Source organism: Facklamia sp. P12945 (genome assembly GCF_050409485.1).
Classification (GTDB): Bacteria; Bacillota; Bacilli; order Lactobacillales; family Aerococcaceae; genus Facklamia.
In genome coordinates, this window is sequence record NZ_JBNUPJ010000017.1 from 1 (window position 1) to 50,498 (window position 50,498).

At 34.8% G+C, this 50,498-nt stretch carries 46 protein-coding genes and 1 pseudogene; 41 read left to right on the plus strand and 6 right to left on the minus strand.

The window, feature by feature from the left end; all coding sequences use genetic code 11:
- The first annotated feature begins 40 nt into the window (after window positions 1-40).
- From ACQV2X_RS06520 to ACQV2X_RS06620, 21 genes and pseudogenes are all read left to right on the plus strand, one after another.
- Window positions 41-412 carry a winged helix-turn-helix domain-containing protein gene (locus tag ACQV2X_RS06520; protein ID WP_428894352.1) on the plus strand — a complete coding sequence of 124 codons (372 nt, stop codon included), beginning with the start codon at window positions 41-43 and terminating at the stop codon, window positions 410-412.
- Window positions 413-415: 3 nt separating this feature from the next.
- Complete coding sequence (locus tag ACQV2X_RS06525) at window positions 416-1,324, plus strand: sensor histidine kinase (RefSeq protein WP_428894353.1); 909 nt, start codon at window positions 416-418, stop codon at window positions 1,322-1,324.
- Between the two features lie 119 nt (window positions 1,325-1,443).
- Window positions 1,444-2,208, plus strand: coding sequence for an ABC transporter permease (locus ACQV2X_RS06530; RefSeq protein WP_428894354.1), 765 nt, complete (start codon window positions 1,444-1,446; stop codon window positions 2,206-2,208).
- 13 nt (window positions 2,209-2,221) lie between these two features.
- The gene (locus ACQV2X_RS06535; protein WP_428894355.1) at window positions 2,222-3,145 is read left to right on the plus strand and encodes an ABC transporter ATP-binding protein; all 924 of its coding nucleotides are present in this window, start codon (window positions 2,222-2,224) and stop codon (window positions 3,143-3,145) included.
- Complete coding sequence (locus ACQV2X_RS06540; protein ID WP_428894356.1) at window positions 3,138-3,869, plus strand: ABC transporter permease; 732 nt, start codon at window positions 3,138-3,140, stop codon at window positions 3,867-3,869. Before ACQV2X_RS06535 ends, ACQV2X_RS06540 begins: the two co-directional genes overlap by 8 nt.
- Complete coding sequence (locus tag ACQV2X_RS06545; RefSeq protein ID WP_428894357.1) at window positions 3,870-4,601, plus strand: ABC transporter permease; 732 nt, start codon at window positions 3,870-3,872, stop codon at window positions 4,599-4,601.
- A gap of 124 nt (window positions 4,602-4,725) precedes the next feature.
- Window positions 4,726-5,066 (plus strand): annotated as a pseudogene (locus tag ACQV2X_RS06550) (sigma-70 family RNA polymerase sigma factor); the annotation flags it as partial.
- A 361-nt stretch (window positions 5,067-5,427) separates the two neighbouring features.
- Window positions 5,428-5,961 (plus strand): DUF7010 family protein, encoded by a 534-nt coding sequence (locus ACQV2X_RS06555; RefSeq protein WP_428894358.1) that lies wholly within the window; start codon window positions 5,428-5,430, stop codon window positions 5,959-5,961.
- A gap of 199 nt (window positions 5,962-6,160) precedes the next feature.
- Entirely contained in the window at window positions 6,161-7,195 is a 1,035-nt protein-coding gene (locus tag ACQV2X_RS06560; protein ID WP_428894359.1) for a phosphate/phosphite/phosphonate ABC transporter substrate-binding protein, read from the plus strand.
- Window positions 7,196-7,279: 84 nt separating this feature from the next.
- Window positions 7,280-8,047 (plus strand): phosphonate ABC transporter ATP-binding protein, encoded by a 768-nt coding sequence (phnC, locus tag ACQV2X_RS06565; RefSeq protein ID WP_428874090.1) that lies wholly within the window; start codon window positions 7,280-7,282, stop codon window positions 8,045-8,047.
- Complete coding sequence (phnE, locus tag ACQV2X_RS06570; protein ID WP_428874091.1) at window positions 8,040-8,864, plus strand: phosphonate ABC transporter, permease protein PhnE; 825 nt, start codon at window positions 8,040-8,042, stop codon at window positions 8,862-8,864. The genes phnC and phnE (ACQV2X_RS06570) overlap by 8 nt, the downstream gene beginning before the upstream one ends.
- Window positions 8,865-8,873: 9 nt before the next feature.
- A complete protein-coding gene (gene phnE, locus ACQV2X_RS06575; protein ID WP_428875277.1) occupies window positions 8,874-9,683 on the plus strand; it encodes a phosphonate ABC transporter, permease protein PhnE in 810 nt (269 codons plus the stop codon).
- Window positions 9,684-10,155: 472 nt separating this feature from the next.
- Window positions 10,156-10,746, plus strand: a complete 591-nt coding sequence (locus tag ACQV2X_RS06580; protein ID WP_428875292.1) for an N-6 DNA methylase — start codon at window positions 10,156-10,158, stop codon at window positions 10,744-10,746.
- Window positions 10,736-11,053: a hypothetical protein gene (locus ACQV2X_RS06585; protein WP_428876449.1), complete on the plus strand. Its 318-nt coding sequence runs from the start codon at window positions 10,736-10,738 to the stop codon at window positions 11,051-11,053. The genes ACQV2X_RS06580 and ACQV2X_RS06585 overlap by 11 nt, the downstream gene beginning before the upstream one ends.
- Before the next feature lie 384 nt (window positions 11,054-11,437).
- Complete coding sequence (locus ACQV2X_RS06590) at window positions 11,438-11,767, plus strand: hypothetical protein (protein WP_428876448.1); 330 nt, start codon at window positions 11,438-11,440, stop codon at window positions 11,765-11,767.
- Window positions 11,768-11,950: 183 nt separating this feature from the next.
- A complete protein-coding gene (locus tag ACQV2X_RS06595) occupies window positions 11,951-12,304 on the plus strand; it encodes an ASCH domain-containing protein (protein ID WP_428893441.1) in 354 nt (117 codons plus the stop codon).
- Window positions 12,305-13,362: 1,058 nt separating this feature from the next.
- Window positions 13,363-13,995 (plus strand): GntR family transcriptional regulator, encoded by a 633-nt coding sequence (locus tag ACQV2X_RS06600; RefSeq protein ID WP_428874098.1) that lies wholly within the window; start codon window positions 13,363-13,365, stop codon window positions 13,993-13,995.
- 233 nt (window positions 13,996-14,228) lie between these two features.
- Window positions 14,229-14,600 carry a GrdX family protein gene (locus ACQV2X_RS06605; protein ID WP_428876447.1) on the plus strand — a complete coding sequence of 124 codons (372 nt, stop codon included), beginning with the start codon at window positions 14,229-14,231 and terminating at the stop codon, window positions 14,598-14,600.
- Between the two features lie 12 nt (window positions 14,601-14,612).
- Window positions 14,613-15,899: a glycine/sarcosine/betaine reductase component B subunit gene (locus ACQV2X_RS06610; protein WP_428874100.1), complete on the plus strand. Its 1,287-nt coding sequence runs from the start codon at window positions 14,613-14,615 to the stop codon at window positions 15,897-15,899.
- A 16-nt stretch (window positions 15,900-15,915) separates the two neighbouring features.
- Entirely contained in the window at window positions 15,916-17,211 is a 1,296-nt protein-coding gene (locus ACQV2X_RS06615; RefSeq protein WP_428875271.1) for a glycine/betaine/sarcosine/D-proline family reductase selenoprotein B, read from the plus strand.
- Between the two features lie 146 nt (window positions 17,212-17,357).
- Window positions 17,358-18,455, plus strand: a complete 1,098-nt coding sequence (locus ACQV2X_RS06620) for a YkvI family membrane protein (protein WP_428874102.1) — start codon at window positions 17,358-17,360, stop codon at window positions 18,453-18,455.
- Window positions 18,456-18,967: 512 nt separating this feature from the next.
- Here the strand turns inward: ACQV2X_RS06620 and ACQV2X_RS06625 are convergent.
- The 3 genes from ACQV2X_RS06625 to ACQV2X_RS06635 form a co-directional block, all read right to left on the minus strand.
- The gene (locus ACQV2X_RS06625; RefSeq protein WP_428894360.1) at window positions 18,968-20,578 is read right to left on the minus strand and encodes a hypothetical protein; all 1,611 of its coding nucleotides are present in this window, start codon (window positions 20,576-20,578) and stop codon (window positions 18,968-18,970) included.
- A complete protein-coding gene (locus ACQV2X_RS06630) occupies window positions 20,571-21,266 on the minus strand; it encodes an ATP-binding cassette domain-containing protein (protein ID WP_428893434.1) in 696 nt (231 codons plus the stop codon). The genes ACQV2X_RS06625 and ACQV2X_RS06630 overlap by 8 nt, the downstream gene beginning before the upstream one ends.
- A gap of 228 nt (window positions 21,267-21,494) precedes the next feature.
- Window positions 21,495-22,082: a TetR/AcrR family transcriptional regulator C-terminal domain-containing protein gene (locus ACQV2X_RS06635; protein WP_428874105.1), complete on the minus strand. Its 588-nt coding sequence runs from the start codon at window positions 22,080-22,082 to the stop codon at window positions 21,495-21,497.
- Between the two features lie 164 nt (window positions 22,083-22,246).
- On the opposite strand from ACQV2X_RS06635, the gene ACQV2X_RS06640 reads away from it, so the two are divergent.
- Entirely contained in the window at window positions 22,247-24,310 is a 2,064-nt protein-coding gene (locus tag ACQV2X_RS06640) for an efflux RND transporter permease subunit (protein ID WP_428894361.1), read from the plus strand.
- A 2-nt stretch (window positions 24,311-24,312) separates the two neighbouring features.
- Entirely contained in the window at window positions 24,313-26,313 is a 2,001-nt protein-coding gene (locus ACQV2X_RS06645; RefSeq protein ID WP_428894362.1) for a hypothetical protein, read from the plus strand.
- Window positions 26,314-26,489: 176 nt separating this feature from the next.
- Here ACQV2X_RS06645 and ACQV2X_RS06650 read toward each other — a convergent pair whose 3' ends face one another.
- The gene (locus tag ACQV2X_RS06650) at window positions 26,490-27,086 is read right to left on the minus strand and encodes a hypothetical protein (RefSeq protein ID WP_428876443.1); all 597 of its coding nucleotides are present in this window, start codon (window positions 27,084-27,086) and stop codon (window positions 26,490-26,492) included.
- A gap of 178 nt (window positions 27,087-27,264) precedes the next feature.
- On the opposite strand from ACQV2X_RS06650, the gene ACQV2X_RS06655 reads away from it, so the two are divergent.
- From ACQV2X_RS06655 to ACQV2X_RS06695, 9 genes are all read left to right on the plus strand, one after another.
- On the plus strand, window positions 27,265-27,993 hold the full coding sequence (locus tag ACQV2X_RS06655) for a LytR/AlgR family response regulator transcription factor (protein WP_428874109.1): 729 nt from the start codon (window positions 27,265-27,267) through the stop codon (window positions 27,991-27,993).
- Window positions 27,986-28,714, plus strand: a complete 729-nt coding sequence (locus ACQV2X_RS06660) for a sensor histidine kinase (RefSeq protein ID WP_428874110.1) — start codon at window positions 27,986-27,988, stop codon at window positions 28,712-28,714. Before ACQV2X_RS06655 ends, ACQV2X_RS06660 begins: the two co-directional genes overlap by 8 nt.
- Window positions 28,715-28,790: 76 nt before the next feature.
- The gene (locus ACQV2X_RS06665; protein ID WP_428892001.1) at window positions 28,791-30,611 is read left to right on the plus strand and encodes an ABC transporter ATP-binding protein; all 1,821 of its coding nucleotides are present in this window, start codon (window positions 28,791-28,793) and stop codon (window positions 30,609-30,611) included.
- Window positions 30,611-32,425 carry an ABC transporter ATP-binding protein gene (locus tag ACQV2X_RS06670; protein WP_428874112.1) on the plus strand — a complete coding sequence of 605 codons (1,815 nt, stop codon included), beginning with the start codon at window positions 30,611-30,613 and terminating at the stop codon, window positions 32,423-32,425. Before ACQV2X_RS06665 ends, ACQV2X_RS06670 begins: the two co-directional genes overlap by 1 nt.
- 492 nt (window positions 32,426-32,917) lie before the next feature.
- On the plus strand, window positions 32,918-33,160 hold the full coding sequence (locus ACQV2X_RS06675) for a transporter substrate-binding domain-containing protein (RefSeq protein ID WP_428874120.1): 243 nt from the start codon (window positions 32,918-32,920) through the stop codon (window positions 33,158-33,160).
- Between the two features lie 5 nt (window positions 33,161-33,165).
- Complete coding sequence (locus ACQV2X_RS06680) at window positions 33,166-33,402, plus strand: hypothetical protein (protein WP_428894363.1); 237 nt, start codon at window positions 33,166-33,168, stop codon at window positions 33,400-33,402.
- A 229-nt stretch (window positions 33,403-33,631) separates the two neighbouring features.
- Entirely contained in the window at window positions 33,632-34,558 is a 927-nt protein-coding gene (locus ACQV2X_RS06685) for a DUF4767 domain-containing protein (RefSeq protein ID WP_428894364.1), read from the plus strand.
- Window positions 34,559-34,718: 160 nt separating this feature from the next.
- The gene (locus ACQV2X_RS06690) at window positions 34,719-38,405 is read left to right on the plus strand and encodes a CAP domain-containing protein (RefSeq protein ID WP_428894365.1); all 3,687 of its coding nucleotides are present in this window, start codon (window positions 34,719-34,721) and stop codon (window positions 38,403-38,405) included.
- Window positions 38,398-38,994, plus strand: a complete 597-nt coding sequence (locus tag ACQV2X_RS06695) for a hypothetical protein (RefSeq protein ID WP_428894366.1) — start codon at window positions 38,398-38,400, stop codon at window positions 38,992-38,994. The genes ACQV2X_RS06690 and ACQV2X_RS06695 overlap by 8 nt, the downstream gene beginning before the upstream one ends.
- 25 nt (window positions 38,995-39,019) lie before the next feature.
- Here the strand turns inward: ACQV2X_RS06695 and ACQV2X_RS06700 are convergent, their stop codons facing one another.
- Together ACQV2X_RS06700 and ACQV2X_RS06705 are read right to left on the minus strand one after the other, a co-directional pair.
- Window positions 39,020-39,745, minus strand: coding sequence for a LytR/AlgR family response regulator transcription factor (locus ACQV2X_RS06700; RefSeq protein WP_428894367.1), 726 nt, complete (start codon window positions 39,743-39,745; stop codon window positions 39,020-39,022).
- Window positions 39,742-41,046, minus strand: coding sequence for a sensor histidine kinase (locus ACQV2X_RS06705; RefSeq protein ID WP_428894368.1), 1,305 nt, complete (start codon window positions 41,044-41,046; stop codon window positions 39,742-39,744). The genes ACQV2X_RS06700 and ACQV2X_RS06705 overlap by 4 nt, the downstream gene beginning before the upstream one ends.
- A 286-nt stretch (window positions 41,047-41,332) precedes the next feature.
- Here ACQV2X_RS06705 and ACQV2X_RS06710 point away from each other — a divergent pair, with 286 nt between their 5' ends.
- The 9 genes from ACQV2X_RS06710 to ACQV2X_RS06750 form a co-directional block, all read left to right on the plus strand.
- The gene (locus tag ACQV2X_RS06710) at window positions 41,333-41,980 is read left to right on the plus strand and encodes a hypothetical protein (RefSeq protein ID WP_428894369.1); all 648 of its coding nucleotides are present in this window, start codon (window positions 41,333-41,335) and stop codon (window positions 41,978-41,980) included.
- Window positions 41,981-41,992: 12 nt separating this feature from the next.
- Window positions 41,993-42,916 carry a YARHG domain-containing protein gene (locus tag ACQV2X_RS06715; protein ID WP_428894370.1) on the plus strand — a complete coding sequence of 308 codons (924 nt, stop codon included), beginning with the start codon at window positions 41,993-41,995 and terminating at the stop codon, window positions 42,914-42,916.
- Between the two features lie 141 nt (window positions 42,917-43,057).
- Entirely contained in the window at window positions 43,058-45,268 is a 2,211-nt protein-coding gene (locus ACQV2X_RS06720) for a LysM peptidoglycan-binding domain-containing protein (RefSeq protein WP_428894371.1), read from the plus strand.
- A 233-nt stretch (window positions 45,269-45,501) separates the two neighbouring features.
- Window positions 45,502-45,825: a hypothetical protein gene (locus ACQV2X_RS06725; protein WP_428894372.1), complete on the plus strand. Its 324-nt coding sequence runs from the start codon at window positions 45,502-45,504 to the stop codon at window positions 45,823-45,825.
- 215 nt (window positions 45,826-46,040) lie between these two features.
- Window positions 46,041-46,415: a hypothetical protein gene (locus tag ACQV2X_RS06730; protein ID WP_428874115.1), complete on the plus strand. Its 375-nt coding sequence runs from the start codon at window positions 46,041-46,043 to the stop codon at window positions 46,413-46,415.
- 449 nt (window positions 46,416-46,864) lie between these two features.
- The gene (gene glnA, locus ACQV2X_RS06735) at window positions 46,865-48,205 is read left to right on the plus strand and encodes a type I glutamate--ammonia ligase (RefSeq protein ID WP_428874116.1); all 1,341 of its coding nucleotides are present in this window, start codon (window positions 46,865-46,867) and stop codon (window positions 48,203-48,205) included.
- A 111-nt stretch (window positions 48,206-48,316) separates the two neighbouring features.
- Window positions 48,317-48,784, plus strand: a complete 468-nt coding sequence (locus tag ACQV2X_RS06740) for a GNAT family N-acetyltransferase (protein ID WP_428892816.1) — start codon at window positions 48,317-48,319, stop codon at window positions 48,782-48,784.
- A gap of 4 nt (window positions 48,785-48,788) precedes the next feature.
- A complete protein-coding gene (locus tag ACQV2X_RS06745) occupies window positions 48,789-49,598 on the plus strand; it encodes a hypothetical protein (protein ID WP_428874118.1) in 810 nt (269 codons plus the stop codon).
- Window positions 49,599-49,731: 133 nt separating this feature from the next.
- A partial coding sequence (locus ACQV2X_RS06750; RefSeq protein ID WP_428894373.1) for a LysM peptidoglycan-binding domain-containing protein occupies window positions 49,732-50,498 on the plus strand: 767 nt, incomplete at its 3' end.

The window sequence follows — 50,498 nt, forward strand, 5'->3', positions numbered from 1 at the left end:
ATAAGCATGCCCATTTAGAAGCACCTTGTGTAACATATGTTTGACAACTCTAGAAGCTATGGTTAGAAGATTCATAGACTTTAATCAGAAAAGCACAGACCGGTCTAATGAAATCATAATAGACGATATGAGAATAGATAAAGAAAATAGAACTGTAAAAAGAAGTGATAATATTATCGAATTAACAAGTAAAGAATTTGATTTGTTATATTTTCTTGCATCTAATAAAGGGAGAATTTTTACAAAAAAACAAATATATACAAATGTTTGGGAAGAAGATTATCTTTTTGATGATAGCAATATCATGTCCTTTATAAGTAAACTCCGAAAGAAAATAGAACCTAATCCTGAGAAACCAACTTATATTTTGACAGTGAGAGGCGTGGGTTATCGTTTTAGTAGGGGGGAGTGATGTATGGATGTAAAAATTATCATAATCATGCTACTTTTATGTGTGATCCTATATTTAGTTAGAAAGATTACGCATATAAAAAGGGAAATTGATAGGATTCAAGAGGTACTTGTTGATATCAAAAATGGCGATTATAATCGTAGAATTTTAATTAAGAAAAATGATACTACAGAAAAAATTTGTCATGATATAAATGAGATAACTCTGCAAAGTCAAAATAAACTAATAGAGCAAAAACAATCCGAGCAGGCATATAAATCACTTATGACAAGTTTATCTCATGATATAAAAACTCCATTAGCCTCTATGGTTGGGTATTTGGAAGCAGTGCAAGAAGGACTTGTTATAGGGGAGGAAAAAGATGACTATATAAAAGTTTCTTTAAGCAAAGCACATTACTTAAAAGAATTTGTAGAAAAACTCTTTGATTGGGTGAAATTGGATTCAGGAGAATGGAAGTTTTCTTTTGCGGATAAGGATTTGAACGAATTAACAAGAAATGTGATAAGCGACTGGATTCCTATTTTTGAAGAAAAACATTTAAGCTATGAAATTGAAATTCCAGAACAGGAATGTTATATAAGGATAGATGAAAATGCTTATTTTAGAAGTTTAAACAATATTATAAACAATATCATTGTTCATAGTAATTGTGATAGAGTCAATTTGAAATTAGAAGAATCGGATACAAAAGTTACTTTGACGATTTTAGATAATGGAAATGGTATATGCGAAAAGGACTTACCATATATATTTGACAGGATGTATCAAGCGGACAGTTCAAGATTAACAAGAGGTTCGGGGCTTGGCTTATCAATTGCCAAAGAATTATTGCGAGTGAACAATGCTAAGATAAGCGTAAGTAGTGTCCCTAATATAAAAACTGTTTTTACTGTGGAATTTGCAATATAAATAGCTGATTTAGAAAGCCTCTTTTGGGGCTTTTTTTATTGAAACAAGATAAAAACAAGAGTGTCGCAAGATTATGGCAAGGTTAATCATTTACAATATTTCTTGTAAGGAGGTGCGATATGCTCTTAATAAAAGCCGAAATAAAAAAATGGAAGAGAAGCAGAATTTTGATAGGCATAATTTTATTAACTGTTATCTTAAATTTATTTGCAATCGAAAGAGCATTTTCAATTTCAAGAGAAAGTCCTATCATGGATAGCTTTGGGGACTTGTACTGCTTAGCATTTAAGAATATAACTTTTGTGTTCTTGCCAGTTGTAATTGGAATAGTTTCTACAATGTTATTTTTTGAAGAAAAGAAGAATGACACTTTAAAGAATGTACTAATAACTTCGGTTAGTAGATTTGAAGTGTTTTTAGTGAAATTTATTTTGATAGAATTACTGACACTTTTTTTAATGGCATTAACTTATATATCGTCTGTTTTGGGGGCTGTATTAAGCATAGGATTCTTAGATTTTAATTTAGTCACATTGAAAGAAGCAGCTATTTTATATATATTAGCAGCTTTGTTAATTCCGATTGCAATGCTTCCGGTGATTTACATTGCTTCTTTTTCTAAGAGTTATGTTTTACCTATTTCTATGTGCTTGATATATTTAGGAATTGGGATATTTGGAGCATCGATATTAGTTCATATACATCCGCTTGCAAGTTTATTAGGGGTTTATCAAAATGTATCATCGGCTGCCAAAGAAATGGTGGAAAATAGTATTGGATATTCACTAAATGTATCACAGTTTAGTTGCTTGTTATCTATTTTATCAATCGGAATAGTATTTTTTATACTCGCTATAAAATCCATGAAAAGACAAAACTATTAAGGAGAAAAATAAAATGAAAAATTATATTATTGAAACAAAGAATTTAACAAAAGTGTATGGAGAACAAAAGGTTGTTAATTCCGTAAATTTGCATGTTGAAAAAGGTTCTATATATGGGTTATTAGGACGAAATGGAGCTGGTAAAACAACAATTATGAAGATGATATTGGGTCTTACGGATATTACGAATGGTGAAGTAAGTGTTTTCAATCAAAATATAAAAGGTAATGAGAAAAAGATTTATCCAAGAATTGGTGCAATTATTGAAACCCCCGGATTTTATCCTAATCTTACAGGAACAGAAAATTTAGAAGTATTTGCAATGTTAAGAGGAACGGCTTTTCCTAATGCGGTGAAAAATGCTTTAGAAGTAGTGGGTCTTCCATATAAAGATAAAAAACTCTTTGGGAATTATTCTTTAGGAATGAAGCAAAGACTTGGAATAGCTAATGCAATTTTACATGATCCAGAGGTTTTAATTTTAGATGAGCCGACAAATGGCTTAGATCCCATTGGAATAGCGGAAGTTAGGAATTTTATAAAAGATTTAAGTGTAAAAAAAGGAAAGACAATTTTAATTTCCAGTCATATTTTATCTGAAATAACACTTCTTGCTGATACTGTTGGCATTATAGATAACGGGGTTCTTTTAGAAGAAAGTAGCATGGAAGAATTAAATAAAAAAAATAGAAAGTACATTATGTTGGAAGTATCTGATGTATCAAAGACGACTATTGTGTTGGAAAAAGAGTTCGAAATAACAAACTATTCCGTTGAAGATAATAATCATGTAAAGATATATAGTCATGGATTAGATATGGCAAAAATTAATGAGTCATTGGTTATGAATGGAATATCAGTGATTTCATCACAAACATGTAATGATTCTTTAGAAGATTACTTCAAGAAAATAACCGGAGGAGAGGGAATTGCTTAATTTAATTAAAGTAGAGTTTCTTAAATTAAAAAGGAAAAAGATTGTTTTCATGATGTTTCTGGCAACACTCTTAATGCCATTTCTTGCCACTATATACTTTGGAAATATAGATTTTTCAGACAATGCAATGAAATATTTTAAATGGACAATCTTTAGTTATAATTTATGGTTGATTTTGCCAATTATATTAGGGATATTTTCCACAATGATTGTGTCAGCAGAGCATGAGAATGATACTTTTAAGGCATTATGGATTGTACCGGTACAGAAGACAAAGCTTTTGATTAGCAAATTTATACTTGTGTTTTTTTACACTTTAGTATTTATGAGTTTGTCAATTCTCTTTACACTTCTTTTTGGGAAAATTATTCATCATATAGAGATAGATTATTCTTTGTGTACTTTTCTCATTAGAAAGTGTTTTGAGATTAGTGGGCTTTTAGCAGTTTCTATACTTCCTATTTTATCTATCGCATTTTTAACAAAAAAATATATTTTACCTGTTTGTTTTACAATTGTTTATGCCTTTTCTGGATTTGTACTTTTAATGGTTAATATGTATGCACATCCATTATCAAGCTCTACAGCAATTGTTTTGAGAGATGTTCCGGGAGTAGTATTAAATCAAGATACAAATATATTCTATTCTTTTCTTTGTATAGGAGGATGGGCAGTTGTATTTACAATAGTTACAAAATTATTATTGAAAAGGAGAGAATGGTAAATGAAGACACTTTTATTAGCTGAATATAAAAAACTTCACAGATCAAAATTGATATTTTTGCTTATGTTTGCACTTATAATGACTTTGGGAATTGTATTTCTTCAAGGACAATTTTCATTTGGTGACAAAAAGTATATAGACACATTTGGATGGTATATTTTACAAGTGCAGTCTTTAACAACATATTATGTATCGCCAAGTTTGATAGCATTGTTTGGAGGATATATTATTTGTCGTGAGGAACAAGAAGATGTACTTAAATCATTAAAGATAATACCGATAGATGAGAGTAATATGATTACTGCCAAAATGATAATTACTCTGTTGGGTAGCATTTTTGTTTATCTAATATTGTTTATGATATCTTTAATTATAGAAGCGGTACTGCATTTAAATGCGGTAAATATGAGTGAAGTAGTTCATTATTTTACTGTATATGTATTAACTGGGATAAGTGTTTTTATGGTAATATCTCCAATTATTGCACTTGTTGGACTTGTTAAAAAGAGTTACTGGATAGCTCTGATTGTCGCTGGTATATACTCCTTTTTGGGAATATTTTTTGCCTCGAAGGAAGTTGTAAGAGCCATATATCCAATATCATCTGTATTCATTTTATCAGGAGCATATAAGACTTCAATAGTTGAAATTTTGATAAGCATAATCGTAAATATGGTTTGTTGTTTAGTAGCGTATAAGATATTAAAGATAGTAAGCAATGATAAAAAGTAAGTAAAAAATATAGAATTACCCAATCCGAACTATTTATAAGAGGACATTTTACGCCAAAGTGTAGAAGTCCTCCTTTTTTATTCTCAAAAAGCAAAACAGAGAACATGAAAAGGAGGATGACACAATGACTAAGAAAGAATACTACCTTTATGTTAAAGGTAAAGCTATACCTGAAAGCGAAGAAGTCTACAAAGCCTATCGGAAGATAATAGAGCATGAAAATATCTTTACTGGAAAGATAGAGAACACTGCGTATTACCTTTTTCGTCTTTTGATTATGATGGACACTTTGTAAATAATATCATAGATGAAAAAATAGACTTAGGAAAAATTGTAGAAGTAAAAATGCGAATCGAAGAATTAAACAAGGCATTAGCGACACTAACAAAAGAAGAACAAGAGTTAATGGAAGCTATTTTCTACATAGAAGAAAGTCTGAGGTCAATCGGTAGAAAAGAAAAAGTAAGATAGGTTCTTTAGTTGGAAATGTTATGGGTGCAATTGGAACAGGCATAGCCATATATTTTACGGGCAGTATTTGGAGTGTTTTGATAGGTTTAGTGGGATATTTAATTGGAAGTAGTATAGGAAAAGAAGATGATAAGACTTCTAGATAAATTTCTGTTTATAATACTTGTAAGATTAAAATTACAAAACATAAGGTGTTAAATTGTTATAGTAAGAGAAATACCTTTGATGTTGAGAATTATATGTCTAGAAAGGATAAGACGAAGCTAACAACAAATACAAGAGTGCTTAGAATTTAGTTTGAAAATAAAGATTCAATGATATAATTAATACAAATGAGAATTTGTGGGGGGAAGTAATGAATTTAGATGAATTAAGAAATGATATACTTATCAAACAGAAAAAAGGGTTACCTTTTATAATTTCATCAGTTGTAATATGGCTATTGATTACTCTAGTTGCGACATTCAACATACATTATGACGCAAAGAACATCTTGGTATTTTGTTGTTCAACACTATTACTACCATTGTCATGGTTGATAGGCAAAAAAATGGGCATAGATATTTTTTCGAAACAAAACGAGTTAGGAAAATTAGGGTTTCTGTTCACGATGAATCAAATGTTGTATCTATTAATTGTTATGTGGGTTTTTAATGCTGTTCCCGACAAAATGATAATGGTTTATGCAATGGTTTTTGGAGCGCATTTATTACCATACTCCTGGTTATATAAGTCAAAAGCATATGGTTTATTTTCTGTTATTATTCCAATTTTATCGTTAGTGTTGGGGAATCTATTTGCAGGGTATATCGTATCGGGAGCAATGGCACAGGTAGAAATACTTTTTGTGTTTGCATTAGGGTACGAATTAAAAACTTTTACAAAATAAGCTATTTCAAATTCTAGTCTGAAAGATTAAAAAATTTTTGTAAATCTGAGAAAATAGTATTAAAAAAACACATGATAACAGGAGAATGATTGAATGGCTTCTTACCTACTGTAAACTTTATGTAAAATTGAACAAGCAAGTTGCTCTACTTTACTTAGTTCGTTATAATTGAGCTATCAAATATTTGGAGGTAACATCTGTGAAGAAAAAGTTTAGTCTATTAATGGTCCTATCTCTACTGGCAAGTGTTTTTTTGAATGTATTTACTGTAAATGCCCAAGAAGAAGCAGTTGAAATTGAGACGTTAAAAGTTGCTTTTGTTCCATCCCGTGATCCCGAAGAAATTATTACAACAACAGAACCTTTGAAACAGCTCTTGATTGATGAGTTAGCTAAAGAAGGATTTGATGTTAAGAATGTCGAAATTACTGTCGGAACATCTTATGAAGCAGTCGGAGAGGGTATGGCTGCAGGAACGATTGATGTTGGTTTAATTCCTGGCGGAACGTATGTCTTGTTCGAAGACGATGTGGACGTCCTTCTTACATCGACTCGTCAAGGTTTATCGAAAGACTCTGAGAATCCAGTAGACTGGAATGACGGTCAAGCGACTGAATTAATCGAAGATCAAGTTTCTTATTACAAAGGCTTAATTATTGCAGGGCCTTCTGAAAAAGGCCAAGAATTAGCTGAGAAAGTAAACAATGGCGAAGAATTAACATGGGAAGACTTAGACTCTGCTAAGTGGTCAGTCATGTCCTCCTCTTCTTCATCAGGTTACATTTATCCTTCCATTTGGTTAGGAAACCAATTCGATGGTAAACAAATTTCTGACTTATCAAATGTCGTTCAAGCAGATTCCTATCCTTCTTCCATTGCTCGTTTAGCATCCGAGCAAGTAGATGTGGTGGTTGGCTTTGCTGACTTACGTCGTGATAATGTCGATGCATGGATGGAAGATATGGGACGTGAAGCGAGCATTTGGGAAGAGACAAATGTCATTGGCGTTACTCCTAATGTTTACAATGACACTGTTTCTGTAAGTAAGACTTCAGAGATAATGACAGACGAATTAAAAACAGCCCTTCAAAATGCTTTCATTAATATTGCTGAAACCGAAGAAGGTAAAGAAGTCATTGCCATTTATAGTCATGAAGGCTACAAACCCGCCAAAGCTGAAGATTATGAAACAGAACGTGAAGCACAAAAAATTCTACGTGAACAAGGTGAATAATAAATACCGACAAATAGTCTAAAACAAAACACCCACTGGACGGTGGGTGTTTCTTTAGTTGAAAGATTAAAAAAGGAGAAGGCAATGATCAAATTTGAACAAGTTTATAAAAGATATCCAAAAGGTGTATTAGCATTACAAGATATTAATTTGGAGATTGATCAAGGAGAATTCGTTGGCATTATTGGTTTATCGGGTGCAGGTAAGTCCACTCTCATTCGAACGGTTAATAAAATGCATTCCATTTCAGAAGGAAAATTAACGGTTGATGGGGTGGATGTGAGTGGCTTAAAAGGTAAGAGCTTGCGTCAGTTCCGACGTAAGATCGGGATGATTTTTCAGTCTTTTAACTTAGTAACTCGTGCAAAAGTCATCACCAATGTCTTATCGGCTTTTGTCCCTGATATCCCTTTTTGGCGCGTCTTGATTGGCTATTACAAGAAGGAAGAAGAAATAAAAGCCTTGGAAGCTTTGGACAGGGTAGGAATTCTTGATAAGGCCTATACGCGAGTCGACCAACTATCGGGTGGTCAACAACAGCGGGTGGCACTGGCTAGGACTTTGGCGCAAGATCCACGCATTATTCTAGCCGATGAGCCTGTTGCTTCTTTGGACCCAGTCACCGCTGCTGTAGTGATGCGAGATTTCCAGAATATCAATCAATCAGACAACATCACCGTCATCATCAATATTCATCATGTGGAATTGGCGCTTGAATATTGTGATCGGATTATTGGCATTCGCGAAGGAGCAATTGTTTATGATGGGCCTTCAAATGAAGTCACCCAAGAAGTCCTAAACCATATTTATAAAGGACAAAGCACTGAAGAGGAACGTGACTCCTATGAATAATCCAATACTTTCATTTATGCGTCCCAAAGAAATCGTGCTTTCAAATGGCAAGAAGGTGTATAAGAAGCGCTCTTTTACCTTGTTAATTGTTTTATTGATTACTTTATTGATTTATTTATCAGCTAAAATGACTGGTTTTGATTTACAAGTTTTAATCAAGCGTGGTGAGGAATTCTTTGTTATTTTAAAACGGATGGTACCACCCAATACGGCTTATTTTAATGAGGTAATCCCTCCGCTGCTCGATACGATTAAAATGTCTGTACTGGGGACTTTTATTGGTGCGCTTTTAGCGATACCTTATGCCATGTGGTCTGCCACTAATTTAACTAGAAATCACTGGATAACTAGTCTTTTAAAACTATTGTTGAGTCTAATCAGAACTTTACCAACCTTAGTGACCGCTTTGATTTTGACTTATATTTTTGGCTTAGGGACTTTTGCAGGGACCTTGGCAATTGCTTTATTCACCTTTTCTTTCATAGCTAAACAACTTTATGAAGCCATTGAGACAGCGGATATGTTGCCTTATGAAGCCATGGAAGCCTTAGGAGCGAATAAAATGTATAGTTTTCTCGGAGCGATTAAACCGCAAGTGCTTCCAACTTATCTGTCAGTAGCCTTATACACTTTCGAAGGAAATGTTCGCCACGCTGCTATTTTAGGTTATGTTGGGGCAGGAGGAATCGGCATTATTCTCGATGAGAATCTAGGTTGGCGAGAATATCAGAATGTCGGAATGATCCTGCTTTGTCTGTTCTTAACGGTAGTGGTGATTGAAAGTATCAGTCGCTATCTAAGAGCAAGGTTAACATAGGAGGTAGTCATGGTAGATAAAATTAATCAAATGTATGAAAGTAAAGATACGAATCGCTGGCAAGTATTGGCTTGGACGATGTTAGTAGTTGGGCTAGTCGTCTGGTCTGCTTCAACCATTGATGAAGTGGGGCTTGCTAAGCGGGGCATCACTTTTGCTGTAAGTATCATCCAAGGAATTGTTAACCCAGACAGAGAACTGCTTTTTAATCTTACGAAACAGTCGGTTCCTTATTTATTATTGGAGACGATGGCGATCGCCTTTTTAGGGACTCTGGTCGGAGCAGTCTTCTCCTTTCCTCTTTCTTTTCTAGCATCGAGTAAAGTGGTTCCGGTTCCTGTTGTAGTGATGACCCGTTTTTTGGTGATGGCTATTCGAACCATTCCAGCCTTTGTCTATGGTCTAATGTTTATTCGGGTGACGGGTCCAGGACCTTTTGCAGGCGTTATGACGATCTCAGTGACTTCCATTGGTATGTTAACCAAGTTATTTAGTGAAGCCATTGACGATATGGATAAATCCATTTTAGAAGCGCTCGATGCAGCTGGCTGCAATACTTTCGAGAAGATTCGTTGTGGGATTATTCCTCAATTATGGTCTAGTTTACTATCAACAATTATTTTCCGCTTCGATATGAATTTAAGGGATGCTTCTATTTTAGGTCTGGTAGGAGGGGGAGGAATTGGTGCACCCCTTAAATTTGCCATGTCCTCCAACCGTTGGTCGCAAGTAGGAGCCATTCTAGTAGGACTGGTTGTGCTCATTCTAGTGGTCGAATTTTCTTCTTCGTCTATTCGTAAACAATTGACAAATGGTTAGTAGAAGATAAAACACAGACTTACTAATGTAATGAGCTTAGTATTGGACTGAAACTGAATAATAGTACAAAACTTTAGAACACTCCCATTGGATTCAGTTAAAATGAATTTGATGGGAGTATTTTTGTATGAAAAGAGTTTTTAATTCAGTTAAAGGAAATATAGGTCAGTATGTAGTTTAAAATCATAATTTTTAATTATATAATTAGGCCAAACTAGGATTTTGTGAGGGTGAAAATGAAGAACTCACTATTAACAAAATAATTTGTATAGGATTAGTGCGCGGAAATTCAATTTAAATAAAAATTTAATATTTAATGTAACAAATTAAAGGTATATTTAAATTGAATTTTATAGGAGGGAAAAATATGTTAACAGGTGAATTAAAGAATAAAGTAGATAGAATATGGGAAACATTTTGGACGGGTGGAGTTACTAATCCGTTAACTGTTATCGAGTAATTTACATATCTCATCTTTATAAAAACATTAGATGATAAACAATTACAAAGTGAAGCAGAAGCGAATATATTAGGTCTTGAACCAAAAATTATATTTAAAGGGAATAGTAAAAAATACAAAAACAGCTTTGATTATGAAGACTTGAGATGGCACAATTTCAAAGAGTTTGAAGCAGAAAAAATGCATAAAACGATTGTTGAAGGAGTATTTCCATTTATAAAAGACTTGAATAGCAATGAAGGATCCTCCTTTTCTAAATTTATGACAGATGCAATGTTTCAAATTCCTACAGCTCAAATGTTAGAGAAAATTGTAACAGCAATAGATAGTTTAGTTTTAGAAGGAGATTTAAAGGGAGATCTTTATGAGTACTTACTATCTAAGCTATCTACATCAGGTACAAATGGACAGTTTAGAACACCTAGACATATTATAAAGATGATGGTCGAACTGGTAAAGCCAACCCCATCAGACATCATAATAGATCCAGCCTGTGGGTCTCGTGTCATAATTATGATAACGGCAAATAATAACGATGAATACGGGGTTTCCAGACCCTCGAATAGAAATAGAATAGTAAACTGGGGGAGTAATGGGCTATAAATTAATAGTGGAGAGCATTAAAGATGAAGGCAAGCTACTCCATGACATATGTGATTATATCCAAATAGACAATAAAACAATCGCCTTTGGTAACGATACAAGTCCCTCAAAAACTGATATTAGAATTAATTTTTATGTCAATAAGGATTGGGTCATTAAAATTAATTCAAAAAATGAATTAACTCAAAATGACTTTATTGAACTGATTAAAGTGATTGATAACTATAACAATAGTGCATTTATGTACCAAGTTACCTTCAATCTCCCGATGGAAATTACTTATATGAATTTAACTTGGAAAAAATAGAATTTGTTTCTTGGATTGAAGAATATGTTCCATACGAAATCTGTAACTTCAATGACTATTCAGACAATATAAAATTTGAAGTGTTAAAAAATACTGCCAAATATATGGCAAAAAATTCAAATAAAGATTTGATGAGTAGATGGAGTATGTGGTCAATCATTGAATTACCAGATTGAGAAGAAAAAATTGATGAGAAAGAACAAAATTATCATTTATTAAGAGAATGCTTATTGTCTATAAAACCAATCAAATTTAATTTCTACATTAGATGAGGTAAATCAGAACTGTAGGAATGGAATAAAAGAAGTTCTGCCTCAATTAAGAAAGTGCTCCATACAAGGCGATCTTAATGCATCAAATATTTTAGTTAATAAGAATGAATTTGTGGGTCTAATTGATTTTAATATGTCTGGAACGGTAGTGAATAATAATAATATTCTTAACGAAACAAGATATGAATTATCTATGTATGATTTTGAGAATCTAACGGCGAAAGAAAGCTTCGAGAAAATGACCGACTATCGTAATGATTTACTGAATCATGTTTTTAAAATTTATGATTTAGATAATATCGAGCAGAGTGTTTGGGATGATTATCGAAGGATTGTAGATTTATTTTTATGGCCGAATGTTGGTCTATGGAATTATTTGATTAAAGAAGATATTCATGTTGATAAAGTTATGGATCTTATAACGTTAATAATCAAGAGTTAGTAAGAAATTTTAGGAGTTTACATCTGGGTTTCGTGTCATAATAATGACACAGGCAAATAGTCAAGTAAATACAAGGGTTTTAGAGCTTCTAACAAAGTTTAAAATCAAAAAAATGAGTTATTGATGTACTATGTAGCAGGGTTTTTCGATAATAAATATTGTAAACAGTACATCATTAGGGAGGTGAATAATTTGATTCATTATATGAACTTACATCCTGAACCTTTTCATAAAATAAAGTATAAGCAAAAAGATATTGAATTGCGATTATTAGATGAAAAAAGGCAAATGATACAAGTTGGAGATTTCATTAAGTTTACAAATACTGAGAATAGTGAATGTAAATTAAGTGCAGTCGTGGTTGCATTACATAAATTTCCATCATTTGATAAGTTGTATGAGTCATTATCTTTATTGCGATGTGGTTATACTATCGACAATATTAATCAAGCTTCATCAGCTGATATGGATGTATACTATCCAAAAGAAAAACAGCAAAAGTATGGAGTAGTTGGTATTGAGATAAGAGTATTATAAATTCGAATTTATAAGGTTAGCAATTCACCTGAATAGATATAAAATATGTATTTATAAGTGTTGATATTACTATACGATTTAACAGCCGGGTCTTGTGTCATAATTATGACAACGGAAGATAGTAACGATAAACACTAGATTTCAAACCCTCTACTAGAGAAACAAAATATGAAATGAAATACTATTAGATCAATAAATTAATTGTTTTGCTCTAAAAAGCATGAAAAAAGATAAATTATAATTTACAGGAGTTTTGATAAATGATAGAAAAAGTTGAATTCACGAATATGTGTATGATATGTGATGGCAGTAAGGTTATTGTCATTGATAGAAAATATGAATCAGGCTATCGAGAGAGTTGAGAAAATGAGAGATGTGTTTAAAGGATATTTGTTGTGGATGATGTTAAAATCTAAGTTATATTTTGCCATAATAAGACTCCCTAAAGTTGAATTTCATGGTCCAACTATAGGGGTCAGTACACTGATTGCCTCTGGTTATTTGTTTAATTGTTAAAAGACGAGATATTTAGTTATTAAAATAAAATCTTAAAAAAAACGCCTTCTAAATCAACCCAATTTTCAGTCATGAAAGATTATAGAAAGTGTCTTTTTTTGTGAAACTTCAATTTTATCTCAGTTTAAAACGTTTGGGTCCAAATAAATAGACGATCATTATACCTAAAACAAAATACTTTAAGGCATTAAGAATAAGAAGAGTGATGTCAATGATGGCTAATCGAATCTGAATTTTCTTTATAAAGACTGAACCAATTTGGTCATAGAAAATCTTATCAATATAGATAATTCCCTGATTATTGGAATAATCAGTCTTTCCTATTCGGATATCTTCGACTTTCACTTTTGCGGACTGGCTATCTATATAAAAGTTCTTTTAATTCGCTGTGCAAAATAAAATTGAGTGCTAACGTAAAGATAACCTAGGAGATTATACATAATTAAACATTATTTGATTTTCCTCAAAGATTGAGGTTATAATAAGTGAGGTCTATGTATAGTATTATACAGAATGGCTTGATAGCTAAGAGGTGAAGAAGATTGGATCAGAAAAATTTAAGTATCTATAATCAATTGAAGCGTCGCATCATTGAGTTTGAATATAAACCCGGAAAAATACTCAATGAAGTTGATCTAGCTGAAGAGTTTGGCGTAAGTCGTTCACCGATTCGATCAGCCTTGCAAGAGCTAGAGCGAGATGATCTCATTAATATTGTGCCAAGGTTTGGAGCACAAGTTGCTCCTATCGATTTTCGTAATATCAAGGGGCTATTTGATGTAACAAAGCAACTAGATCCCTATGCGACTCGTCAAGCCGTAAAACGGATCACCCCCTCACAATTAGCAGAGTTGAAGCAAATTATTAAAAATTTAGAATCTTATTCTACTACAGCAAGTTATCAAGAGGCTATCAACGAAGATGAACGATTCCATCAAATTATTTTTCAAGCTTGTGATAATCGATGGTTAAAAGAAACACTAGCTCATCTTCATTTACATACCGAAAGATTGTGGCATTATTGTAATGATTACTTTGATGATATGACTATCTTTACCAGAACCTTCCGTAAAATCGTGCAAGCGATTGAAGATCAAGATGAAGAGGCAGCCGAACAATATGCTTACGAACATATTGAAGACTTTCTTTCTAGAATTAAAGAATCTCTCTTTTAAGAGTGAATGAAATATAGTTAAAAACCTTAAGGTCTTAGTAAAAAGATCTTAAGGTTTTTTATGTAAATTTTTATTTTAAATAAATCAAAATTTTTATCTAAATACAATTGACATTCATCTGAAAAACAGTTAGTATATCAGTGAGGTGATGAGATGGTTTCAACCCACAATTTATTATTGGATGTAAGCGTTAGCATTGTCTTCATTAAAAGTGAAAAGATAGAGGTGGTGATATGATTTTAACGAATAATATAACCGTCAATGAAAGCGGTAACATAATCTTGGTTGAAGGTGATCAATTAGCTGTTTTGAAAAAGGCACGTGACTTGATTCACAAAGGACATTATTTAATGACATCTCCTTTGGCCGCCAGTGGTCGGATGCATTTTTCTCCCGTACGGTCGATCTTGATATCAGATAAACCAGAAGGAGATAACACTCAGTCTCTTTTGGCAATTGAAAATAGCATAGAACTTTTACAAAACTCTTTAGCTACCCATACAGTGGATTACAAGAATAAGGAGGATTACGAATTTATTGATTACGAGCTTTTAAAAGTAGCTCTTAAAGAGGTAAGTGAGTTGGGAGATCGTTTTAACAAATAGGAGGGAATCAATTTGAAACTAGAAAGACGTAAAGTAAAAATTAATGATGTTGTCTTTGGCGATAAAAATGAAGTAGTAGGAGAAAAACTCGTTTTAAATCGCGAAGAATTAGTCAATTATATTAAGAGTTTGGACAATATTAAAGAGGTTACTGTCGATATCGCTAAACCAGGTGAAAAGACACGCATCATCCCTGTAAAAGATGTCATTGAACCACGGGTAAAAGTAGAAGGTGTTCCTGGATTTGCTGGGATAACTTCGCAGACTGGCCAGCTTGGGAATGGAGCTTATAACGTATTAGAAGGCGTTGCTATCGTTACAATTGGAGATATTGTCGGCTTCCAAGAAGGTGTGATTGATATGTGGGGAGAAGGAGCAAAATGGACGCCCTTCTCCAAGACTTTTAATTTAGTGGTGGATCTATCGGTAGTCGACGGATTAACAGCTCATGAACATGAATTAGCAGTTCGAATGGCAGGTCTGTTAATCTCTGAATATGTCGGACAGTTTGCAAAAGACGCTCCAGTCTATGAAATCGAAACGTTTGAAGTAGGATCAAATCCAGAAGAAACAGCTAAATATCCAGATCTTCCTAAGGTAGTCTATGCTGAGATGCTCATCACTCAAGGGCTTCTCCATGACTCTTATATCTATGGAGTGGATGCTAAAAATATTATTCCAACACTTCTGCATCCGCTGGAAGAACTGGATGGAGCAGTCGTTTCGGGCAACTGTGTAGCAGCTTGCGATAAGATTACGACTTATCAACATCAAACCAATCCAGTTATCTTAGAACTTTTGAAAAAACACGGCAAAGAAATTAATTTCCTTGGTGTGGTTATGGTTCCAGAACTAACAACCTTAGAAGGAAAATTTAGATCGTGTGATTTCACTGCTAAATTATGCAAGCAGTTGGGGGCAGATGGGGTGATTGTATCGGAAGAAGGATATGGAAATCCAGACTCTGACTTAGTCATGATTGCTGAACGATTAGAAAAACAAGGGATAAAAGCTGTTCTGATTACAGATGAATGTTCTGGTTGGGATGGAGCCAGTCAACCACTCGCAGACTCAAAACCAGAAGCAAAAGCTGTAATATCAACAGGAAACGTTTCTCACGTTGTAACATTACCAAAAGCGGACCGTATCCTGGGAGATCCAGAAGCGATTGCCAATTTGGCAGGAGGATGGGCTGGAGCCTATGATGCTGAAACCGGTGTTATGAAGTGTGAATTAAATGCTGTGATTGGAGCCACTTCAGAGATCGGATATCATAATTTGATGGTCACTGAGTATTAGAACGAGGAGGAAGACAATGGAAAAAAGAATCTTATATTATTTGAATCAGTTTTTTGGTCAGATTGGTGGAGAAGACAATGCCGACTTTGCTCCCGTTTTAAAGGAAGGGACAGTCGGACCCGCCGTAGGATTTGAAAAGGAGTTGGGCGATGCAGGTAAAGTGGTCGCGACTTTTATTTGTGGCGATAACTATATCAATGAAAACAATGAAGCAGCTTTAGCTGAATTTAAGAAAGCAATGGATGAGATTCAACCGGATTTAGTAGTAGTCGGCCCCTCCTTTAATGCGGGCCGCTATGGGGTGGCTTCATCCTTAATTGCTCAGTTCGTGGTGGATAAATACGATATCCCTGTAGTATCAGGTATGTATGAAGAAAACCCAGGTCTTGAAATTACCAGACTAAAAGCATATACCGTTCCAACTGGAAATAGTGCAGTTGATATGCGATCTGCCTTACCTAAAATGGCTGCGATTGCGAAGAAAATATTAGCAGGCGAGCAAGTTATTCCTGAAGAAGATGGGATCTTCAAGCAAGGTAAGCGTATTACAGGCTTTTCCGATAAAATCGGTGCCGTTCGTGCGGTTGAGATGCTGATGAAACGTTTGAACAACGAAGAATATAAAACTGAAATGCCAATGCCTAGCTTTGACTTGGTTGAGCCAGCCCCTCCAATTAAGGACTTAACTAAAGCCACAATAGCTTTGGTAACTACTGGAGGGATTGTACCGGTAGGAAATCCCGATCGGATTCAGTCTGCCTCTGCTCAAAAATGGGGTAAATACAATATCGAAGATCATGCTAACCTTACAGGCGATTTCATCACCATTCATGGTGGTTTTGATCCTATCTATTGTAATGAATCGCCAGATCGTGTTCTTCCATTAGACTCTCTTAGAATAATGGAAAAAGAAGGCAAAATTGGTAAGGTTCATGAGAAATTCTACACCACGACAGGTACAGGTACGGCAGTTGGTAATGCCATCATATTCGGTAAAGAAATAGGAAAAGAATTGAAGGAAGCGGGAGTTGACGGAGTAATTCTTACCAGTACTTGAGGGACCTGTACACGTTGCGGAGCAACAATCGTTAAAGAAATCGAACGTTTTGGTATTCCAATTGTTCATATGGCTACAATTATTACCATTTCTCAATCTGTTGGAGCGAACCGAATTGTGCCAACAGTTGCTATTCCTCACCCTACTGGAGATCCATCCCTGGAGCGAAAAGATGAAGAGAAATTGCGCATGAAGATGGTTGAACGTGCGATAAATGCACTGAGCCAACCAGTAACGGAAGTTACGGTCTTCTAAATCCACTTGAATAGAGTGAATAGATTCTAAAATAATAAGAGCAGTCCCGATCGAATAGCTTTATAACTGTTCTATGGACTGCTTTTTTTTAAAATTTACTTCTTCAGAATGACAAGATGTTCGAAAGTAGAAAAGAGGGGGAAAACATGGAAAAATCAAAAATGAACATTTGGACGATTCTAGGATTTACAGGCGCGTGTATTGCCTTTTACATTGGGGCCGGATTTGCGACAATGCAAGAAGTAATGCAATATGAGGCTTCCTATGGCTCACGATTTTGGATTGTCATAGCTGTTGCGGCAATCATTTATGTCTATACGAATTTATCCTTTGCGACCAATGGTAATCGCTTGAAACTTGAAAGAGGCGGCGACATATACCAACATTATACCGGTAAGTACATCGGTGCTTTCTTTGATTATTTTTCTGCCTTTTTCTGTTATATGTGTTTTATCGTTATGTGTGGAGGGGCGAATGCTACGGCCTCTCAACAATGGGGATTAGCAAACGGAGTAGGTGCATTGGTTCTAACCATTGCAGTAGTTGCTACAGCTGTCTTTGGATTAGACGGAATTATCAAGGCACTTAGTAAAATAGGACCGATTATTATTATTCTTATTCTGATTGTATCAACAATTACTGCGATCACTGGCTTTCCAAACTTCAGCGAAAATGTAAGCGCAATTGATCGAGGCGTTTATGATTTGGTTCAAGTAGGCGGCGACAATCCATTTTTTTCAGGCGCATCATACGGTGGCTTTGTTATTTTGTGGTTTGCAGCTTTTCTATCTGAAATTGGTGCAAAAAATAAATTAAAAGAAGTGAACACAGGAATGCTTCTATCTACTTTATTCATTTTCGGGGCAGCAGCCATTTGTTGTATCGCTTTAATTAGCTACATTGGTGAAACTGGTAAGGCTGATATTCCAGCATTGGTATTAGCTAATAAAGTGAACCCGGTATTTGCGCAAGCTTTTGCCGTTATTGTTTTTGCTGGAATCTATACCACGGCAGTTCCTCTACTCTGGACAGGGGTGGGTCGTGTGGCCACAGATGGAAGCTCACGCTATAAAATCTTAACCATTTTGGGTGGAGTTATTGGAATGGTAATCGCTATTTTCTTGCCCTACAAGGATCTTGTAAATGTCCTTTATGGAATTAATGGGTATTTAGGATTTATTCTGGTTGGTTTTATGGTTGTTCATGATATCCGAACAAAAATGGGTTCAAAATTGATTCAATAAATTAAATGTCTATGCTCTATTTTAAATGGCTATTCTCTTTCTTCATTGATAGCAAAGGATCCAATCAACTAAGACCGCCATTCTTTGTGATTGCTTAAGTTCAAAATAGCATAATGTTTAAAGGCATGTTAAAGTTATAAAGGAAATTCTTAGTTTTTCTTTGTAAATGGTTAAGTGTATAGGTTAAAGAAGGGTTTTGACTGTAAGCTTTTTCCTTAACCAATGGGGAAAACAAAATCAAATGAATAAAAAGTAGGCAAATACAGACGGATAAATGAAGGTTTGAATAATATAGATGGTCTATGTAGTAGAGTTAAAATAGACTGGGCGATTATTGGATTGAGATTAAATAGCGAGAGAAAATAAAAGCACTCCCCTCAAAGTCATGTGGAATGGATTAGAAGGGAGTGCTATTCGCTGTGAGAAAAAGGTTTATTTATGGACTTTAAACGGTCATTTTATCAGATGGAAATTATTGAAATGATAAATATTTTGCATATTCTTTTGCGTATTTATCTCAGTCTAAAACGTTTGGGTCCAAATAAATAGACGATCATTATACCCAAAACAACATACAAGATCACGAATAAGAAAAAGCCGAATACCAAATAGTGAGTATAGGAAGATAATCTAACCATACTAAAATACAAAATATAGAGGACAAAATTGAGAATTCCAGTATAGACAGGGTTTTTTACCTTCATTTGATTGGTAAAGGGTTGAAACATATAATAAGCAAAAAGAAAATGAAAGGTCATAAAGACATACCCACTGATTAAACTGGTGACCATCACTAAAACGCTTTGACTATCGAATAAATCCCAATGATAATAGGTGAATAATAGACCAATTAAAGCGACAATAAATTGTGGACGATTGTACTTAAGCAACTGTTTTGTTCTAAAAACAATAGCAGTAGTTATATTTTCTTTCGCTCGATAAAAATGAAAGCTTAACAGTTTACGGTCCATATAGTAAAAGCTTGTTTTGGTAAAAAACTCACCTAAATACATACTTCTAGCAAGCAGTAATAATATTAATGGAATAAATTGTGAGAGCCCTTTGACATCGGCAGGAGAGAGGGGAACAAAATACTTTACGACATTAAGCATAACAAGAGTGATGCCAATGAAGGCTAATCGAATCAGGATTTTCTTTTTAAAGACTGAACCAATTCGGTCATAAAAAATCTTGTTAATATAGATAATTCCTTGATCATCAGAATAATCATTCTTTCCTATTCGGATATCTTTATCTTCCACTTTTGCGGACTGGCTATCTATTTCATCAACGAATTGTTGGGACTCCAGTAAATCGTTAATACTTAAAGACTTCAAAATAAATTGTTCCAGATAAGTAGTTTTCAAAGTGAAAATAATGGTTAAAACGAGCATTAAAAGACCAGGGGCTAAAAAAATGACCGAGAAAAAGAAGGCATAGTTAAATCCTAAATCGATAAAAGTACCGACTATTGCCAAAAGAAAGCCTACTCCACAAGTGAAAAAAACTAGAAAATTAGCCACTTTTTTGCCGAGAGGATAATTGTTGCGACACAAGTAGAGAAAGATACTTCTAATAAATAATCTTAGTCCAATCGAAAAAATAACAAATGAAAAGCCTTCAAGTAAAGTGATCTTGAAAATAAAAGAAAAGAGGAACATCCCAATACTAAATCCGACGATTTTAGGTCCATACTTCAAAAGATCATTGGCGATAGAGTAAAATCTAGGATTCACTCTAAAGATCTTAATATGCATATATTTGTCTTCAGCGTTTTCAAAGGCGCTATAGATTTCAATCGCTACTGCCATCATTAGCATCACAATCGATAGATAAAAGGGTCCATAGCTCAAAAACATAATCTCTTCTGATTCGACATACTTATTCGAAAAAGTAGGAAGCAAAAGACCGATAAGCGCGATAAAAATTATATTTGTTACAATGGGTTTTATCATTTGAAAGATCACTGACAGGGGAGGTCCCCATTTAAGTAAGAATTTAGAGTGATATAACTTATTCGAAAAGATTTTTCCAATGAGAGGTATTCTTTGCAAATTAAAAATGAACCCATTGTAAAAACTAATCAGTTGGTATTGGATTAAAAAGGTTAATATTTTATTCACCTCCTTTGTCCTCCTTTAAAAGTTCGACAATTTTCGATTCAAAATCTTCATCTTTTTTTAGGTGTTCAAAGGGCATGCATTTTCCATCACTTAATATGACTATTTCATCACATAGTTCTTTGGCAAGTTCAAGCATATGCGTAGAGAGAATCAAAATATGTTCTTTTTTTAATTCTTTTAATATTTTCTTTATCTCAGCCGCCATTACAACATCGATGGAAGTCAGTGGTTCATCTAAAAGAATTATTTTTTGTTTTCCAATGATAATTGAGAGGAGCGAGAGTTTCGATTTCATCCCATGCGAATAGTCTTTGATTAAGCGGTGTCTGTCTTCTTCAGAGAACGCCATCAAATCCAGGTAATGATCGGGAGCTTGACCTTCTCCGTTTAAATCATTAAAAAACTTAACATACTCATAGCCTGTTAAGAAATCGGGCAAAAAATTTTCTGAAAATAGCATGCCAACCTGCTCATAGCTGATATCAGAAAGCCTTCCGTTTTCTTCAAGAAAAAAGAGACCACCACTTTGTTCTAGTTCACCATAAATAATATTGAAAAAGGTCGTTTTACCTGCTCCATTTTTCCCTAAAAGACCATATATTTTGCCTGCTTCAAACTCAAAGTTAACGTCTTTTAAGACTTGTGTTTCTTTAAAATCTTTTTTTAAGTGTTTTATTATTAACTTCATCCAATGGGCTCCTTACCTTTAATTAGTTTGAGTACTTTGTACCAGTAAAACTTAAGATAATAAAATCTTATCATACAAATTATTCATTAACGACTAAAAATTGAATGACAAAGGGGCTGATAACTGACGGTTTCGAGTATATTTCTGGCGAGTAAAGATCAAATAACTTTTATTAAGAAAACAAAGCCCCTGAGATCAGTCCAATCTGACTTCAGGGGTTTTTAATAGTTACTGATTAGCAAAGTGTTCATGTGTCCGTTCAAGATCAGGACGTATTCCTTCAAAGAGGGTAATAGAGATGTATTCAATATATTTTTCCTTATCTTTTTTATCCTTGTTGTGTGTCCAATTAGTCAGTAGGGAAGCAAAGGAATCGGTATAAAAGTCAATCAGGAAGTCCTTATAATCTTCAGGAATGACCATCTCTTTTGAAATGTCATCGACAATATTACGCATATTTTCAATGAAGTTATTATAGAAGAATTTTTTCAATTCATCTCTACCTAAGGCATTGATGGCTGAGCTAACTACGTGTTCATTTTCTTCCACATAGTTCATGGCAAAGCGCACCACTTCATCATATTCGGTAAAATAGTCATATTTTTGTATCGGTTCAATCGCTTCATCTTCAAACATCCAGTTGAGTAAATCGTAGATATTAGTAAAATGGTAATAAAATGTTTTGCGGTTGACGCCACAGTCTTCTACAATTTCACGAATCGATATCTTGTCTAAGGCTTTTTTATTCATTAGTTTCTTTAAAGAATCAGCTAAAGCTCTTTTCGTCATTGTTGTTGTAATTCGTTCTTTTTTCATACTTCCTCCTTGAATGAACAATCGGACAAATAATATAAAATGTCTAAAAATAGGCCAACTGTCCTTATATTGAACATTGTCTAATATATCTAGCTCTAATATACTCTAAAAGTAGTCGTTTAACAATCCTATTTAACGACAATATTTTTATTTAAGGAGGAAGTATGGAAAAAGTATTTAGAAAGATATTGCAGCATGACAAGCTTGTCTTGTTCTTTTTTATGATTGGATCTGTAATAAGTCTATTAAGTGTGCCTAGAGTACAGGTGAACTATGATATGAATGATTATCTTCCTTCAGACAGTCCTTCTACGCAAGCTTTATCAATGATGGATGAAGAGTTTGAAGGTCAAGTCCCTAATGCGCGTTTAATGCTAGAGAACCTAACCATTCCTCAAGCGTTAGCATTTAAGGATAAAATTAGTCAAATTAAAGGAGTGGATGAGGTCCTTTGGTTAGATGACACTGTTAACATAACGGAACCATTGGATCAATATGATCAAGAGCTTGTTGAGGCTTATTATAAAAACCAAAATGCATTGTATTCAATTACTATCGATGAAAGAGAGCGAATAAAAGCGGTTGATGCTCTGCGCGATTTGATAGGAAATAGGGGATATTTGGAGGGAGCGGCGGTTAACACGGCAGTTGCAGCTGAATCCACGGTTGAAGAAATCGGTAAAATCATTAAGGTTACGATTCCAGTTGTCTTAGTTATTTTATTAATTACGACCAATTATTGGTTTGAGCCCCTTATTTTATTGTTAACGATTGGGGTATCAATTCTTTTAAATGCTGGGTCAAACTTGCTTTTTGGTACCATTTCCTTTGTAACCAGCGGTGCTGGCAATATTTTGCTCTTAGCAGTATCGCTTGACTATTCGGTCTTTTTACTCCATCGTTTTGAAGAAAATCGGCAGCTAGGTATGGAAGCTGAGGCAGCGATGGTCAAAGCTTTAAGTCAATCACGTGGTTCGATCGCTTCTAGTGGCTTGACCACCGGCATTAGTTTTGCTGCATTGACCTTAATGCAATTTAAAATTGGCCCTGATTTAGGTATAGCCTTAGCTAAAGGGATTGTGATTAGCTTACTTACTGTTTTTATCTTATTACCAGTCTTGGTTATAAAAACCTACCGTTTAATGGAAAGGACGAAACATCAACCACTTCTACCACAATTTAGAAGATTAGGTAAGGGCGTTACTAAAATGATGTTTCCATTAGTAGTTGTTTTTGCTATTTTGGTAGTTCCTTCTTTTTTAGCGCAAAAGGAAAATAACTACTATTACGGCCCTGAACATATATTTGGACCAGAGACAAAACTGGGTCAAGATTCTGCGAAAATCAAGGAACACTTTGGTCAGTCCAATCGGATGGTTTTAATTGTACCTAAAGGTGAGCAGACTAAAGAAATCGCTCTGAGTAATCAGTTGAAAAAAATTCCTGAGGTCAAGGAGATCATTTCTTATGTAGATACCGTTGGGCCTGAAATCCCTAAAGAGTTTTTAGATGCAGAGACCCTAAAGCTATTAGAATCAGAAAACTATAGTCGAATGATTCTAACAGTTGATTCGGAATATGAAGGAGAAAAATCTTTTAACTTAGTTGAGGAAATACGTGAGGTAGCTGATAAATTCTACCCTCATCAAGCCCATTTGGCGGGAGAAAGTGCGAGTACTTACGACCTAATGGATACCATAACAAAGGATAACTTGAGCGTCAATTTGATCTCAACAGCTGCTGTATTCATTGTTTTAGCCATTAGTTTCAAATCAATAATTATTCCATTCATCTTGGTTTTATCCATCGAAACAGCTGTTTGGATTAACTTAGCCACTCCTTATTTCACTGATCAGGTTCTTTTTTATTTTTCATATTTACTTGTAGGAGCGATTCAATTGGGGGCTACTGTTGATTATGCCATATTGCTGGCAAGAAGATATTTAGAAAACCGTGAAAGGCTTGAGAGAAAAGCAGCCATTATCGAAACGATTTCTAATGTTACGGTTTCAATTATGACATCTGGATCTGCCATTGTTTTAGTAGGGTCACTACTTGGTTATATAACGACCCACGGCATTTTAATGCAATTAGGAAGGCTGCTAGCTAGGGGATCTGTCTTTTCTATTTTAATTGTCCTTTTTGTTTTACCTGGTTTGCTTTATTTATTTGACAAGCCGATTGAAAAATTAACTTATGGTTTAAAATTCGTGAAGGAGGAACACTAAATATGAAGACTCAATTAATCAATAAATTGGTAAGTGGAATAGTTATTATGAATATTTTAAGCAGCAGTTTACCCAATGTTTTGGCAAGGGAAGTGAATTTAGCTAAAGAGGAGGTTGTGTATGGACTGTTAAATTATGACGGAAGTCTTAATGATGCCTATATAGTTAATATTTTTGATCAGGAAGGGGATATTACCGATTACGGTGACTATACTGAGGTTAGAAATATGACATCGGAGACTGAGTTGAAGCTAAAGGAGGGAAAGGTCGACTTTACGAATGGTAAAGATAAGCTGTATTATGAAGGGAAATTAAATAATCAACAACTACCATGGGCAATTTCGATTAAGTATTTACTTAATCAACAAGAAGTAAGCGCTCAAGACTTGGTGGGTCAATCAGGCGATTTGGAAATACAATTAAGGATTAAAGAAAATGAACAAGTGGATCCTTTCTTTTTTAATAATTATGGTCTTCAGGCTACTTTAGTTTTTGATACTGAAAAAGTAAAAGCTATTCAAGCAGAAGAAGCAACTATCGCTAATGTGGGGAAAAACAAACAATTAACTTATACTGTTTTACCTAAACAAGGTGCCAATTTTTCAATCAAGGCTAAAGTAGAAAATTTTGAAATGGAGCCAATCGCTATTAATGGTATCAATATCAATTTGGGATTTGATTTGGAAGATGCCAACTTGCTTGAAAAAATTGAAGAATTACAAAGTGGTGTTAAGCAAATAGATGAGGGGGCAGGCGAATTAAAAGATGGAGCTTTGCAATTAAGTGAAGGGTCTGGTCAATTAGCAAGTGGTAGTCAGCGTTTAGAAGAAGGAGCTGTCAGGGTAAATAACGGAATTGTCACGCTAAAAAAAGGGATTGAGCAAATGCATGCCGGATTAGTGGAGCTCGATAGTCATTCCGAAGAATTGAGACAAGGTTCGGATCAATTTAAAGCACTAATCAATGCATCGAATGATCAATTAAGCTTGCTAGCAGAAAAGTTAGGTAAGCTGCAACAATTAAATCAAGCATCGATCGAAATCCAAGCCGGAATAGGGGAGTTAAATAGTGGGATTACCCAATTGAATCAAAGTGTAGGCTACCAGCAATATACAGCAGCTTTAGGTCAGAATGGTTTAGACATGCAGCAATTGCAAGCAGGCAATAATAATGGAATGCAAGCCGTAAACAATTTAAACCTATCCTTATCCAGTGTCGCTTCTCAAATCAGGGCTTCAGAAATTGAGAATAAGGAAGAGCTAGCTGCTCAGCTTGATCAAGTCATTGCTCAGACACAAGCAGCGAATTTGGAACAAGTACTTGCGGCTAACAATGCGATGATTGATGCCACAGCCCAATATTTAGAGACAGTTTCTAGCTCAACTATGCAACTACAAGCAGGTAGTCAAGAGTTGACGACTGCTTATTCAGACTTTCACGCAGCCATTCAAGCAATGGTTAGTACTTCAGATGAGCTAGTAGCTGAACTACCTAAATTAAGTAGCGGTGTGGAAGATTTGGCAGTTAAATATACTCAATTTGATCAAGGACTCGATGATTATACGGGATCTCTTGGAAAGCTTGTGTCCAGTCATCAAGCTATTTTAAATGGTATTAGAAGTTTAAGTGAGGGCAGCGCCTCATTAGTGGAAGGCAGTTCTTCATTAGACGCTAATTTGAATCGATTAGTTAACGCTTCTAATGATTTATATGAGGGCAGCGACAAACTAAAGCAAGGTTCTAATAAGTTTAAGAATAAAACAGCCGGCTTAGATCAAGAAGTAGAGCAAGAAATTGATGCGACTCTTTCTGAACTGACAGGAAATGCCAATCAACCGATTTCTTACGCTTCAAGCAAGAATGGAAAAATCAAGTCCGTGCAGTTTGTCTTGAAGACAGAAAAAATACAAGCAGACAAAGAAGAGCCAGAACTCGAGCGAGAAGAATCGCAACCTTCAGTCTGGGAAAAAATAAAAGATTTATTCCAAAAGAAAGAGGATTAAATAATTCATAAAATATTTATAGTTGTTGAATAATTAGTAGCCTAAAAGCAAAACAGTTCGAATAATCGCTTGAAGGGGTAACTGAGAAGAGGCGATTTGACAAAGATTTAATTTAAAAAATACTAAAACTATAAAAGAAGTTAGACTAAAGTGTCTAACTTTTTTTATAGGAGAGACTATTTTTTCTTAGCATTCAAGTCAATCGACCCAACTAAATAGGAGCGGCAATCAGGATTATTTGATAGCTTCATAATTTCATTATGCGCAAAGGATTGATTAAAATCGTACAGAAAGTCATTGTTTTTAGTTTTGTAGATATTCAATCCATAAAGTAATAAGAAGGGGTTGGGTTGTAAACTTTCCCCCTTAATCATCATTGTAAATAAAGTTAAATGAATAAATAGGTAGGCTAATACAGAAGGCCATGTGAATGACTGAATCATATAGACCGTCGTCACATTGGAAATCAAAAAAGAGACGGGTTGACCATTGATATCGGTGATTTTATCTTTGGTAAAGTCTTCTATATGATATTGGTCTTGCTGAATATAGGCTTTACGGGCGTATTGCTTTTTCAAATGGGCATAGAGCCATCTACTTAAAAGACCTAAAACGAATAGGACCACGAGGACAATCAATATAACATGAAAATGATTGAGCTTGTATTGATCAAAGTTACTATAGAGTATTTTTAACGTGAACAAAATAATTGATAGGGACATGGAGCTGATATAATAGATAATTTGATAAAGTCTTGGTAAGTCTTTTAACATACTATTCCTTTCTTTTGTCAAAGTAACGTACATAGTTAGTAAACCATAATATTTAATAAAATAAGAATGATATGCTTCAATCAAAACAATTACTGTTTAATTTTTAAATGTGTAATCGTTTTTAATATTTTTATGATTATTTGCTATAATAAGAGAAAAATGACGACGGAGGGTAGTTATGCGTATTGTTCAAATAGTCCTAGCAGAGGATGAAGCGATTCAACGAAAAAACATGACGCGGATGATTGAAGCAGCGTGTCAAACACTCCATATCAAGCCGATTATTACTTGTTATGAATCCGCCGAGGCTTTTTTATTTCATTTAGAAGACCATCAAGAATGGCAAATCGCTTTTCTCGATATTGAAATGGCTGAAATCAATGGCATGGAATTAGCCCATCAATTAAAAGAAAAGGCCCCTTATTTAAAAATTATTTTTGCTACGGCTTATGCGGAATATGCTGTGGAAGGCTACCAAGTAGATGCGCTAGATTTTTTGTTAAAGCCGATTAATACAACAGCAATAGAGCGAGCGCTTTCTAAATATCTGCTGATTCAACCGAAATCTGAACGTTTTCTGGTTGTTGAAGACCTGATAGGAAAGCAATATGTCTTGGAACTTGATGATTTGATCCTGGTTGAGGTTAATAAACGTGAGTTGCGGTTAGTGTTATTAGACCAAGAGCTTTTTATAACAGGGGCCTTAGCTCGTTTTAAAGAGGACTTAGACCAACGGTTTGTAGCACCACATCGTTCTTATTTAATTAATTTGAATCATGTTGAGAGTATTGGGAAAGAAGAAGTCATTCTTTCTTCTGGTGCAAAGGTTCCTCTCTCGCGTCGCTCAGTTAAGACAATTCAAAAGGCTTTTATCGAACATTATAAAGGAAGTGCCTTTTATGGTTAAAGCGTTAGTAAGTTTAGTGCTTTTTGTTTTATTGCTGAGTCTGTGGTATATCTACCGTTTAAGACTGGATTTGCGTTTTCATCAAATTCAGCAAAAGGAATTGGATGACTATGCACTGGAAGTCGAGTCAATCTACCGGCAGATGCGGGGTATCCGGCATGATTACCGCAATCATCTTCAAGTCATTCAAGCCTATTTAACCAGTCAAGACTATCAAGCCTTGGATCAGTATCTGCAAGAACTGACGAATGAAATGAATCAAGTGGATACGATTATTCGGACCGGAAATACCTTAATTGATGCCTTGGTTAATACCAAGTTGACTCGGGCTCAAGCAAAGGGAGTCGACGTTCATGCCAATGCAATCGCCCCTAAAAATCTAAGTATTCATTCGACGGATTTAGCCGTTATTTTAGGGAATTTATTAAACAATGCACTTGAAGCAACCATTCATGCAAAGGATAAGCAGCCGGCCTTTATCCGTTTATACATTGCCCCCTTAAAAAACACTTTTTATATCAGCGTTCAAAACTCCATGGCTCAAAGACCCAGACAGAACTTCTTATCTTTAAAAGCGCTCAACCGGCAAGGCTTTGGGTTAAAACGGATTGATGCGGCAGTCAATAAAAATCAAGGCATTGTTAATAGACAATGGGAAGAAGGGGTTTTTGCGACAGAAGTTACCTTGCCTTTGCAAAATGACCACTCATGTCAAAATTAGAACCATTGATGCACTTTCTGTTATGAAGGTGCATTTTCCTTCTATAATATTGTCAAGAAAAGGAGAGGTGATTGCAATGAGAGACCGCACCCATACTTTAAAATTTTTAGTCACTCGTTTGTGGCAATTTGATCAATGTTTTTTCTTTTATTATTTCCTCGATATTGTATTAAGAATTATGACCCCCCTTTATCAACTATTTGTATCGGTCCATCTTATTTCTATATTAATGAAAGAAAGTGACCTCTTATCCTTTTCAAAGCAAGTGTTAGGAGTCATCGGTGGATTAATTGTTTTGGAAGCTTTAAAAACATTTGTATTGACTACCATAGAAAAGCATAGAGTATCATTTCACATACATATGTTTAATGATGTTTTTGCAGAAAGAGCAAGATTGGATTATCCTCTGTTAGTCGGGTCAGATGCCGCTAAACTCTTTGATAATGCGTCACGGTGTTTAGACCATAGTGAGGAAGCATTGGGTGGTATCATTGCGAACTCTGCTGAAGTGATGATTGCCTTGCTATCCGTTTTAATCTACATCAATGTTTTAGCTCAACTGTCTAGTATCTTTCTCTTGTTACTGGTCGTGATGATCAGTGGCTTATTGGTAATCAAGCATTTCCAAAATAAATTATTAAAGGCTAATCGTCCCCTTCATGTCAAGAATAATACGAAGTTTAGCTATTTGAATCATACGATGGGAGATCAACGAGTGGCTAAAGATGTTCGACTCTATTCCATGAGCGCTTGGTTTAAGGACATTTTCGATCAACTTTGGGCAGACTATGAAAGGATTGTGCGCCCTGAGAATAAATGGAAACGGATTGAAGGGCTCTATGTAATGGGCATGCTAGTGATCATGATGGGCCTTGCATATCATCAAAGTGTGCAAGAGATTCGAGCAGGCCAAATGGAGCCGTCAAACTTTTTGATTTATGCGAGCTTGGTAACCATGATGGCAAGCAGTTTAACCAACTTTATTAATGCGAGCGCCACCTTTTTCTTACAAAATGAAAAGTTAATGGCTCTGTATTATTATTTTAACCAGAGACCCGTCTTGAACCACCAGCCGCACGAAGCAATACCACAAGAAATTAAAACAATCGAGTTTCGTAATGTGACCTACACTTATCCGAATGCGAACCGACCGATTATTAACAACTTCAATTTAAAGATTCATGCTAATGAAAAGCTAGCTATCGTGGGTGAAAATGGAGCAGGCAAAACCACTTTAATTAAATTAATGCTAGGACTTTTAAAACCCGATCATGGTGAAGTATTAATCAATGGCATTGATCGAAGTAAATTTGCTATTGAAGATTATTACCGCCTGTTTGCGCCTGTTTTTCAAGATAATTATCTTTTTACGTTTACGATCAAAGACACTATTCTTCAAGGATATGAGGAAGATGCGCTTCGTTACCACCAAGTGCTCAATCAAAGTGGTATGGCTAAAGTGGTGGCCAGTTTGCCTCAGGGCGATCAAACTGCCATTGTTCGTGAAGTAAATAGTGAAGGCATGCAGTTATCCGGTGGACAATTACAAAAATTAAAGTTAGCGCAAGCTTTATACAAAAAGGCTCCAATATTAGTGCTTGATGAGCCGACAGCGGCTCTTGACCCCATTAGTGAGAGTGAAGTCTATCAGAATTATTTAGCCTTTTCGAAAGGGAAGATCGCCCTGTTTATATCCCACCGTCTAGCCTCGACCCAATTTTGTGAGCGAATTATATATTTACATAAGGGGCAAGTAGCAGAAGAGGGAAGTCACAAAGACTTAATGCAAGAAAAGGGCGCTTATTATCATATGTTTGAAACGCAAGCTTATTATTATCGGGAGAAGATCACAGAGCCTGAGAGTGAAGAACTTAGTGAGCAAGGAGGATTAATCTAATGACCAAGCGCCAATTATTTCTAAGAACATTTAAAGATATCTGGCAATACGGTAAGCAAGGGCTTCTTTATAAGTTAGTAATCAGTATTTTTTCTAGTGCCATTCCTTTCTTAAATTTCATCTACATTGCTCAAATCCTAACTCATTTAGCAGCCAAAGATTTCGACCACGTCTATCAGCTAATTGCTCAATACCTCGTGCTCTTTTTAATTTTAAATGCACTGGTCCATTGGTTAAAACCAATGGTTGACAAAAAACATCAAGCCATACTGCGTAAAATAACGGCTTTACCTAACGAAAAATTACTGGTCATGAATTTCCACTATGCGGATGAGGCGACGATTAAGGAAAAAATCCACCAAATAAACCGTGATCAAATTCAAAATGCTTCCAGTTTCAAAGTTATTTATCATAACACTTACTTATTAGTGGAAGCTCTCGTTCAAATTGTTTTTGCCCTTATTCTTTTAACGCCTTTGTGGCAATTGGATAAAGGGTATCCTTTCAATTGGTTTCACCCCTATAGTTTAAATGGTATACTCATTGTTCTTATTATAGTAGTCATCACGCTTCAGACAATTTGGTCTCAAAAAACCATGCAAGGAGTAGACGAGTTATCCGGTTGGTTACTTAAGACGAATAATGCCTTTAATTATTTGGCTCATAACCTGAGTGAAGTAGAAGCTGGGAAAGAAGTGAGACTGTATCATTTACAAGATAAAATTAAACAGCATACGCAAAGGTATTTGGATGAATATAAGGTGTTTGAGAGAGTGTACTATGGAGGCTTTGGTAAAGTTCGCTTAATCAATAATGTGGGTTCACAACTTGTCACCGGAGCCATTTATTTATTAATTGGGGTACGTGTTATTTCTGGGAATTTATCGGTAGGCTTGGTTGTTCAAATGATTGGAGGGATCAACCAATTGATGGTGTCTTTGATTGAAGCCATGGCGTTTTTAAACATTTTTGCCCAAACAGCTCCCATGCAAAGGTACTATGAATTAATGGATTTACCTGATGAAGAAGCCAAAGGTTCTCTTCCGATTGAAAAAAGACTGGATAATGATTACCAATTGACTGTAAAGAACCTTTCTTTCACTTTCCCAGGTGCTGATCAAGCAACCTTACAGGGTATTACTGAAACGTTTGAAGTGGGCAAACACTATGCGATTGTTGGAGAGAATGGATCCGGTAAGACGACATTCATAAAAGTGTTGATGCGACTTTATGAACCCACTCAAGGAAAAGTTCTATTGAATAAAATTGATGCCGATAAATACGCTTTAAAAGAATTTTACCAATTATTCTCCGTGGTTTTTCAAGATTTCCGGTTGTTAGGACTTTCTATGGCAGAAAATATTGCAGTTCGACCAGATTATGATCGCCATCAAGTAAATAATGCGCTTAGAGAACTAGGTCTGAACGATTTTGTAGAAACGCTTGATAGAGGAATTGAAACATATTTAGGCACGGAGTATGATCCTGAGGGGGTCCATGTTTCTGGTGGGCAGGCTCAAAAAATTGCCATGGCCCGTGCCATATATAAAGATGCGCCAGTTTTTATTCTAGACGAGCCGACGGCAGCCTTAGATCCGGTGGCTGAATTTGAAATTTACCAAAATTTTTCCCAAATTGTAAGGGATAAAACAGCCTTCTATATTTCCCACCGTTTGTCTTCTTGCCGCTTTTGTGATGAAGTTCTCGTTTTTGATCGAGGACGAATTGTTCAAAGAGGCAGTCATGAAAACTTGGTTCACCAAGAAGGTAAATACAAGGAGTTGTGGCAAGCACAAGCACAGTATTATCAGTAAACAGTCACAGACATCTCTTGTTTTTGAGATGTCTGTAGTTGTATAGTTTTCGTTTTAAATAGTTGCCTTAAGTAACTCTTGTTCAGAATGATGGAAGGAAAATGCGTTGAAAAGTTTAGGCCCTGCACCCATCCAAACAGGATAGGAAGCACTATTAGCTGAAAATCGTTCATTGCTCAGAGCGAAGTTGATTTTTATTGGCCTGTTAAAGGTAAATTTATTTTTAATATCTAGTCGCTTAAATTTTTAATATAAAGAGAGTTTTAAGCAATATCATCATTTTAGTATTATAATATAATAACGTAAAACTTTTGATGCTGATTAAGATTCACTATGTAATTATAGGATAAGAAGTGATAATGTGAAAAAATTGTTCAACCACTGATAAAAAAGTGGCCGGTTTTAGCCACACTATTAATGAGTGTAATAATAAGTGGATTTACGGTTAATGCTCAAAATAAATAGCCATCCAACCAAGAAACCTATTCTATTATAACTGCTTCTGATTATGCACCTTTTGAATTTACCGATGATGAAGGTAATCTTAAAGGAATTGACATTGAAATTCTCGAAGCTATAGCTGATGAAGCCGGCTTCAAGATTGATTATAAAATTATGCCTTCTTCTGGCCTGCAAGCCTTAGAAAGTAATCAAGCAGATGGGATGATTGCTGCTATGGGTATAACTATGAAAGAAAAGAGACCTTTGATTTCTCAGACCTTTATTTTGAAGTAGGCTCGATGTTTACAGTGAAAGAAGATTCGAAGATGGTGGGCGATATTTTGGAAGTTATGCCAAATTTAGCAAATGATGGAATGACCATGGTGGTAACCCACGAGATAGGCTTTGCCCGCGAAGTGTCAGACCGAGTGATCTTCGTGGAAGAAGGCTATGTAATTGAAGATGCCGATACCAATCTAATTTTTAAACATCCTGCCGAAGCCAGAACCAAAGAGTTCTTGGATAAGGTACTTTAAGTGAATAAATTATTTCTCCTTGTATTTATGCAAGGAGAATTTTTTTGAGAATGTTTTATAAGCTACCAAACAATACATAAAATTATAAGGCATAAAAAATGGTCGTTTAGGTATTTTTTCTTGCAGTTGAAGTAAAGAACATAAATTTTAGTTTAATTGTCATATAATTATTATAAGATTTATTTAAAAACTGATAACTTAAGCATAAATATAATTTAGGAGGATTATGATGAAACTTAAAAGAATATTGATTCTATTATTATCTATCGCTCTATTTCATGCAAACTCTTTAATCGTATCAGCAGAATATTATAGTAGATCAAAAAGTTGGTATCATGCACTTGAAGAAGGCTTTAAAGAATGGGAAATCTTAATGAGACAAAGCTATATCTGTTATTACCCAGAAACAGAAAAAGAATTTGAACATGCTGGATATGATTTACAAGAACTATTAGAAAATATGACAATTGGTGGTCAAAAAGTTGAGATAGACTTATCAGATTCAGATGAAAGGAAAGCAGACAATCTCATACATAGTGTCTATAGTACCTATAATATAGAGAATCCAACCGCTCGCTTAATAACTTATTTAATTGTTGAACATGAAGGAGAAATTTTAACACTGGTTTCTGAAGATACAGATCCAAAATCAACAATAGATTTTCATGAAACAGCTAATCAAGAGTTATCAAACCTTGTTAAAGAGGTAGATAATAAGTATTTTAAAAACATTTCAAATGAAAAGACAGTAGAGATAAATTTAACGGATGATTTAATTGACTTGCTAGATAAAAGAGATGAAAATTATTCCCCTGAAGAATTCGAAATTTTTGTTCGTCAAAGTGGATTTTCTACTCCAAATGAGAATATGAAAGTAGATAATAAATATACATTTTCTAAAAAAGGAGCTGGTCACCCTTTCGTTGCTTACTTTGATCACCTTTCTAAAGGAGTTTATAAATACTCGGTAAGTCAAGGCGGTCCTTCTTTTGGAATGGACGCTTTCGCTGTAAACGATCAGATTATAGAAGTCTTATTTCACCGTGGTTCAGAAGGCACTATAAGAGTGTTGAGTCGGGAGAATTTTCGCTTGTTAGATGAATTTACTTTTTCTTATCAAGAATGGCAGGATTATCAAGATTACTTAAAAAACTAAAAACGACTAATATATAATTATTATTCGGGACAATATCTTTCACAAACTATTTGATAATGATACAATACTTTTGTTAAGATCATCACATGTTTCAGAAATTTATCGTTTCCTTTTATAAGCCATTTGAATTAGACACATTAGAGAACTTAGGGAGGGTATTATGGATATAAAAAAAGTGAGTATACTCACAATGTCACTATTATGCACGAGTATGGTACATCAGCGCTTGATAACAGTCTCTGCTCAAGAGGAATCTCCAATTAAAACAATCAGTCCTGAAGAAGTGAATGAAGTGAATGATTATAAGGAAGATGAGACGACAGCTAATGTAAAAGTTGAAAAAGCGGGAATTGAATCTGCTGACTCTGTGATAAATAGAGAAGAGGATGCTGGAAATTTTTCTGAAGTTGAAGGTGAAACGGCTATAAATGAGATGCTAGAATCTTCTGCGGAAGAAATAGGCGATGACCAAGCAGAAAAAAAATCTGTTGATGCTGATAAAGTTAATCCTGAGTCAAGGGTTATGACAAGTGAAGAAGCAGGAATCAGTAATGAAACTCAAGGAGGGTCTCCTACAGAAGAAGTGGAAGAGAATGAAAAATCAATTACTATCGCGGATGTCGAAGAGGCTATCAGTCAAGCGGTATTTGCCAAAGTCAATGAGCTGCGTGTAAAGAACGGTTTAAATCCTCTTCAGGAAGATTCAAGATTAAAAGAAGCGGCTAAGAAGCTTGTTAAAGAAAAGCCGATCGGTCAAGATTTTATTGCAGAGCATGGTGATACGCATGCCCTAGATACTGAGACTGCCAATCAGGCTGGGTATAATAGTGATTTTGTACCTGCTAACCATTTATATACAGAAGTTCGTTCTGAAGAGATTGAAAAGTTAGGCTTAGAAGGAATGGCTGCGAGATTTGTCAATAAGTGGTTCCTTGATCAAAGTAATCCTGATCTAGCTCACCGAAGACAAATGCTTATTAAAGAGTGGGATCATACGGGAGTTGGAGTACTCTTGAATCCCAAAACATTGATAGGTGAATTCAAACAAAGCTATATTAAAAGTAAGTTTGGCGATACTATTACTAGTGAAACGAAGTTGAACTTATATGATGGCTTTGAAATACATGTTTCGCAATTGTTCGGTAATTTAAAAAAGCAAGGTCAGTATACAGAAACTGAAAAACCTCTTTCTCTAGCAGACTATAGTGAGTATATCAGCGGTCAAATCGGACAGGAAGAATTCAACCCCCAAAACGGAAGCTATGTCACTTTGAGTCAAAGACAAGCCCAGGCGGAAATTCGCCGTCAGGAAAAAATTAATCAAGATAAGCAGGTTTCAGACAATCAAACAGACCCCTTTGTTCTGGTGAGCGATTATACCGAAGAAGAACTTCTAAGTCATTTAAATGCGATTCGCTCAGAAGTAAGTGAAGATCTTAGTGGAAGTGAATTAGAAGAGAGAGTGATTAGTCGCTTAAGCGATCAGTTTGATCAAACAAACTTTGCGGATCGAAAGATTATGGAAATTTATCATAATGATACCAAGTTAGGTAATTGGAAGCTAATTCAAGAAGGCACTCAATTATCATTAAGTCCGTATCAAGCAGATTCACATGCACTGACTATTTTAGATAAGGAATTCTCAGCCAACAAGGCCAACATCTTCCAAACGGAAGAAGAAGCGGTGGCTTTCGCAAAGAAAAAGATAAAAGGACATGAAGAAAATTATTACTTCACAATTGTGAAGATGCGTGATGGCAACTATTCAGCTTGGTTTCCAGAAAAATCAATATTAACAAATAAGGAAAAATTTGTGATTGAGCATACATATCTGTTTGAAGAAGACATGGATAATTTAATTTTTGATTTAAAAACAATTTTTAAGGATATAAATGTTGAAAAAATTTCCTTTGTAAATGAGTTTGCTACAGAAATTTTAGGAAAAAAAATATATTCATATAGGCTTCTTATTAATGATTCTACGCCAATGAAAGAATCAAATGAAACTAGTCTAAATATACCAGAACGTTATTTTGGAAAGGGATTATTACTTGAACATAATGGTAAAGCAAAAATACAAGATGATCTGAGAGAAATATCAGATTATTTAAATGTTCCATATGCAGAAGTTAAAGATTTACCATATGACAGAAAGTATTTAGGGGGAATAATTTCACCAGTAGAGCCATTTTATGAAGGAATGACCTATTTTGGATTTTTAACTGAGTCTTACTATATTTTTAAAAATTATGATGTCTACTATAGTGATACGGAAGTAATGAAAGATCCACCTGCTAACATTCCTGACAACTTAGCTGTGAAGAATGGTTATATAAATGGTTCAGGCTATCACTATTATTTTACCTATCCAAAATGGATTGAAGAAAAAATATATTATTCAGAAGAAGAGATTAAAGAAGCGATTAAGAGATTACCAAGAGGTTATAGCTATTCTATTCACGAAGTTCATCCTGAAGATTCAATGAATAAAGATGAAATAGAAGGCTATGAGATTGATGTTTGGGGTGTTCAAGATATAAATATCCCAACTATAATTGAACGACCGGATAAAGTGAATGCTTATGGCTTCAACTCTTTGGATGAAATTAAAAAGGATGTACTCAAATACATAGTAAGTGATAGGAGACAAACATACCGTTACGATATTTTCAAATTAGGTAATGTTTATACGGTTTCGTACCATAATAAATTGAGAGATGTAAAAGAAAATGAAAATTATTTCACTTCTTTTGACCAAGCTAAAACCTCAGCTGAAAAACATATTAAAAATAATCCAGAGAAATTTTATGATATATTCAAAGTGGATGAAACTTACGTGGTGCGTTATGGTGAGAACCGTCTAGATACAAGGTGGACACCTGACAGTATTCACTTTACTTCTATTGAAGAAGCGGAGAAGTTCGCAGCATATGTATCTATGCAAGTCCGTTCCTATGATTATGATATTAATCCTGATCGTAATGGTTTTTATAAGTTGAAAACCAACAGTATTCTCTTTTTTGATGATCAAGATGGTTTATATTTAATTCCAGAATATATTGCATCCGGGAACTCTGGTATTTTAGGTGATAATTACTTAACTAGCTCACATAATCTGACTGATATCTATCATCAGTTTAGAGTGAATATAGAAGTCCCTACAATTGATGAGCCGGCAGATGGATTGGGTCAACTAAACTCAGACGATCATTTCACTCCTATTCAAAAACCCTCTCAAGCAGGAAACAAAGTTAAATTACCTTTAACCCCAAAAGCACCTAGTTCAAACTCTGATATCAACCAAGGTGTTTCAGAGGGTATAAGCCCACAATGGCAGGATATTGTTCCAACTGTTTATGCTGAAGATTATTCAACTGTAAATTCAACTGACACTTTACAAAATGTCCTTCAACGAATTTGGCTTGTGTTACAAGGACAAGCTAAGAAAGAAGTTAAAGAAGGTCGGATTACAGATTTATTTGAAGTCTTAGAGAACTTAGCAGAAACTATTTATCAACAATTTGATTTGTTATTCCGAATAGAATTCATTTTTGAAGATGAAGCAGAGAAAGAGTTAAAAGAGCTTGCTCAAGTTGAAGTCATCCTTTTTGACGGACAAGAAGTAGATAAGCTCTATCGCTTTGATGAAGATAAGCAAGAAGTTAAAGAGACTTTAGATTTCAAAGTTGAAGAAAGACCATTGAACACTTTATCTGAAGAACAACAATTAGCCTTGACTGGCTACGTGACTGGAAATTCGGTAAGAATACTAACTTTTGAAATAAAAGAAGAAGGTAGTTTTGCAGTTGAGTTTAAGGATTTAAACCAGGATGAGGATAATGAGTAAAGCTAAATTACTTTTAATAATATTTTTATTTATAGCTTTTTTTCTAGAGAAGGCTGAGAGTGTTCACGCCGTTTCGAATGTTAGCAACCATCAATACTATATCGAAGTATCTAATCAACAATTAATTATAGAGACAGATTTGAATGGGATTTTAAATTTTGAAGTAGAGGAACGTTCAGCAGAAATGATTGATAATTTATATAATCTAGAAGATAGTCAGATAAAATATTATCAAATTGAAGCTGAAGATTGGCAGAAGAATCCTTTAGAAGAAATTGGACAATCAACACTCTATTTGAGTTCTGATAAGCCTCCTTATCAAATTGTTTACTTCGATACTGATCAAAGCAAGTGGTTTAATATTCCTTTTAGTTATCAAGATCAGACCATCATTTTCGGACTAGAAAAGAAGGGGCTTATCGGGATAGTGTTTAAAGAGGATAATAAACGAATAGGAATCAATCAGGAATATATCGATCCAGTCATTCATCGATCAGATATTAAATGGATCGTTTTGATTTTAATTCTAATAAGTTTGTATTTTATAGCTAGCTTTCAATTCCTCAAAATTCCTTGGCATTTCAAATAAAAAAGTGGCCTTTTGGTCACTTTTTTTATTTGAGTTGATTATCAACATTTTCTTTATAAACGCGTCCAACAGGTATATGCAAATCTTCAGGAAAATAAAGTTCTCTTTGACTTTTATCAAAGAGGGTTGCATTTTCAATGTTAGCAACATAGGAGCGGTGGACTTGTGTAAAAGATGTACGATCGATTATGTCAGCTAGGGAATCATAAAATTCATAATAAACGTTATTTCCGACTAAAACAATTTTATGGTTTTCAATTGATTGGAAGTAATAAATATCTTGATAGTCAACCACAATGGTTCGACGTCCCATAGTAGCTGTAAACTTTTCTTTGGTTTGGCTGTTTAATTTTTCACGGCTAAGGACTGTATCAATACATTTTCTTACTTGAGATTCAATAGATTCAAAATTATCTTTGATAATAAAATCAAGCACTTCAAGCTTATAGCGAAAGACTAAAGGCATCATCTCGCTTAATGTAGTAATAATGACAATTTTACTTAGATCATCTTCTTTTCTAATAGTTTGAGCGAGGTCAATACCGTTAATATCAACCCCTAAATCAATATCTAAAAAGTAGAGAGTCTCTCCTTTATCTTGTTTTTTTATGTAATTTAATACGAGATAAGGGTCTGAAGTTGCTAAGACAATATTTAAGTCAAGTTCTTCAATCATTAAGTATTTTTCTATACTAGAGCGAATATTATCTAATTGCTCAGGTATATCTTCACAAATCACAATATTTCTCATGGATTATCAACCTTTCTAGCAAGTGGAATGTAGAGTTCTTGAACAAATTGATTATTTTCAATCGATGTAAAAAGACTGATATCAGCATCTTTAGCGAGTTCTTGAAGGTTACTTAAGCCAAACCCTCTGTTTTCACCCTTGGTTGAAAAACCCATTTGTCGCATTTTTATGAGTTCTTGAGCAGAAGCTTGGGTCGGATTAGCTACCATAATCAAGTATTCTTGATCTAATTGAGTAATTAGAACATCAATTTGAGCTTGGTCTTGTTGTAGAGACGCTTCAATTGCATTGTCCAAGATAATCCCCAACATTCGACTTATAGCCATCAAATCTTCTTCTAAACGGGGCAAGTTTTCACTAATCTCTAGGTGAACTTTCAGCCCGTTAGCTATAGCGTAGGATAATTTTGAGTAGAAAATCATACGTAATTCAGGATTATTTAAGTAAACTAAAGGGTTCAGGGCATTAGACTCGATTTGATTTGTTTCAGAATCTGGGGCGAGTTCTTGGAAAAAGTATGAACTTAAAGCATCCCACGCTTTTTCTCGAATAAGTCCTTCGATACTCAGTAGAACATTTTTATAATCGTGTCGAAACTTTCGCATTTCGGTATATTGCTGGGTGATCATGCTGCTGTATTCTTGGTTAATTTTTTGTTGGGCAATTTGTCTTTGGGCTTCTTTCATTTTTTCCAAGGCAAAATAAAGAAAGATGGCTCCAGAAATGAAGAGAAGAAAAATGGTTAAATTGATGGCTAAAACGAATTGAGTGATGCCCTTAGAGTCACCTGTAAATTCTTGCACTGCTTGAATAAGTGCGGGCAATAAAATACCGAGTGAAAGAATCGATAAAAAGACTAACCCTTTGTGTACCAATTGGGGGAACCTTTCGATTAATCGCATAAATAAATAGGCCTCTATTCGCGTCAATAGCCATATAAGTAGGATACTAGTACAAGAGAATACAAAATAAAAACTGAGCGACTCAATATCTATAAAACTCGTGAGTATACGATAATACTGATCAATTAAAGCTAAATTGATATAGCTGAGGGAAGAAAATAATATCGTTTTGTCGAATGATTGAGAAAAGTAGGTGTGGCTTAAAATAATGACGACAAAATAGGTGATGGCTATTTGCCATCTAGTTATATAAAGTGGATTAATTGCTAGAGTAGCCATGAAAAAATAAACAGCTAGCCATTCATACCAATTTACTTTTTTATAATGAATAATAATTGAAAAAATAAAGATTGCTGAATAACACAACTCATAAAGACTAATCTGATTAAGTAAGTCCATAAATACTCCCTCATATTGAATTTATATTTAAGAATCCTTAACCTATTTTAACATATAATTTCCTTACTAAATAAATTAAGAATAGCTCAACTTAATTGAAAAGATTTGGAGATGCTGTTTAGGTATTTAAAGTTGTCGTTGAAGTAGAATTAGCTCCCTTTTAAGTGATCTTTGGTAATCTATTAATTAAATAAGAAAATATTATTATTTTATTGGAGAGACAGTGAAAAATTTTATGCAAAGTGGTAATCAATTATAGTATCGATAGAAATTTAGGGGGATTATAATGAAGAAGTTTTTAATTTGTGCAATGTTATTAGGAATGCCCGGAATGATAGTACACGCTGAGGAAGTTGACTTAGAAGATCGAGTAACTTCTTTAGAAAAGCAAGTAAAGGAGTTATTCGAACTCCAAAATATGAGATCTGACTCCTCAGAAGATACAAAAGAAACTTTTCATGAAAAGAATATAAGAATAGTCAATGAATTACCTCAGAATATCGAAGATGGATGGGAATATGCGGCTGGACACAATTCATATTTCTCTTCAGTAAAGATTGCCAATATGAGATATAATAACGACTTTTTATTTTTGGATATAAAATTAATTGACTGTGATTTTCCAGGCCAAAAGTTATCTGAAAATGTGTATAGAACATTTGAGATTGCTCAAGTTAGCGATGAAGAGATTGCAATTGAGGATATAAATCTTAAACTTCTACCAATTCAGTATAATCAAATACCTGATCAGTTGAAGGGAAAACATCCAGTAATAAAAGCGATGGATGAAACGCCAGAAAATGGCAGTTCAGTTATTGTTACTGTTCCTTTTAAACTAACAGAATCGATTGAAGAGAGTTCAAAAATAGTATTAAAATTTGCTGAAAATCAAATAATTCAATTTGACTTAGAGAAAGCCTCAGAAAACCTATAAGGAGATTATAAAATGAAAAAAACACTTTTAATTATATTATCTTTATTCAGCCTTTTTGGAACTTTAAGGACATTTGCTCAAGAGAATGAAATGGTTAATTTTTATATCGAAGGTTTAGATTATACTGGAATTAGTATGTTGCCAAATGAAAAAATTGTAAGAGTCTCACATGGAGCTTTTAATGAACCCCCAACATATGAATACTATCACTTTACTAAAAAAGAAGTTGAGCCAGTTGAAATTCAATACATGAGTTATTTAGAAAATTTGACAGAAATTAAAAGAGCTTTATCTCACCAAATAACAATTGGGGATTTAGTTGATAGTGATAAATCTGGTCCTTTAACAGGAGCTATTATGTATCTAAGAGAAACTGGAGAAGATAGAGTTAAGTTAGAATTAATAAGTAACTTTATTGATAATTATTTTGAAGGAGAGAAGGATGAATCTTATGTAGGCTATATGTCACAGGACTCTATGAATCTTACAGACTTTATGGCTGAAAAATCAGTTGAAATAACACATCCATATGTTGAAGACAATAAAAATGTAGAATCTTCACCTTCTGATTTACCTCCTGCAACAGATGCAGCTGAATTTGCCAAACTTTTTGTTGGAGGAAATTCGACCAAAGATGATTCAGCTTTGTCTAAAGAATATATTATTCCAGATAGCAATCAACGATTGTTGACAGATGATGAAGTGAAACATCTAGATGCTAAAGCATTATGTTATGCTCGAAATGAAATCTATGCTCGAAAAGGACGTAGATTTGAGTCTCAAGAATTGCAAAGCTACTTTAACCAACAAGATTGGTATCAAGGAACAATTGCACCCAGTCACTTCAGTGACAATGATTTGACAAGAATTGAGCTGGATAATGCTCTCACTTTGCTTAAACATGAGAAAAAACAAGGAATTTATCAACCTAAATAATTAATTGATTTTAATTGTTGAATAAATTAGTTGACATGACGCAGATTTAAGAATTAAAGTCTTTAGAATACATATCATATAAAATTTATATGATTTAAAGTTGAATTATATCAGTTATAAACATCACAAAGGAGATCGAAGATGAAAAATTTAAAAAAAGTAAAAGGCCAGTGGATAGCTATAGCTGCTAAGACAGTTGTCATAACCGCCTGTAGTTTGGTTTCTTTCGCTAGCGTAACTCCATCAACTAATGCACAAGAGGAAGACAAATCATTCATTCAATTGTTAGTAGAAAATGACAAAAGCAATATTTCTAAATTTGATGAAAAAGAAGAAATGCTTGCAGACGAAAATTTGATGAATTATATAATGCAAACAATAGAAAATGCAAAAAAAATTGAAGTAAACAAAATAAACACTGTAGAAGAAATAAAATTAGAATTAGAAAAACAAGCTGAATTAGAGTTGTCAGCATACGTCATTCAATATGGAGATACTTTATTTAATCTTTCTCAAGCCATGAAAGTCGATTACAATGACTTACGCGAACTAAATGGTTACTTGGAAGAAGAGGCTGAGTTAATGACGGGTGATATCATTATTTTTGAGTCATTAGAAAAGTTAAACGAAATAGATGAATATAATGCAATAAATCAAGTGAATATTAGTCCGGTCGTTACAGTTGACGAGCCAATAATCACGATATTACCAGAAAAAACACCGATAACTGAAGAGGCAGCAGAAGAGGAACCCGAAGATACCAATACTACAGTAGTAGTAGAAACCCCTGAAGGCACTACGACCACGGTTGTTGAGGAACCCGAAGATACGACTACTACCGTTATTTATGAACCTGAAGATACTACCACTACAACAACTGTTGTAGACAAACCAGAAGACACGACGACAACAGTTGTAAACGCACCAGAGGATACAACCACTACCGTTGTAGAAGAACCAGAAGATACAACGACAACCGTCGTAGATCAACCAGAAGACACGACTACTACAGTAGTAGATCAGCCTGAAGATACCACAACAACTGTTGTTGACCAACCTGAGGATACAACGACCACCGTCGCAGATACAACTGAGGATACCACCACTACAGTAGTCGTAGAAAACCCTGAAGATACAACGACTACCGTTGTAGATGAACCAGAAGACACGACGACAACTGTCGTTGATGAACCCGAAGATACAACCACTACCGGTGAAATCATCGAAGTCCCAGACGATACAACCACAACGACGGAACCCGAAGACGGTAATGATGAGGTTGTTTCAATCAAGACGTCTGAACAAGCACGTTTATACTACAATTATGCCAAATTCAACAACGAATTCTTGAAGTTAGTTAACCAAGAACGTAAAATGCTTGGATTAAACCGCGTAGGATTCTCACCAATTCTTCATAAAGAGTTCATGGTACCTCGTGTAGAAGGCTTACAAGAAAACGGTAATATGAACTTCTTCGATAAGAATGGTAACCAGATCAAACACGCAATCGCCGATGTTGAAGATGCTAGCGACGAACAGCAGTTAGCAAGTGTTGATTATGTGAGACTATTAGATGACTCTGAAACACTCTTACCATTCATGGGTGAAAACTTAGTTAACTCATATATCCCGCAAGGTTCCAACACTGAAAACCTTGAATACAACCTAGCGGTAAGCATGTTTGAAGTATGGAAAAACTCGCCAGGTCACTACCGTAACATGATATCTGAAGGATACGTAACAATAGTAACTGACGTCGCTTTCAGTGACTACTACCGTGCTGGCGTAAACGAATACACAGATCAAGATATGGCACTTGGTGTAATGGTTGGCGGAATCAAATATATGTTTGCTAATGGCTACGACGAGTCCATCGAAATCTTAAACGGAATCGAAATGATTGCATATCGTGATGTTGTAACAAATGAAATCTTAATGTATATGCCAGTTGACGAAAACGTCACAGACTTCGTATACATTCCTTCAAACGAAGACAACTCTGTTCGTATGGTTGAGGCCCGTCAAGCTATTGAAACAGCTAAAGAAACGGTGGAGGCAGCTGCTACAACCGTAGAATCAAGTGAAATGGAAGAAAAAGTTATCCCGGTTGAAGAAACAACCGTCGAAACAACGGTTCAAGAAACGGTTGAACCAGAAACAACTATCGAACAAGTTAGCCCTGTAGAATGGTCAGGAGAAGTTGAAGTAACTGAAGAATCAGTTGTTGAACAAATTTTTGAAGTTCAACCAATTACTACTGAAATTGAAGGAGTAACTTCAACAAGTAAGGAAGAATCATTTACAGAAGAAGTATTAACGACTCAATTATTAGAGACAAGCTCAGAAAATTAAAGTAAATCCTATTAAAGGAGAGTTTTTATGACTCTCCTTTTTTTTATATCTCTTAAGATGTTATATTTATTATATTTCCTAATATTTGCTATAGTTTACCCTAAGTAAGGAGGAAGTAAAATCCAACCCTTAGACCAACTCCACAAAACTATTGCAGACCCAATGAATCAAGCGTATAGTAAAAAAGGTGTTCTGCCACTTTATAAATAATGTAAGAGGAAAGATTAGTCATTGTGAAGCAAGCCCCAAGCAAAAACCAGAGGTCTGTCCCCTCTTTTGGAATGATCCCAGTATGTCTGGTCCAAGCCTTTGTTGCTGCGGCAGCAGCAACGGCTATTTTAGAACTTTTAATTGCTTATGGGGTGGAAGAAGTTATAAGTGCGGGCTGCTGTGAGACTTTAGAAGAGATAGCAGAAAATACTTTTTTAACTCCTTTTAAAGCCTTGCGAGACGAAGGGACTTCCTATCATTATCAAGAAGCTACTCGTTTTGTTGAAATGAATCGTCATGCTTTAAAAGCGATTGAACAGGCCCTATCCTACCACCAAATGTATTAATAACTTTGAAGACAGACGGACTCTACCGTAAAAGGAAGGACATGGTGGCTCATCGCAAGGAAGAAGGGTGAGCTGTAGTTGAGAAGATGATTCCTTTGATGATGCTCTCATTCTTTGATGAGATGCTGTGATGAATCTTTGATGAAAGATACTTTCGCCTTTTTAAGACTTACTTTAGCTTGTGATATAATTAAACGAAATAGAGGAGGAATAATATGCAGGTAAAGATTACAAGAAATGCTTATTTTATGGGGGGATTAATGCCCCTAACTGTCTATCAGGATGGCAAGTCAATTGGGAAAATACATACGAATGAGACAATCACTCTTGAGGTAGTAGAAGGTTCAACTATAGTTGTTAAGCAATTAGGGATGAGAAGCAATCCCCTAGAGGTCAAATCGGGTGATTATATAGAGATTTCAGGTAAACCCTGGTTAGGTCTTCTTCAAGTTGTTCTTCTAATTAGTTTTCTTTTTTTATCATATATTTCAGACAATACTTTTAAAATAATTAGTTATTTTATACTACCGATTCTCTATTTTTCCTCCGTATTTTTAATTGAAAATTTTAAGCTGGAGAAAAAGAAATAAAATCATCCTGTAATTTAGGAACTATTTTGCTATTCCATTTATAGATAATGAGAATCTAATGGCATCAATTATGCAGCTGATCGATGATTTATAGGCGAAAAAACAGGCTAATTGAATCATTATCTTGAGCTGTGTTTCAATCCTATTAAGCATAATGCTGATAAAAGTAACTCTAAGTATGAAGTTAAAAAGATCATTAAAAATAAGCGATTTCTAAGTGTCAAACTTCTGACAGCTCCAAGATGTCTTTTCTTATCCCGAGTCCAAATACTTTAGAAGTTTTGAGTAATAACTCCATTTATTTTAAGTCCCCCTTATAGAAAGGAGAAAAATAAGTGGATTTATATTTCTGAACGTTCGGAAATTCAACTTAAGAAACTTTAGATTAAAGTGAAACAAGTCCCAAATAGAGGACTATAATGAGCTTATTCTTAGCTTAGGAGGCAATTATGTCACAAAACAAATGGACACGCGCAGCGATCTTACAGGATATTAAGGAACAAAAGGTTCAATTCATTCGTTTAATGTTTACCGATATTATGGGGAAAATTAAAAACGTAGAAATTCCAGTCTCACAAATCGAAAAAGCTCTTGATAATAATATGACTTTTGATGGTTCCTCCATTGATGGTTTTGTTCGGATAGAAGAAAGTGATATGTATTTGGTACCGGATTATGATTCTTGGTTAGTTTATAATTGGAAAGAAGGAAGCGGTAATGTTGCTTCTTTAATTTGTGATGTGGAAACAGCCCATCGTCAGCCCTTCTCAGGTGATCCGAGAACTAACCTGAAAAGAGTGCTTACTAAAATGCAAAAACTAGGTTTTACTTCATTCAACTTGGGGCCAGAACCAGAATTTTATCTTTTTAAAAATGATGAGAATGGGAATCCCACCATGGAATTAAATGATAAGGGAGGCTATTTTGACTTAGCTCCGATTGATTCAGCAGAAAATACTCGTCGTGATATTGTTTTAGAGTTAGAAGACTTAGGGTTTGAGATTGAAGCCAGTCACCATGAATGCGGACCTGGCCAACACGAAATTGATTGGAAATATTCAGATGCTTTAACAGCTTGTGATAACATTCAAATTTTCAAATTAATTGTTCGCTCAGTAGCCCATCGTCATAATATGCACGCATCCTTTATGCCAAAACCGGTTTATGGTTTGGCAGGTTCAGGTATGCACTTTAATCTGTCTTTGTTTACAGAAGATGGTAATGCTTTTTATGACCCGGAAGGTAAAGAGGGGCTTTCGCAAACAGCTTATTATTTCATTGGTGGTTTAATGAAGTATGCATCAGCTTACACAGCTATTGTGAATCCAACTGTTAATTCATACAAGCGCTTAGTCAGTGGCTATGAAGCGCCTGTTTATATTGCCTGGTCTGGTCAAAACCGTTCACCATTAATTCGCATTCCAGCTGCGCGTGGTAATTCTACTCGTATCGAAGTTAGAAGTGTAGATCCTTCAGCTAATCCTTATTTAGCCTTAGCTTCACTATTAACAGCTGGACTAAAAGGGATTGAGGAGAAAATTACTCCTCCAGCAGAAGTACGTGAAAATATTTATGAAATGGATCAAGAAAAACGTATGCTTAAAGGGATCTATCAGCTCCCAGCTAGTTTAAAAGAGGCTGTGAATGCACTGAAGACCAGTCCAGAAATAATGGAAAGTTTAGGTGAACATATCGCCAGTAACTTTATTCGAGAAAAAACATTGGAATATGAGGATTATTTAAAAAATGTTTCCCAATGGGAACTGGATCGATATTTTGAGACCTATTAATAGAGGTAGAGAAAATAAGGACTTAGCATTCTTTATTGCTTAGTTCTTATTTTATTGTTAAAATCAATAAGTAATTAATAAGAGCGCATCCATTAAAATAGGAGGGCTTAAATGACATGGAAAATAAAACAATTTAATGACTTGAGCACTTACGAACTTTATCAAATATTGCAATTACGGTGCCAAGTATTTGTGGTTGAGCAAAAGTGTCCCTATTTAGACATTGATTATTTAGATATAGAGGCTGATCATTTATTCCTTGAAGAAAATGGGGAAATATTTGCCTATTGTCGATTATTAGCTCCTGGGGTGAGTTTTGAAGAAGCATCAATTGGTCGTGTTTTGGTGAAAGAAGATCAACGGAATCAAGGCTTATCTTATCAAATAATGACTAAAGCTATTGAATTTCTATTTAATCAAAAAAATTATCCTTCGATCAAGCTATCCGGTCAAACTTATTTGATCGATTTTTACAAGGGCTTAGGCTTTCAACCAACTAGTTCAGCTTATCTAGAGGATAATATTGAACACATTGATTTACTGTTAAATAAGAAACTTCATAATGGAGAGAAGGAATGAAAAAATGAAAAAAATGATATTAAGTTTAATTGCAACCGTTGTGCTATTGCCACTAGTCAATCCTATTGATGCTGAGGATGACCAAACAACAGTGGAAGTAACTAGCGAGTATGTATCAAAAAAAGATGACCAAGCAATTATTGAATTTTTACCACAGGCTTATCTTGAAGCTAAGATGGAAGTAAGTGATGAAATTGAAGCCTTTAAAGAAAAATACAGAAAGTTCCGTTTAACGGAAGTCTATCAGGACCTGCTGAAAGAAGACCCGGAAGTTGAGAATTTTACCGGTTATATGTCGGTTGCTTTAAATCAGCTAAACAGTATAGTGGATCAAACCTACCTAGTTTATTTGAGAAACTACCAAGAGCGATTAGCTAAAATCGAACAAGATTTTGAGTTGGGACAATTGCAATTAACAGAAGAAGTTGCCAAGTTTGTTTCGGATTATTCTTTAACAGAGCCTGAGAAAGTAAAAGCTAAAGAATATAGTCAAGAGGAATTATTAACTCATTGGAAAAATTATGCCTATTACCAGCAAACATTAGACTTGGATAAACAAATGGAAAGTTTGTATCAAAAACATTTTGATAATCTTGCTTCATTGCCTGAAGACCAGCAAACTTATGAGGCCAATCGTGATAAAATTCAAGATATGTATCAGGAATTCGTAGATCAATTAGAATTTGCTGACCAAATTAAAAAAAGTGATTTGACTAAGATCAGTGAGTCGCAGGAGACGCTTAGTGATTTATTAGAACAATTAAAAAACATATCGCTTGAGGATGCAATTAAAGAGCAAAAGCTTTTTGAATAAATAGATTTTTATAGCCAGTTTTACTGGCTTTTTTATTACAAATATTACGAATGCGTATTATTCATTATTTTTACACAATGATATGATATACTTTGTAAGTAAAGTCAACCGAATTAATAAAGGAGGATCCATAATGAGACACAAAGCAATCAAGACAAGCCTATTGTCTATTTCAATGTCAGTATTAGCTACAGTAGCAGTTACTCAAATAGATAACTTACCAAGTGTTTATGCCCAAGAAAGTAATTATGCAATCGGTAGTTATACGGTACAGGCCGGCGACGGAGTTTATCGTATCGCGATTAATCATGGAATGACTATGGATGAGTTGAAGGAATTAAATGGTTTAACTAGCAACCTAATCCATCCAGGAGATGTACTGAAGGTATGGGTGAAGAATGCTCATTCAGTTGTAGAAAATCAGGCAGATATTAAAGAGGAGACAACAGAAACACCTACAACAAAAACAGAAACAAGTCCGACAATTAATCAAAATGTTTCTACTAATCAACCAGCAGTATTTGTATCTCATGCAAAAACTTACACCGTACGTTCAGGCGATTGGTTAGCTAGAATAGCTGACATGCATGGGATTACGGTTGCGCAATTGAAGTCTTGGAATAATCTAAGAAGTGACTTAATTCATCCAGGCAATGTTTTGATTGTGGCAAAAGGTGAAGCGTCAAGTCCAGCACCAACACCAGAAAAGCCGGCTGAACCAACACCAGAAAAACCAAGCACACCGACAGTAAGCAAAACTTATACGGTAAAACGAGGCGATTGGCTAAGCAAAATAGCTAATATGCATGGGATTACGGTTGCGCAATTGAAGTCTTGGAATAATTTAAGAAGTGACTTAATTCATCCAGGCAATGTTTTGATTGTGGCAAAAGGTGAAGC

Bases quoted from the DNA above. Each gene is read 5' to 3' on its own strand.
- ACQV2X_RS06680 (WP_428894363.1), top strand. From the start codon at position 33,166: ATGTTTACAGTGAAAGAAGATTCGAAGATGGTGGGCGATATTTTGGAA.
- ACQV2X_RS06710 (WP_428894369.1), top strand. From the start codon at position 41,333: ATGAAGAAGTTTTTAATTTGTGCAATGTTATTAGGAATGCCCGGAATG.
- phnE (WP_428874091.1), top strand. From the start codon at position 8,040: ATGAATAATCCAATACTTTCATTTATGCGTCCCAAAGAAATCGTGCTT.
- ACQV2X_RS06555 (WP_428894358.1), top strand. From the start codon at position 5,428: ATGAATTTAGATGAATTAAGAAATGATATACTTATCAAACAGAAAAAA.
- ACQV2X_RS06745 (WP_428874118.1), top strand. From the start codon at position 48,789: ATGAAAAAAATGATATTAAGTTTAATTGCAACCGTTGTGCTATTGCCA.
- ACQV2X_RS06685 (WP_428894364.1), top strand. From the start codon at position 33,632: ATGAAACTTAAAAGAATATTGATTCTATTATTATCTATCGCTCTATTT.
- ACQV2X_RS06635 (WP_428874105.1), bottom strand. From the start codon at position 22,082: ATGAAAAAAGAACGAATTACAACAACAATGACGAAAAGAGCTTTAGCT.
- ACQV2X_RS06650 (WP_428876443.1), bottom strand. From the start codon at position 27,086: ATGTTAAAAGACTTACCAAGACTTTATCAAATTATCTATTATATCAGC.
- ACQV2X_RS06645 (WP_428894362.1), top strand. From the start codon at position 24,313: ATGAAGACTCAATTAATCAATAAATTGGTAAGTGGAATAGTTATTATG.
- ACQV2X_RS06530 (WP_428894354.1), top strand. From the start codon at position 1,444: ATGCTCTTAATAAAAGCCGAAATAAAAAAATGGAAGAGAAGCAGAATT.
- glnA (WP_428874116.1), top strand. From the start codon at position 46,865: ATGTCACAAAACAAATGGACACGCGCAGCGATCTTACAGGATATTAAG.
- phnC (WP_428874090.1), top strand. From the start codon at position 7,280: ATGATCAAATTTGAACAAGTTTATAAAAGATATCCAAAAGGTGTATTA.
- ACQV2X_RS06720 (WP_428894371.1), top strand. From the start codon at position 43,058: ATGAAAAATTTAAAAAAAGTAAAAGGCCAGTGGATAGCTATAGCTGCT.
- ACQV2X_RS06535 (WP_428894355.1), top strand. From the start codon at position 2,222: ATGAAAAATTATATTATTGAAACAAAGAATTTAACAAAAGTGTATGGA.
- ACQV2X_RS06545 (WP_428894357.1), top strand. From the start codon at position 3,870: ATGAAGACACTTTTATTAGCTGAATATAAAAAACTTCACAGATCAAAA.
- ACQV2X_RS06740 (WP_428892816.1), top strand. From the start codon at position 48,317: ATGACATGGAAAATAAAACAATTTAATGACTTGAGCACTTACGAACTT.
- ACQV2X_RS06695 (WP_428894366.1), top strand. From the start codon at position 38,398: ATGAGTAAAGCTAAATTACTTTTAATAATATTTTTATTTATAGCTTTT.
- ACQV2X_RS06605 (WP_428876447.1), top strand. From the start codon at position 14,229: ATGATTTTAACGAATAATATAACCGTCAATGAAAGCGGTAACATAATC.
- ACQV2X_RS06715 (WP_428894370.1), top strand. From the start codon at position 41,993: ATGAAAAAAACACTTTTAATTATATTATCTTTATTCAGCCTTTTTGGA.
- ACQV2X_RS06525 (WP_428894353.1), top strand. From the start codon at position 416: ATGGATGTAAAAATTATCATAATCATGCTACTTTTATGTGTGATCCTA.
- ACQV2X_RS06690 (WP_428894365.1), top strand. From the start codon at position 34,719: ATGGATATAAAAAAAGTGAGTATACTCACAATGTCACTATTATGCACG.
- ACQV2X_RS06640 (WP_428894361.1), top strand. From the start codon at position 22,247: ATGGAAAAAGTATTTAGAAAGATATTGCAGCATGACAAGCTTGTCTTG.
- ACQV2X_RS06585 (WP_428876449.1), top strand. From the start codon at position 10,736: ATGGGCTATAAATTAATAGTGGAGAGCATTAAAGATGAAGGCAAGCTA.
- ACQV2X_RS06620 (WP_428874102.1), top strand. From the start codon at position 17,358: ATGGAAAAATCAAAAATGAACATTTGGACGATTCTAGGATTTACAGGC.
- ACQV2X_RS06665 (WP_428892001.1), top strand. From the start codon at position 28,791: ATGAGAGACCGCACCCATACTTTAAAATTTTTAGTCACTCGTTTGTGG.
- ACQV2X_RS06630 (WP_428893434.1), bottom strand. From the start codon at position 21,266: ATGAAGTTAATAATAAAACACTTAAAAAAAGATTTTAAAGAAACACAA.
- ACQV2X_RS06730 (WP_428874115.1), top strand. From the start codon at position 46,041: ATGCAGGTAAAGATTACAAGAAATGCTTATTTTATGGGGGGATTAATG.
- ACQV2X_RS06670 (WP_428874112.1), top strand. From the start codon at position 30,611: ATGACCAAGCGCCAATTATTTCTAAGAACATTTAAAGATATCTGGCAA.
- phnE (WP_428875277.1), top strand. From the start codon at position 8,874: ATGGTAGATAAAATTAATCAAATGTATGAAAGTAAAGATACGAATCGC.
- ACQV2X_RS06655 (WP_428874109.1), top strand. From the start codon at position 27,265: ATGCGTATTGTTCAAATAGTCCTAGCAGAGGATGAAGCGATTCAACGA.
- ACQV2X_RS06705 (WP_428894368.1), bottom strand. From the start codon at position 41,046: ATGGACTTACTTAATCAGATTAGTCTTTATGAGTTGTGTTATTCAGCA.
- ACQV2X_RS06700 (WP_428894367.1), bottom strand. From the start codon at position 39,745: ATGAGAAATATTGTGATTTGTGAAGATATACCTGAGCAATTAGATAAT.
- ACQV2X_RS06660 (WP_428874110.1), top strand. From the start codon at position 27,986: ATGGTTAAAGCGTTAGTAAGTTTAGTGCTTTTTGTTTTATTGCTGAGT.